The organism is Saccharopolyspora sp. NPDC049357 (assembly GCF_040677225.1).
In the GTDB taxonomy this organism is placed as follows: domain Bacteria; phylum Actinomycetota; class Actinomycetes; order Mycobacteriales; family Pseudonocardiaceae; genus Saccharopolyspora.
In genome coordinates, this window is the sequence record NZ_JBFAQJ010000012.1 from 55,982 (window position 1) to 112,158 (window position 56,177).

General features: G+C 70.9%; 57 protein-coding genes and 1 riboswitch (2 of these 58 running past the window's edge). Of the genes, 34 read left to right on the top strand and 23 right to left on the bottom strand.

Annotated elements, in window-relative coordinates:
- Positions 1 to 32 carry the 5' portion of a multidrug efflux SMR transporter gene (locus AB0J91_RS12790; RefSeq protein WP_363788421.1) on the bottom strand. 283 nt of this gene lie to the left of the window's left edge, so only the first 32 of its 315 coding nucleotides appear in the window; the start codon lies at positions 30 to 32; the stop codon falls past the left edge of the window.
- Between the two features lie 22 nt (positions 33 to 54).
- A riboswitch (guanidine-III (ykkC-III) riboswitch) is annotated at positions 55 to 113 on the bottom strand.
- Positions 114 to 259: 146 nt separating this feature from the next.
- Here AB0J91_RS12790 and argG point away from each other — a divergent pair.
- The 5 genes from argG (at position 260) to AB0J91_RS12815 (ending at position 5,105) form a co-directional block, all read left to right on the top strand.
- On the top strand, positions 260 to 1,675 hold the full coding sequence (argG, locus tag AB0J91_RS12795) for an argininosuccinate synthase (protein WP_363867487.1): 1,416 nt from the start codon (positions 260 to 262) through the stop codon (positions 1,673 to 1,675).
- Between the two features lie 153 nt (positions 1,676 to 1,828).
- Positions 1,829 to 2,401, top strand: coding sequence for a G/U mismatch-specific DNA glycosylase (mug, locus tag AB0J91_RS12800; RefSeq protein ID WP_363788418.1), 573 nt, complete (start codon positions 1,829 to 1,831; stop codon positions 2,399 to 2,401).
- A 136-nt stretch (positions 2,402 to 2,537) separates the two neighbouring features.
- A complete protein-coding gene (locus tag AB0J91_RS12805; protein WP_363867490.1) occupies positions 2,538 to 3,239 on the top strand; it encodes a hypothetical protein in 702 nt (233 codons plus the stop codon).
- 227 nt (positions 3,240 to 3,466) lie between these two features.
- On the top strand, positions 3,467 to 4,261 hold the full coding sequence (locus AB0J91_RS12810) for a GntR family transcriptional regulator (RefSeq protein WP_363867493.1): 795 nt from the start codon (positions 3,467 to 3,469) through the stop codon (positions 4,259 to 4,261).
- Positions 4,262 to 4,343: 82 nt separating this feature from the next.
- Complete coding sequence (locus AB0J91_RS12815; protein WP_363867496.1) at positions 4,344 to 5,105, top strand: sulfite exporter TauE/SafE family protein; 762 nt, start codon at positions 4,344 to 4,346, stop codon at positions 5,103 to 5,105.
- A 31-nt stretch (positions 5,106 to 5,136) separates the two neighbouring features.
- Here AB0J91_RS12815 and AB0J91_RS12820 read toward each other — a convergent pair whose 3' ends face one another.
- Entirely contained in the window at positions 5,137 to 5,940 is an 804-nt protein-coding gene (locus tag AB0J91_RS12820) for an ATP-binding cassette domain-containing protein (protein ID WP_363867499.1), read from the bottom strand.
- A 201-nt stretch (positions 5,941 to 6,141) separates the two neighbouring features.
- On the opposite strand from AB0J91_RS12820, the gene AB0J91_RS12825 reads away from it, so the two are divergent.
- Positions 6,142 to 7,152 carry a s-methyl-5-thioribose-1-phosphate isomerase gene (locus AB0J91_RS12825; protein ID WP_363867502.1) on the top strand — a complete coding sequence of 337 codons (1,011 nt, stop codon included), beginning with the start codon at positions 6,142 to 6,144 and terminating at the stop codon, positions 7,150 to 7,152.
- Here AB0J91_RS12825 and AB0J91_RS12830 read toward each other — a convergent pair.
- A complete protein-coding gene (locus AB0J91_RS12830; RefSeq protein WP_363867505.1) occupies positions 7,140 to 7,595 on the bottom strand; it encodes a MarR family transcriptional regulator in 456 nt (151 codons plus the stop codon). The genes AB0J91_RS12825 and AB0J91_RS12830 overlap by 13 nt on opposite strands.
- Before the next feature lie 98 nt (positions 7,596 to 7,693).
- On the opposite strand from AB0J91_RS12830, the gene AB0J91_RS12835 reads away from it, so the two are divergent.
- Positions 7,694 to 8,614, top strand: a complete 921-nt coding sequence (locus AB0J91_RS12835; protein ID WP_363867508.1) for an NADP-dependent oxidoreductase — start codon at positions 7,694 to 7,696, stop codon at positions 8,612 to 8,614.
- A gap of 111 nt (positions 8,615 to 8,725) precedes the next feature.
- Here the strand turns inward: AB0J91_RS12835 and AB0J91_RS12840 are convergent, their stop codons facing one another.
- A complete protein-coding gene (locus AB0J91_RS12840) occupies positions 8,726 to 9,448 on the bottom strand; it encodes a M24 family metallopeptidase (RefSeq protein WP_363867511.1) in 723 nt (240 codons plus the stop codon).
- A gap of 172 nt (positions 9,449 to 9,620) precedes the next feature.
- Between AB0J91_RS12840 and AB0J91_RS12845 the strand changes: the two genes are divergently transcribed.
- Positions 9,621 to 10,112, top strand: a complete 492-nt coding sequence (locus AB0J91_RS12845; RefSeq protein ID WP_363867514.1) for a hypothetical protein — start codon at positions 9,621 to 9,623, stop codon at positions 10,110 to 10,112.
- Positions 10,109 to 10,708, top strand: coding sequence for a hypothetical protein (locus AB0J91_RS12850; RefSeq protein ID WP_363867516.1), 600 nt, complete (start codon positions 10,109 to 10,111; stop codon positions 10,706 to 10,708). The genes AB0J91_RS12845 and AB0J91_RS12850 overlap by 4 nt, the downstream gene beginning before the upstream one ends.
- 34 nt (positions 10,709 to 10,742) lie before the next feature.
- On the opposite strand, the gene AB0J91_RS12855 is transcribed toward AB0J91_RS12850, so the two are convergent.
- Positions 10,743 to 11,498, bottom strand: coding sequence for a helix-turn-helix transcriptional regulator (locus AB0J91_RS12855; protein ID WP_363867519.1), 756 nt, complete (start codon positions 11,496 to 11,498; stop codon positions 10,743 to 10,745).
- Positions 11,499 to 11,552: 54 nt separating this feature from the next.
- Between AB0J91_RS12855 and AB0J91_RS12860 the strand changes: the two genes are divergently transcribed.
- Positions 11,553 to 12,710, top strand: a complete 1,158-nt coding sequence (locus AB0J91_RS12860; protein WP_363867522.1) for an MFS transporter — start codon at positions 11,553 to 11,555, stop codon at positions 12,708 to 12,710.
- Here AB0J91_RS12860 and AB0J91_RS12865 read toward each other — a convergent pair.
- Together AB0J91_RS12865 and AB0J91_RS12870 are read right to left on the bottom strand one after the other, a co-directional pair.
- Positions 12,707 to 13,387 (bottom strand): histidine phosphatase family protein, encoded by a 681-nt coding sequence (locus tag AB0J91_RS12865; RefSeq protein WP_363867525.1) that lies wholly within the window; start codon positions 13,385 to 13,387, stop codon positions 12,707 to 12,709. The genes AB0J91_RS12860 and AB0J91_RS12865 overlap by 4 nt on opposite strands.
- A gap of 115 nt (positions 13,388 to 13,502) precedes the next feature.
- Positions 13,503 to 14,333, bottom strand: a complete 831-nt coding sequence (locus AB0J91_RS12870) for an undecaprenyl-diphosphate phosphatase (RefSeq protein ID WP_363867527.1) — start codon at positions 14,331 to 14,333, stop codon at positions 13,503 to 13,505.
- A gap of 262 nt (positions 14,334 to 14,595) precedes the next feature.
- On the opposite strand from AB0J91_RS12870, the gene AB0J91_RS12875 reads away from it, so the two are divergent.
- From AB0J91_RS12875 to AB0J91_RS12885, 3 genes are all read left to right on the top strand, one after another.
- Positions 14,596 to 15,567: an aldo/keto reductase gene (locus AB0J91_RS12875; RefSeq protein ID WP_363867530.1), complete on the top strand. Its 972-nt coding sequence runs from the start codon at positions 14,596 to 14,598 to the stop codon at positions 15,565 to 15,567.
- Between the two features lie 159 nt (positions 15,568 to 15,726).
- A complete protein-coding gene (locus AB0J91_RS12880) occupies positions 15,727 to 16,707 on the top strand; it encodes a hypothetical protein (RefSeq protein ID WP_363867533.1) in 981 nt (326 codons plus the stop codon).
- Entirely contained in the window at positions 16,704 to 16,922 is a 219-nt protein-coding gene (locus AB0J91_RS12885) for a DUF5703 family protein (RefSeq protein WP_363788394.1), read from the top strand. The genes AB0J91_RS12880 and AB0J91_RS12885 overlap by 4 nt, the downstream gene beginning before the upstream one ends.
- On the opposite strand, the gene AB0J91_RS12890 is transcribed toward AB0J91_RS12885, so the two are convergent.
- On the bottom strand, positions 16,923 to 17,972 hold the full coding sequence (locus AB0J91_RS12890) for a biotin/lipoate A/B protein ligase family protein (RefSeq protein ID WP_363867535.1): 1,050 nt from the start codon (positions 17,970 to 17,972) through the stop codon (positions 16,923 to 16,925).
- An 87-nt stretch (positions 17,973 to 18,059) separates the two neighbouring features.
- Here AB0J91_RS12890 and AB0J91_RS12895 point away from each other — a divergent pair, with 87 nt between their 5' ends.
- A complete protein-coding gene (locus AB0J91_RS12895; protein ID WP_363867538.1) occupies positions 18,060 to 19,610 on the top strand; it encodes a D-aminoacylase in 1,551 nt (516 codons plus the stop codon).
- 269 nt (positions 19,611 to 19,879) lie between these two features.
- On the opposite strand, the gene AB0J91_RS12900 is transcribed toward AB0J91_RS12895, so the two are convergent.
- Positions 19,880 to 20,770 (bottom strand): alpha/beta fold hydrolase, encoded by an 891-nt coding sequence (locus tag AB0J91_RS12900; RefSeq protein WP_363867541.1) that lies wholly within the window; start codon positions 20,768 to 20,770, stop codon positions 19,880 to 19,882.
- Between the two features lie 74 nt (positions 20,771 to 20,844).
- Here AB0J91_RS12900 and AB0J91_RS12905 point away from each other — a divergent pair, with 74 nt between their 5' ends.
- From AB0J91_RS12905 to AB0J91_RS12930, 6 genes are all read left to right on the top strand, one after another.
- The gene (locus AB0J91_RS12905) at positions 20,845 to 21,477 is read left to right on the top strand and encodes a TetR/AcrR family transcriptional regulator C-terminal domain-containing protein (protein ID WP_363867542.1); all 633 of its coding nucleotides are present in this window, start codon (positions 20,845 to 20,847) and stop codon (positions 21,475 to 21,477) included.
- A 409-nt stretch (positions 21,478 to 21,886) separates the two neighbouring features.
- Positions 21,887 to 22,024, top strand: coding sequence for a hypothetical protein (locus tag AB0J91_RS12910; RefSeq protein WP_363788390.1), 138 nt, complete (start codon positions 21,887 to 21,889; stop codon positions 22,022 to 22,024).
- A gap of 219 nt (positions 22,025 to 22,243) precedes the next feature.
- Entirely contained in the window at positions 22,244 to 22,891 is a 648-nt protein-coding gene (locus AB0J91_RS12915; protein ID WP_363867544.1) for a TetR/AcrR family transcriptional regulator, read from the top strand.
- The gene (locus AB0J91_RS12920) at positions 22,888 to 23,823 is read left to right on the top strand and encodes an ATP-binding cassette domain-containing protein (RefSeq protein ID WP_363867547.1); all 936 of its coding nucleotides are present in this window, start codon (positions 22,888 to 22,890) and stop codon (positions 23,821 to 23,823) included. The genes AB0J91_RS12915 and AB0J91_RS12920 overlap by 4 nt, the downstream gene beginning before the upstream one ends.
- A gap of 8 nt (positions 23,824 to 23,831) precedes the next feature.
- Positions 23,832 to 24,665 (top strand): ABC transporter permease, encoded by an 834-nt coding sequence (locus tag AB0J91_RS12925; RefSeq protein ID WP_363867550.1) that lies wholly within the window; start codon positions 23,832 to 23,834, stop codon positions 24,663 to 24,665.
- A gap of 16 nt (positions 24,666 to 24,681) precedes the next feature.
- Positions 24,682 to 25,872: a macrolide family glycosyltransferase gene (locus tag AB0J91_RS12930; RefSeq protein WP_363867553.1), complete on the top strand. Its 1,191-nt coding sequence runs from the start codon at positions 24,682 to 24,684 to the stop codon at positions 25,870 to 25,872.
- Between the two features lie 144 nt (positions 25,873 to 26,016).
- On the opposite strand, the gene AB0J91_RS12935 is transcribed toward AB0J91_RS12930, so the two are convergent.
- The gene (locus AB0J91_RS12935) at positions 26,017 to 26,766 is read right to left on the bottom strand and encodes a TetR family transcriptional regulator (RefSeq protein WP_363867557.1); all 750 of its coding nucleotides are present in this window, start codon (positions 26,764 to 26,766) and stop codon (positions 26,017 to 26,019) included.
- Between the two features lie 139 nt (positions 26,767 to 26,905).
- On the opposite strand from AB0J91_RS12935, the gene AB0J91_RS12940 reads away from it, so the two are divergent.
- Positions 26,906 to 28,060, top strand: coding sequence for an acyl-CoA dehydrogenase (locus tag AB0J91_RS12940; RefSeq protein WP_363867559.1), 1,155 nt, complete (start codon positions 26,906 to 26,908; stop codon positions 28,058 to 28,060).
- A 131-nt stretch (positions 28,061 to 28,191) separates the two neighbouring features.
- Positions 28,192 to 28,653 (top strand): DoxX family protein, encoded by a 462-nt coding sequence (locus tag AB0J91_RS12945; protein WP_363867562.1) that lies wholly within the window; start codon positions 28,192 to 28,194, stop codon positions 28,651 to 28,653.
- On the opposite strand, the gene AB0J91_RS12950 is transcribed toward AB0J91_RS12945, so the two are convergent.
- On the bottom strand, positions 28,647 to 29,123 hold the full coding sequence (locus AB0J91_RS12950) for a DUF1232 domain-containing protein (RefSeq protein WP_363867565.1): 477 nt from the start codon (positions 29,121 to 29,123) through the stop codon (positions 28,647 to 28,649). The two genes, AB0J91_RS12945 and AB0J91_RS12950, sit on opposite strands and share 7 nt — an antisense overlap.
- Positions 29,124 to 29,236: 113 nt before the next feature.
- Here AB0J91_RS12950 and murJ point away from each other — a divergent pair, with 113 nt between their 5' ends.
- Positions 29,237 to 30,862, top strand: a complete 1,626-nt coding sequence (gene murJ / locus AB0J91_RS12955; RefSeq protein WP_363867568.1) for a murein biosynthesis integral membrane protein MurJ — start codon at positions 29,237 to 29,239, stop codon at positions 30,860 to 30,862.
- A 1-nt stretch (position 30,863) separates the two neighbouring features.
- Here murJ and AB0J91_RS12960 read toward each other — a convergent pair whose 3' ends face one another.
- The 10 genes from AB0J91_RS12960 to AB0J91_RS13005 form a co-directional block, all read right to left on the bottom strand.
- Positions 30,864 to 31,589 carry a glutamine amidotransferase gene (locus AB0J91_RS12960; RefSeq protein WP_363867571.1) on the bottom strand — a complete coding sequence of 242 codons (726 nt, stop codon included), beginning with the start codon at positions 31,587 to 31,589 and terminating at the stop codon, positions 30,864 to 30,866.
- Positions 31,586 to 32,980: a MurT ligase domain-containing protein gene (locus AB0J91_RS12965; RefSeq protein WP_363867573.1), complete on the bottom strand. Its 1,395-nt coding sequence runs from the start codon at positions 32,978 to 32,980 to the stop codon at positions 31,586 to 31,588. Before AB0J91_RS12965 ends, AB0J91_RS12960 begins: the two co-directional genes overlap by 4 nt.
- Before the next feature lie 812 nt (positions 32,981 to 33,792).
- Complete coding sequence (locus AB0J91_RS12970; RefSeq protein WP_363867576.1) at positions 33,793 to 34,404, bottom strand: transglycosylase family protein; 612 nt, start codon at positions 34,402 to 34,404, stop codon at positions 33,793 to 33,795.
- 423 nt (positions 34,405 to 34,827) lie between these two features.
- Positions 34,828 to 35,724, bottom strand: a complete 897-nt coding sequence (nrfD, locus tag AB0J91_RS12975) for an NrfD/PsrC family molybdoenzyme membrane anchor subunit (protein ID WP_363867579.1) — start codon at positions 35,722 to 35,724, stop codon at positions 34,828 to 34,830.
- On the bottom strand, positions 35,721 to 36,584 hold the full coding sequence (locus AB0J91_RS12980; RefSeq protein ID WP_363867582.1) for a 4Fe-4S dicluster domain-containing protein: 864 nt from the start codon (positions 36,582 to 36,584) through the stop codon (positions 35,721 to 35,723). Before AB0J91_RS12980 ends, nrfD begins: the two co-directional genes overlap by 4 nt.
- Before the next feature lie 2 nt (positions 36,585 to 36,586).
- Entirely contained in the window at positions 36,587 to 39,862 is a 3,276-nt protein-coding gene (gene fdh, locus AB0J91_RS12985; RefSeq protein ID WP_363867585.1) for a formate dehydrogenase, read from the bottom strand.
- Between the two features lie 100 nt (positions 39,863 to 39,962).
- Positions 39,963 to 40,604 (bottom strand): pyridoxamine 5'-phosphate oxidase family protein, encoded by a 642-nt coding sequence (locus tag AB0J91_RS12990; protein WP_363867588.1) that lies wholly within the window; start codon positions 40,602 to 40,604, stop codon positions 39,963 to 39,965.
- A gap of 133 nt (positions 40,605 to 40,737) precedes the next feature.
- Complete coding sequence (locus AB0J91_RS12995; RefSeq protein WP_363867591.1) at positions 40,738 to 41,772, bottom strand: PDR/VanB family oxidoreductase; 1,035 nt, start codon at positions 41,770 to 41,772, stop codon at positions 40,738 to 40,740.
- Positions 41,773 to 42,654, bottom strand: a complete 882-nt coding sequence (locus AB0J91_RS13000) for a metal-dependent hydrolase (RefSeq protein WP_363867594.1) — start codon at positions 42,652 to 42,654, stop codon at positions 41,773 to 41,775.
- Between the two features lie 8 nt (positions 42,655 to 42,662).
- Complete coding sequence (locus AB0J91_RS13005) at positions 42,663 to 44,414, bottom strand: SDR family oxidoreductase (protein WP_363867596.1); 1,752 nt, start codon at positions 44,412 to 44,414, stop codon at positions 42,663 to 42,665.
- A gap of 185 nt (positions 44,415 to 44,599) precedes the next feature.
- Here AB0J91_RS13005 and selA point away from each other — a divergent pair, with 185 nt between their 5' ends.
- The 5 genes from selA to AB0J91_RS13030 all read left to right on the top strand — a co-directional run bounded on the left by selA (position 44,600) and on the right by AB0J91_RS13030 (position 50,311).
- On the top strand, positions 44,600 to 45,883 hold the full coding sequence (gene selA / locus AB0J91_RS13010) for an L-seryl-tRNA(Sec) selenium transferase (RefSeq protein WP_363867598.1): 1,284 nt from the start codon (positions 44,600 to 44,602) through the stop codon (positions 45,881 to 45,883).
- 9 nt (positions 45,884 to 45,892) lie between these two features.
- Entirely contained in the window at positions 45,893 to 47,632 is a 1,740-nt protein-coding gene (gene selB, locus AB0J91_RS13015) for a selenocysteine-specific translation elongation factor (RefSeq protein ID WP_363867601.1), read from the top strand.
- A 64-nt stretch (positions 47,633 to 47,696) separates the two neighbouring features.
- Complete coding sequence (locus AB0J91_RS13020; protein WP_363867604.1) at positions 47,697 to 48,635, top strand: Ku protein; 939 nt, start codon at positions 47,697 to 47,699, stop codon at positions 48,633 to 48,635.
- Positions 48,636 to 48,926: 291 nt separating this feature from the next.
- Positions 48,927 to 49,907 (top strand): phytoene/squalene synthase family protein, encoded by a 981-nt coding sequence (locus AB0J91_RS13025; protein WP_363867607.1) that lies wholly within the window; start codon positions 48,927 to 48,929, stop codon positions 49,905 to 49,907.
- Positions 49,908 to 49,978: 71 nt separating this feature from the next.
- On the top strand, positions 49,979 to 50,311 hold the full coding sequence (locus tag AB0J91_RS13030; RefSeq protein ID WP_363867610.1) for a hypothetical protein: 333 nt from the start codon (positions 49,979 to 49,981) through the stop codon (positions 50,309 to 50,311).
- A 22-nt stretch (positions 50,312 to 50,333) separates the two neighbouring features.
- On the opposite strand, the gene AB0J91_RS13035 is transcribed toward AB0J91_RS13030, so the two are convergent.
- Entirely contained in the window at positions 50,334 to 51,491 is a 1,158-nt protein-coding gene (locus AB0J91_RS13035) for a S8 family serine peptidase (protein ID WP_363867613.1), read from the bottom strand.
- Between the two features lie 208 nt (positions 51,492 to 51,699).
- Between AB0J91_RS13035 and AB0J91_RS13040 the strand changes: the two genes are divergently transcribed.
- Positions 51,700 to 52,125, top strand: a complete 426-nt coding sequence (locus AB0J91_RS13040; RefSeq protein ID WP_363867616.1) for a universal stress protein — start codon at positions 51,700 to 51,702, stop codon at positions 52,123 to 52,125.
- Between the two features lie 97 nt (positions 52,126 to 52,222).
- On the opposite strand, the gene AB0J91_RS13045 is transcribed toward AB0J91_RS13040, so the two are convergent.
- The gene (locus AB0J91_RS13045; protein WP_363867619.1) at positions 52,223 to 52,984 is read right to left on the bottom strand and encodes an IclR family transcriptional regulator; all 762 of its coding nucleotides are present in this window, start codon (positions 52,982 to 52,984) and stop codon (positions 52,223 to 52,225) included.
- Positions 52,985 to 53,133: 149 nt separating this feature from the next.
- Here AB0J91_RS13045 and AB0J91_RS13050 point away from each other — a divergent pair, with 149 nt between their 5' ends.
- The 5 genes from AB0J91_RS13050 to AB0J91_RS13070 form a co-directional block, all read left to right on the top strand.
- Positions 53,134 to 54,060 (top strand): U32 family peptidase, encoded by a 927-nt coding sequence (locus AB0J91_RS13050; protein ID WP_363867622.1) that lies wholly within the window; start codon positions 53,134 to 53,136, stop codon positions 54,058 to 54,060.
- A 17-nt stretch (positions 54,061 to 54,077) separates the two neighbouring features.
- On the top strand, positions 54,078 to 55,526 hold the full coding sequence (locus tag AB0J91_RS13055; protein WP_363867625.1) for an MFS transporter: 1,449 nt from the start codon (positions 54,078 to 54,080) through the stop codon (positions 55,524 to 55,526).
- A gap of 164 nt (positions 55,527 to 55,690) precedes the next feature.
- Positions 55,691 to 55,822 (top strand): hypothetical protein, encoded by a 132-nt coding sequence (locus AB0J91_RS13060; RefSeq protein ID WP_363867628.1) that lies wholly within the window; start codon positions 55,691 to 55,693, stop codon positions 55,820 to 55,822.
- Positions 55,819 to 55,959 carry a hypothetical protein gene (locus tag AB0J91_RS13065; protein ID WP_363867631.1) on the top strand — a complete coding sequence of 47 codons (141 nt, stop codon included), beginning with the start codon at positions 55,819 to 55,821 and terminating at the stop codon, positions 55,957 to 55,959. The genes AB0J91_RS13060 and AB0J91_RS13065 overlap by 4 nt, the downstream gene beginning before the upstream one ends.
- A 23-nt stretch (positions 55,960 to 55,982) precedes the next feature.
- A protein-coding gene (locus tag AB0J91_RS13070; protein WP_363867633.1) for an RluA family pseudouridine synthase crosses the window boundary here: on the top strand, positions 55,983 to 56,177 show its 5' portion. It continues 711 nt past the right edge of the window; 195 of the gene's 906 nt are visible here — the first part of the coding sequence; its start codon is at positions 55,983 to 55,985; the stop codon falls past the right edge of the window.

Consider the following 56,177-nt stretch of genomic DNA (forward strand, 5'->3'; position numbering starts at 1 on the left):
ATGCCGGAGATGATGAGAACGATCCATGCCATGACGGTGCGCGCTCCTCGCGCGTCTGCACCGTCTTTGCATGGCCAGGTACGGTGCGCCTCGTCCGGATCCGATTCGCCTCTGATTGTGCCCAACTCGCGTGCCGGTGGCTCGTCCCGTCGCGGTGAGTTCGGGCACGTCACCGCCGCTGGCCTGCGATGGGGTGAGGTTGCACACCGATGGGCGACCCGGGTGGATAACCATACAGTCGGTCGCATAAACTTTCCGCATGTCCAAGGTTCTGACGTCACTGCCGGTCGGCCAGCGGGTCGGCATCGCCTTCTCCGGGGGTCTTGACACCTCCGTCGCCGTGGCCTGGATGCGCGACAAGGGTGCCGTTCCGTGCGCCTACACCGCCGACATCGGGCAATACGACGAGTCCGACATCGCCTCGATCCCGGGCCGGGCCAAGGACTACGGCGCCGAGATCGCGCGCATGGTCGACTGCCGCGAGCCGCTGGTCGAGGAGGGGCTCACCGCGCTGTCGTGCGGAGCGTTCCACATCCGCTCCGGTGGGCGCACCTACTTCAACACCACTCCGCTGGGCCGCGCGGTGACCGCGACGCTGCTGGTGCGCGCGATGCTCGCCGACGACGTGCAGATCTGGGGTGACGGGTCGACGTTCAAGGGCAACGACATCGAGCGGTTCTACCGCTACGGCCTGATGGCCAACCCGCGGCTGCGCATCTACAAGCCGTGGCTCGACGAGGACTTCGTGGAGCAGCTGGGTGGCCGGCAGGAGATGTCGGAGTGGCTGGTCGAGCACGGTCTGCCCTACCGCGACTCGGCGGAGAAGGCCTACTCCACCGACGCCAACATCTGGGGCGCCACCCACGAGGCCAAGTCGCTGGAGCACCTGGACACCGGCATCGAGATCGTCGACCCGATCATGGGTGTGCGGTTCTGGGACGAGTCGGTGGTGATCGCGCCCGAGGACGTCACGATCTCCTTCGTGCAGGGCCGGCCGGTGGCCATCAACGGCAAGGAGTTCTCCTCGCCGGTCGATCTGGTGCACGAGGCCAACACGATCGGTGGTCGGCACGGGCTGGGCATGAGCGACCAGATCGAGAACCGCATCATCGAGGCCAAGAGCCGCGGCATCTACGAGGCGCCGGGCATGGCGCTGCTGTTCACCGCCTACGAGCGGCTGGTCAACGCCATCCACAACGAGGACACGGTGGCCAGCTACCACAACGAGGGCCGCAAGCTGGGCCGGTTGATGTACGAGGGCCGCTGGTTCGACCCGCAGGCGCTCATGCTGCGGGAGTCGTTGCAGCGCTGGGTGGGTTCGGCGATCACCGGTGAGGTGACGTTGCGGCTGCGGCGGGGCGAGGACTACTCGATCCTCGACACGCGCGGTCCGTCGTTCTCCTACCACCCGGACAAGCTGTCGATGGAGCGCACCGAGGACGCCGCGTTCGGTCCGACCGACCGCATCGGCCAGTTGACCATGCGCAACCTCGACATCGCCGATTCGCGGGCCAAGCTGGAGGGGTACGCGCAGCTGGGGCTGGTCGGCAAGGCCCAGACCGAGCTGGTGGGATCGTTGCAGGCCGGTGGTGCGGAGGCGATCGCCTCGGTGGGTGCCGAGGAGTCCGAGTCGCAGGCGCTAGACCGCGCGGCGATGGAGTCGGGCACCGACTGACGACCCCGTGGCCGTCCGCGCAGCACGCTCTGCGCGGACGGCCATGATCGCATTCGCCCGCGCGGAGCGCGTGCGGGGGCGCTGGGTTCGGTGGCTCCGGGCGATGTGGTTAGGGTCCGATGATGGACCGGGGTCGCGTTGCGGAGGTGCGAGTTGTCGGGTGACCGGCCGAGTACGCAGGAGCTGGAGGCCGCCAGCGGCGTCACGATCGACGATGTGCTGGCGCCGGATCTCAAGGTGCTGTTCTGCGGGATCAACCCGGGGTTGTGGTCGGGTGCCACGGGGTGGCACTTCGCACGTCCGGGCAACCGGTTCTGGCCGGTGCTGCACGCCAGCGGGTTCACGCCGCGCGAGCTGGCGCCGCAGGAGCAGTCGGAGCTGCTGGGGCTGGGTTTGGGCATCACCAACCTGGTGGCTCGTGCCAGCGCGAAGGCCGCGGAGCTCTCCGAGGAGGAGTTGCAGGCCGGGGCGCAGGCGTTGACCGCGAAGGTGCAGCGCTACCGACCCCGGTGGGTGGCGATCGTGGGGATCACGGCATATCGGGCGGCCTTCGGTGCCAAGCGCGCCACCTTCGGTAAGCAGGACCGGACGATCGGTGATGCCGGGGTGTGGGTGTTGCCCAATCCCAGTGGCCTGAACGCGCATTGGAGCGCCGGGACGCTGGCCGCGGAGTTCGGCCAGCTCAGGCAGGCGGTCATGGCCGGCGATGAGTGCCGCTGCGGCTGAGTGATCGACAGGTCCGGGTGGGTTAGGGAACACGGGGGTGTGCTTTACCGGTCCGTGACCGGTAGGGTCTGCTCCGCCGGAACGGAAGTCCCCGATCCGGTGACATTGGCCGTTTGCTGACGCAGAGTCGATACGGATGACTATTCAAGACGATCTTGCTCGACCGTGGTTCCAGCCCGTGGTCCCCTCGGAAGCGCAACAGCAGCAGCCGGATCCGGGACCGCCGACGACACGCATCATGGGCCAGCTGCCCGTGGACGAGGCGATCGATCCCGCCCCGACGGCACCCGGTCCGATGCCCACCTCGAACGCTGCACCGCAGCGGGCGGATTTCCCGGCCCCCGCCCCGCACCCCCCGATGTACGAGGCCCCGCAGAACTCCCGTCCGCCGCGGCCGAGCACGGCGATGTCGGAAGGCACGACGTTCGCCGAGGCGCTCAATCCCGGTGCGCAGCAGCACTTCTCCCCCGGCCCGAACCCCGCCGCGCAGGACTCGATCGCCGGCGACACGGCGTTCCAGGCGTTCTACAGCGACGAACCGGCTTCGCCGCCCTCGATCCCGCCGGCCGGTCCGCCGATGGCGCCGCCGCCGATTCCCGAGCACGTCGAGGTCACCCAGCCCTACATCCCCGCGATTCGTGACGAGCAGCCGGAGTTCGCCAAGCGCCTCGATCCGCAGGCCGCGGCGTCCCCGACTGCGTTGACCGGTCCGCAGCCGGCGGTCACCGAGCGTGCCGCGCCCGCCCCGGCCCGCAAGCGCGGCTTGATGCGCCGGGTGGTGCGCCGGATCATCGGACCGGACCTGCTGCGCAAGGACCCGCCGAAGAAGCGCCGCTAGAGCCCTCTTTCGCCTCGTCGGTGGTCCTGGCACGGGCGCAGACCTGCATCCTGCGCCCGTGCCAGGACCACCGTTCTTACATGCCCGGGTTCCTGGATCGGCGAGGTGGCCGTCGTCAGGTGGCGCGATGCCCTCCCCGGCGACGCCTTCCCGCTGGTCATGCGTCCGCACAGGTCATGTGGGGTGGCGCAACTCGGGCGTGATCTGTGCTCAGTACCGTCGGCGCGGTGAATCGAACTGTCAGCGCGACCGCGGGGCGGCGCGTGCCCGCGGGACGGGTTTCCTCGCGCCCGAGGGCTGAACGGGCGCGGCAGCTGGCCGATGTGCTGCGGCAGCAGATCACGGCCGGTCGCTTCGATCAGGACAGGTTGCCGGACGAACGCAGGTTGAGCAGGCGGTTCGGCGCATCGCGCAACGCTGTCCGGGATGCGCTGGGGTTGTTGCGCGACGAGGGATTGGTCTCCCGGCAGCCTGGTGTGGGCACGGTGGTGAGCACACCGAAGTACGGACACGGGCTGGACCGGCTCGCGGGGCTGGCGGAGACGCTGACCGGGTGCGGCAGCGTGTTCAACGAGGTGCGGGTGGCCGAGACCGTGGCCGAGTTGCCCGCCGCGATCGCCGAGCGGCTCGAAGTCCACCCCAGCGCCGGTGGTGTGCACCTCGAACGGCTGCGCTGGCTGGGAGGACTGCCCCTGTCGCTGGACACCAGCTACCTCACCGCGGATGTCGGAGCCGCGGTCGTGGCCGGGGATCTGGCCGGCCGGGACGTGTTCGCGCTGATCGAAGAGCACACCGGTTGCCCGTTGGAGCGCGCCGAGGTCGCGGTGCACGCCGTGGCCGCTGATGCCAACACCGCGGCGCTGCTGCAGATCCCGAGCGGAGCGGCGGTGTTCGCCATCGAACGCCGCACGCGTGTCCGCGGTGGACGTGCGGTGGACGTGGAGTCGATCCGCATGCGCGCCGATCGCCTGATCCTGCGCACCACGCTGCATCGCGGCCCGGCCCGCGGCGGGGCGAGATGATCGGTCGCTCGAACTGGCGGGAGGGCGTTGTGCCATCGAACCGCGCCGGTGAGGCGCTCGATCGAGCCGGGGCGGTGAGGTGATGACCGGTGTGCCGTGGCTCATGGTGGTGTTGCTCGGGCTGTTCGGGCTCGTCGGAGGCATCGGCATCACCGCCGTCGGCCCCGGCGGCGTGCTGCCCACGATCGGGCTGTTCACGCTGACCGGTGTGTCGCCGGCGGAGGTCGCCGGTACCGCCATCGTCACCCACATCGCCACCGGTGTCCTGGCCACCGGCGTCTACACCCGCTCCGGTCAGCTGCGCGATCCCGAGACGCGCCGCACCGCGCTGATCCTGGCGGGCGCGGCCGTGCTCGGAACTCCGCTGGGGGTGCTGCTCAACACGCTCGTCTCCCCGCGCGTGTTCGGGATCGTGCTCGGTGTGCTCGTGGCCGCGGCAGGCGCGCTGGTCCTGCACCGCAAGCCCCCGGTCGCGGCGGCACGCGCGCACCCACCCGCGCCCGTGGTCGCGGGATTGGGATTCGCCGTGGCCGTGATCTCGGGAGTGGTGGGGATCGGCGGACCGTTGCTGACGGTTCCGCTGCTGGTCGCCCTCGGGGTGCCCGTGCTGGAATCGCTGGCCTCCGCCCAGGCGCAATCGGTGGTCATCGCCACCGTGGGATCGCTGGGCTATCTCGCTCACGGCGCCATCAACTGGCCCCTGGCCGCCGTGGTCGGCATCCCGGAACTCGTCGGTGTCGTGGTGGGCTGGAAGATCGCCCACGCGCTGCCCACCCGCGGTCTGCGGTGGGCGCTGATCGTGACCCTGTTCGCGCTGGCGCCCTACCTGGCGCTGCGCGGTTGATCGACCGCCCCGTGCTCGGCAGGGCCGGGGGTCAGCGGGCGCGGGCGTGCCAGCGGCCGTGGTCGCGGGTGATGTGCACGGGGTGGTTGAAGCACTTGCTGATGTGGTCGCTGGTGATGACCTGCTCGACCGGGCCGGCGGTCAGGCAGTGCCCTTCGCGCAGCAGCATGGCGTGGGTGGTGCCGGTCGGGAGTTCTTCGAGGTGGTGGGTGACCAGCACGGTGGCCAGCTCGGAGTGTTGGGTGCGCAGGTCTTCGAGGCTGGTGAGCAGTTGTTCGCGGGCGGCCAGGTCCAGTCCGGTGGCGGGTTCGTCGAGCAGCAGCAGGCGGGGTGCGGGCATGAGGGCGCGGGCGATGAGCGCCCGGCCGCGTTCGCCTTGGGACAGGGTGTTCCAGCGGGCGTGAGTGCGGTCGGCGATGCCCAGCAGGCTGATCAGCCGGTCGGCGCGGGCGGTTTCGGCGTCGGTGGGTTGCCGGCGCGGGACGAGTTCGGTGGTGTTGGTGGCGCCGGTGAGCACGACCTGGCCGACGGTGAGCGGGCTGTTGAGCGGGTGGCGGGGGTTGACGTGGCCGACGAGGCTGCGCAGGGCGCGCATGTCCACGGCGCCGAGGCGGTGCCCGAGGACCTCCACGCTGCCGCGAGTGGGGTGCTGGTGGGCTCCCAGGAGGCTGAGCAGGGTGGATTTGCCCGCGCCGTTGGCGCCCAGCAGTGCCCAGTGCTGGCCGGGGTGGACCTGCAGGGTGATCGAGCGCAGCAGGTGCGCGCCGTCGCGGACGACGTCGACGTCCTCGGCGTGCAGCACGGGTCCGGTGTCGCTGGGGCGGGGGTGGGTCACGAGGGTTCCTTCGGGCTCCGGGCGGTGCGTGGGTGAGGTCGCACGGGTGTCGCGGAGCCTCGGGTGATCAAGCCTGCGGGGTGCGGCGATCAGCGCGGTGTCGTGAGCCTAGCAAACCAGTTGGTGGTGGCCGGGTGGGTGCGCGCGGCTGGTTAGGCTTTCGTCCGTCAGCTTCTTTCGGACTCGTGACCTGAGGATTCGATGTCTTCTTCCGCTGTGCCCGTGCCGGTTCTCGCCGACAGCGTCCGGCTCGACGACGACGGTGTGCACATCCTGGACCGGCGGGTGTTCCCGTTCGAGCGCCGGTGGGTGCGTGCGCGCACGGTGGAGGAGGTCGCGCGGGCGATCGAGGAGATGGTGACCCAGTCCTCCGGACCGTACTTCGCGGTGTTGTGGGGTTTGGTGCTGGCCGCCCGGGAGGCCGAGGGCCAGGACCCGCAGGTGGCTCGCCACCGGGTGGGTGAGGCGGCCCGGCGGTTGATCGCCACGCGCCCGACCAACGACCAGCCGCGCAAGGCCGCCGCGTTCGTGCTCGCAGAGATCGCCGGACGCGAGGATGTCGCCGCGGCGGCGTGGGACGGTGCTCGCGCGGGCGATGCCGACTACCGGCGGCGCTGCCGCGAGATGGGACAGGCCGGCGCGGCGCTGCTCGACGACGGGGCGCGGGTGCTGACGCACTGCTGGGGTGATCTCTACCTGCTGGGGCTGGTGGAGGCGCTGGTGGCCGGGGGCAAGCGCCCGGAGTTCGTCTGCACCGAGACCCGCCCGTACCTGCAGGGTGCGCGGTTGACCGCGGAGTCGCTGGCGGAGATGGGGGTGCCCACGACGCTGGTGACCGACGCGATGCCGGCCTCGCTGATGCGCGAGGGCCGGGTGGATGCGCTGGTGACCGCCAGCGACCGGATCACCATGGACGGCTCGGTGATCAACAAGGTGGGCACGTTGCAGCTGGCCACGGCGGCCCAGGCGTTCGGGGTGCCGTTCCACGCGCTGTGCCACGCCCCGGATCCCGACACCGAGTCGGGTGCGCAGGTGCCGATCGAGTTCCGCGACGGTGACGAGGTCCTGCACACCCTCGGCCACCGCAGCGCGAGCACGCGGGTGCGGGGCCTGTACCCGGCGTTCGACGTGACCGATCCGCACCTGGTGACCACGGTGGTCACCGACCGGGGCGCGTTCGCTCCCGGCGAGGTGCGCCGCTACTGGGCCTGATCGGCGTGGTGCAGCCGTCGTAGCAGGGTGATCAGCAGTTCGCGTTCGGCAGCGCTGAGCGGGGTGAGCAGCTCCCGGTTGGCCTGGTCGGCCAGCGCGGCGCAGCGCTGCAGGGTCGCCAGGCCCTCGGGGGTGGCTGACACGGCGTTCTTGCGGCGGTCGCGCGGGTCGGGCCGGCGTTGCACGAGGCCCTTGTCCCCCAGCTCGTTGAGCAGTCCGACGACGTCCTTGGGGTCGATCTCCAGGCGTCGCACCAGTTCGGCTTGGGCCAGCGGGCCGTGTTCGGCCACAGCGGCCAGCACGGCGTGCTGGCTCAGCCGCAGCCCTTCACCGGCCAGGGCGCGGGCCACCAGGTCGCGGCCGCGCGCGGCGACGCGCCCGGTCAGCCAGCTGGGCAGGGACTGGATGTGGTGCAGAGCGCGGGTGTTGTCCTGTTCGGCCACGATCTCACCCTAGCCGAAAATTCGTTGGACTCACCCATGGTTTTCCTCCTACTCTCGATTTCGTTGGTGGACCCATCGAATTTCGAGGAGTGTGCGTGATGCGACGCGTCAACTACGTCATCAACGGTGGCCCGGAGGTCCTGTTCGTCGAAGACGTCCCGACCCCGGTGCCCGGTCCTGGTCAGCTGCTGGTGCGCTGCGAGGCGGTCGGGGTCACCTGGCCCGCGGTGCGCCGCGTGCGCGAAGGGCCCGAGCCGATACCGCTGGGCGGGGAGGTCGCCGGGGTGGTGGAGGCGCTGGGCCCGGGGGCGCGGGGTTTCCGGCTCGGCGACCGGGTCACCGGGCTGTGCTTCGAGCATGCCTACGCCGAGCGGGTGCTGCTGGCCGATCACCTGGCCTCGCGGGTGCCCGAGCACGCCGACGCGGTGACCGCGGTGGCGCTGGTGCGCAGCGGCCTGGTGGCCCGCAGGGCGTGCGCGGCGGGTGTGGTCGGCCGGGGAGAGTCGGTGCTGATCACCGCCGCGGCGGGCGCGGTCGGCACGATGGCGATCCAGCTGGTGCGCGCCCACGGGGCCCGCGTGGTCGCCGCCGTCGGCGCCAAGCAGGACAAGCACGCGTTCGTGCGCACCTTGGGCGCCGATGCGGTGGTGGGCTATGACGATCCCAGCTGGGGTGAACCCGTCGACGTCGCCCTGGAGTGCGTGGGCGGTGAGGTGCTGGACAAGGCGGTGCGCGCTCTGGGCCGCGGTGGACGGCTGGTGACCTTCGGCGCCCAGCCCGGCGCGATCTGCTCCGGTGAGCTGATGACGCGGGGCGCCTCGGCGACCGGGTTTCGCATGGGATCGCCTGCCGCACCGTCGTTGCACGCCTGCTGGCGGGACGAGTTGTGGGACTGGCATCGGGAGGGCTGGCTGCGCACGCGCGTGCACGCCGAGATCCCGCTGGCCCGGGCGGCACGAGCGCACGAGGTCATCGAGTCCCGCGCCAACCTCGGCAAGGTGGTGCTGGTGGTGGACTAGGTCAGTCCCGCCGGATGGTCAGCAGCAGACGGGCTGTTTTCCGCATGCAGTGCGCTCGACCGACCACCGGTGGCAGCACAGGGTTTCCTGACCGGCCTGGAGCCGTCTCGGTCAGGTGGTGAGGATGCGGGGGCCGGTGTCGGTGATGGCGAGGGTGTGGCCGCTGTGGGCTGCGCGGCTGTCGTCACCGGTGCGCAGCACTTCGCCGTCGGGGTCGAGGTGGTCGTGGCCGCCTGCGGTGAAGATCGGTTCGACGCTGAACACCAGCCCGGGGCGCAGCGGGAGGCCGCGGTCCGGGTGCCCGTCGTTGGGCACGGCCGGGTCCTGGCGGGCCTGCCTGCCCACCCCGTGCCCGCCCACCGCAGGGATGCCGTAGCCGGCGCTGCGTCCGACCAGCCCGATCGCTCTGCACACCTCACCGAGCCGGGCGCCGGGGCGTGCCGCGGCGATGCCGTCGGCCAGCGCCTGACCGGTGGCCTCGATCAGCGCCCGGTCACCCGGACTGCCGGGGCCGACGGTGCGGCTCGTGGCGGCGCGGGCGTGCCACCCGCGCCGCTCCAGCGCTGCGGCCACGCTGAGCAGATCGCCTTCGGCCAGCACGCGCCCGTCCGCTGCGCCTCCGGTGATCTCGTCGTTGACCGACGGGGAGATCACCCGGCCTCCGACCGGCCGCGCACCGGCCCCGGCGGCGACGTCGCGGGCGATCTCGTCGAGCTCACCCAGCGACACTCCCGCCGCGACGTGGGAGTTCACCGCGGCCAGCATCGCGGCCACCACCGCCCCGGTCTCGGCCAGCGCGTCGATCTCACCCCGACTGCGCAGTTCGATCACCATGCGTCGATGATGCACCCCGGCACCGACACCTCCCACCACCGCGGATGCCTTGACGCTGCGTGTCGGATCGTGCGTTTTCCGTCAACACCAACGCTTTTCGCCCCGCGATGGGAGACGCGGTTCACCGGGGGCGCGTAAGGTGCCCGCAACCCCCGCAAGAAGGAGACGCCACGTGCGTGCCCAACCCCCCGACCTCCTGCGCCGCCTGTGGTGGAAGAGCCCCCTGGTGCTGCGCCTGGTGCCCGCATTGGCCCTGATCACCGCCACCGGAGCCGGTGTGGTGGCCAACCTGCCCGCCACCGGCGAACCCCCGCGCGCCCAGCAGCAGCCGCAGCAGCAGGTCACGCTGCTGGCCCCGACCACCACACCGCCGCCCCCACCGGCGCCCACGGCTGCACCCACCAGCCAGCCGCCGCCGCCGACGACGAGCACGACCACCACCACGCGCAGCAGCACCCGAACGACCACCAGCGCACCTCCACCGGCGCCGCGCACCCCAACACCCACTCCTACGACCACGACCAGCCCGCCATCGACGCCAAGCCCGCCCGAGATCGCCGAAGGCCAGCCCTGCGACGAACCCGGTGACATCGGACGCGGCCAGAACGGCGACCGGTACGTGTGCGACTACGACGACGGCACCTGGAGGTGGCGCGAGCGGTGAACCCCGACCACATCCCCCACCAGCCCCTGTCCGATCGCGAAACGCTCGTGCGCGGCGAACTCACCCCCATCCGCGACGAAGCGCTCTACGGGCACGAAACCCTCGCCAAGATCACCACCGAGCACCTCCACCGCGACGACGGCGAAGATCTCGACTTCCCCGACCAAGCCCCACCCACACCACCCCGCGGCACCCTGGCTGACGGCACGATCCGCACCACCGGCTGGTTGCAGATCGGCCCGCTGGCCCTGTCCTCGGGGCTGTGGGCGGCGCTGACCGGGTTGGCCGCGGGGCTGGCCCTGACCTGGCTGTGGGTGTGGCTGCCGGTGGTGCTGGCCGTGGCGGGGCTGCTCGGTTGGTGGGTGTTCACCCGCAGGCTGCGGCCGGCCTCGCGCGCCACCAACCTGCGCCGGGTGCCCGCGGCGAACCTGCGCCCGGGACTGCCGGTGCGCCTGCACGGCCCGATCGGGCCGGTGGCCGTCGTGGAGACCCTCGCCGGCACCGACGACGGGCACGTCACCGTGGTCTTCACCAACGGCCACCAGCGCATCCTGCCGGCACGCGCCCGCCTGCACCTCGTCGAGATCCTCGACTGAAACAGCTGTGGTCCGTGGTCGTCGTGCCGCGTTCTCACACAGTGCCTGGACCCCCGGGGCCGGCGCCGGGGGTGTAGCCGAAGGCACGGCGGAACACGTCGATGAACGTGCTGGCCGACGACCAGCCGCAGCGGTGCGCGACGGCGGTGACTGCGACGTCCTCGGCCAGCAGGATCAGCGCGTGGTGCAACCGGATCTGGGTGCGCCACTGGTGGTAGGTCAGGCCCAGCTCGGCGCTCAGCCGGCGCGACAGCGTGCGGGAGCCGGCGCCGATCTGCCGCCCGATCTCGGCCAGCGTCCGGTTGTCGGCGGGGTCGGCGCGCAGGATCTCGTGCAGATCCCGCAGCAGCGGGCTCGACGGTGCCGGCAGGTGCAGGGGCTGCTCGGGGGAGATCGCCAGCTGGTCGAGCAGGACCGCGCGCAGCCGCAGGCGGGCTGCGCTGCGGTCGGCGGGTGCGCGCGTGTAGGCGATGATGAGCTCGCGCAGCAGCGGGCTGACCGCCAGCACGGCCGGCTTGACCAGTCCCAGCGGGTTGACCTCGGCGGGCAGGCCGAGGAGGTGCAGGTCGACTTCGCCGTGCGCCTGGTGCTGGTGCACGGTGCCCGCCGGGATCCAGATCGCGCGGGTGGCGGGCGCGACCCAGGAGCCGCCGTCGGTGCTCACCGCGATCGTGCCCTGCCCGGCGTAGGCGATCTGGTGATCGTCGTGGCGGTGGGCGTCGATCTCACCGCCGGAGGCCAGGCGCCGGGTGCGCGTCGGCGCGACCGGGGTGTGGCGGATTTCCTGCATCAACCGTCATCCTATCGACAGCGCGACACCGGTGGGGTGGCCAAGCATGAACGGGTGCGCAGCAACCCCGCCCTCGTCCTGCTGGCCCTCGGCCACGCCTGCGTCGACCTCTACCAAGGAGCCGTCGCCGCGCTGATCCCCTACTTCGTCGCCGAACGCCACTACAGCCTGGCCGTCGCGTCCGGCATCGTGCTGGCCGCCTCGCTGCTGTCCTCGATCACCCAACCGCTGTTCGGCGCGCTCACCGACAGGTGGCCGATGCCGTGGCTGCTGCCGGTCAGCACCATCGTGGGCGGAGTGGGCATCGCGCTGAGCGGGCTGAGCGGCTCCTACCCGCTGACCTTGGCCTTCGTGGCGCTGTCGGGCATCGGCGTGGCCGCCTACCACCCCGAATCCGCCCGCGCGGCCCGCATCGCCAGCCGGGGCAGTCACACCGCGATGAGCTGGTTCTCCCTCGGCGGCAACGTCGGCTTCGCCCTCGCCCCGATCGTGGTGGCGCTCGCGATCGGGCACGGTTCGCTGCGGGCGACACCGGTGCTGGTGCTGCCCGCGCTGGCCGGAGCCGCCCTGTGCGTGCCGGTGCTGCGCCTGCTCGGCCAGGCCCGCCCCGCCACCACCGACTCACCGGCTTGGGGCTTCGACGACGTGGCGTCGTTCGTGAAGCTGTCGCTGGCGGTCATCGCCCGCTCCATCGTCTTCATCGGCCTGAGCACCTTCATCGCCGTGCACGCCCAGCAGCGCGTGCCCGGCGTGCCCGCCGCCGGAACCATCGCCCTGTTCCTGCTGTTCCTCGGGGGCGCCGTGGGATCGGTGCTGGGCGGCCGCCTGGCGCAGCGCTACGACCGCGTCCGCGTCTCGCGCTGGTCCTACCTGATCACGGTCGCCGCGGTCGCCGGGGCGGTCCACGTGCCCGGACCGGCGATGCTGCTGTGCGTGGCCCTGACCTCGGCCGGGCTCTACGTGCCCTTCTCCCTGCAGGTCACCCTCGGGCAGGACTACCTGCCCTCCCGCATCGGCACCGCCAGCGGCCTCACCCTCGGCCTGACCGTGAGCATCGGCGGCCTGATCAGCCCCCTGCTGGGACGCCTGGCCGACACCACCTCGCTGCAGACGGCCCTGACACCGCTGATCCTCATGCCGCTGGTGAGCTGGCTGGTGTTCCGCGTGCTGCCCGAACCCGCGGCGACGGCACCGGCGCGGCGCGAGACCTAGGAGCGCTCGCCGGTACTGCCGCCGACCACGGCGTCCGAGGACGACGACTCCTCCTTCGGCGGCAGCAGCCCGGAGACATCACCACCGGTGTCGTTGATCTTGAGCACGAACGGGCGCGTCTCGGTGTAGCGCACCACGCTCACCGAGCACGGGTCGACCACGATCCGCTGGAAGGAGTCCAGGTGCAGCCCCAGCGCGTCGGCCAGCACCGACTTGATCACATCACCGTGGCTGCACAACAACCACACCTGGTCGGAACCGACCTGCCGGTCGTGCTCGCGCACCGCCGCAACCGCCCGCGACTGCACCTGCGCCAGCCCCTCACCACCGGGGAACACCGCCGCGGACGGGTGCTGCTGCACCACCTTCCACAGCTCCTGCCCGGTCAGCTCCTTGATCTTGCGGCCGGTCCAGTCGCCGTAGTCGACCTCGGCCAGCCGCTCCTCGACCACCGGCTCGATCTCGCGCTGCCGCACCAGCCCGGACACCGTCTCCTGGCAGCGCTGCAGCGGAGACACCACCACCCGGCTCAACGGCACGCCCTCCAGCCGCGCGGGCAAACCCGCGGCCTGACCACTGCCGGTCTCGTCAAGACCGACACCGGGCGTGCGCCCGGCCAGAACACCGGAACCGTTGGCCGCCGAACGGGCGTGCCGAAGCAGGATGAGAGTCGCCACGTCCGCCGAGGGTAGGCCTCACCGCACACCCCACCACCCGCAGGGCCCGCACGAACAAAAAAGCCGGGGCGGCCCGACCGGACCGCCCCGACACCCGTTGTGCGACGTCACCGCCTCACGGCTGGATCACACCGAAGCCCAGCAGCGCGAACACCGCCGCACCCAGCGCGATCCGGTACCAGACGAACAGGTAGACGCTGTGCTTCTCCACGAACCGCAGCAACCACGCGATCACCAGGTACCCGATCACCCCGGCCACCACCGTGGCCACGATCATCTGCGCCGCCGACGGCTGCAACCCGTACGGGCTGGGCTCGAACACGTGCGAGACCTCCGACAACCCCGCGGCGAACACCGCCGGAATCGCCAGCAGGAACGAGAACCGCACCGCCGTCGCACGCGTGAGACCCAGCGCCAGACCCGCGGTGATCGTCCCGCCGGAACGCGACACACCGGGGATCAACGCCATCGCCTGCGCGAAACCCATCAGCACACCATCGCTGAGCCGCAACCGCGCCTGAGCGCGCAACTGCTTGCCGAACCGCTCGGCCAACCCCATCAGCACACCGAAGATCACCAGCGTCGCCGCGGTGATCCACAGGCTGCGCAGCGTCGAGCGGATGTAGTCCTGGAAGAAGAAGCCCAGGATGCCGATCGGCAGGCTGCCCACGATCACGTACCAGGCCAGCTTGTAGTCCTGCGTGGCGCGCACCTGGGCGCTGAACAGCCCGCGGAACCACACGGCGACCAGCCGGACGATGTCACCGATGAAGTAGATGACCACCGCCAGTTCGGTGCCGATCTGCGTCACCGCGGTGAACGAGGCACCTGCGTCTTCGCCGAAGAACAACTTCGACACGATCGACAGATGCCCGGACGAGGAAATCGGCAGGAACTCGGTGAGCCCCTGGACCACGGCCAGCACCATGGCCTGCAACCACGACACGAAACCCACTCCACACGATCGAAAAGGGAACCCCGGGCCGCACCCGAAACTTCCGGCCCGGTCCCCAGATCTTCCAGCATCACCCGGCAACGACCTCCCCCACCCTTGATCACCCCATCAGGGCAGGTCAGCCCCCGAACCGTCACCCACCGCAGCCAACCCTGCGACACACCACCAATGATGTGATCCACAACACTCACAACCGGACCCGCCGAGCCGACCTCACCAGCCACACCCACCACACCGAATACCCTGCAACACCGTGGAACAGCGACAACTCGGCCACAGCGGCCTCCGCGTCTCCCGCCTCGCCCTCGGCACCATGACCTGGGGCCTGGACGTCACCGCCGACGACGCAGCCGAACAGCTGACCACCTTCCACGACGCAGGCGGCACCCTCATCGACACCGCCGACGTCTACCAAGACGGCCACGCCGAAGAAATCCTCGGCGACCTGCTCACCCACCACATCCCCCGCGACGAGATCATCCTCGCCACCAAAGCCGCCGCCCGCCGCAAACCAGGCCCCTTCGGCGGCGGCGCCTCCCGCGGCGCACTCCTCAACGCCCTCGACGAATCACTCCGCCGCCTCGGCACCGACCACATCGACCTCTGGCAACTCCAAGCCTGGGACCCCAGCGTCCCCCTCGACGAAACCCTCGCCGCCCTCGACACCGCCGTGACCACCGGCCGCGTCCGCTACACCGGCATCGCCAACTACACCGGCTGGCAAACCGCCACCGCCGCCGCACACCAGCACCACCACCCCACCCGCACACCCCTCATCTCCACCCAAGTCGAATACTCCCTGCTCGAACGCGGCATCGAACGCGAAGTCATCCCCGCGACCGCACACCACCAACTCGGCATCCTCGCCTGGGCACCCCTCGGCCGCGGCGTCCTCACCGGCAAATACCGCAACGCCACCCCACCCGACTCCCGCGGCGCCACCACCCACCTCGCCGGCTACGTCGACCACCACCGCACCGAACGCGCAGCCCGCATCGTCCAAGCCCTGCTCACCGCAGCCGAAGGACTCAACACCACACCCGCCCACGTCGCCCTCGCCTGGGTCCGCGACCGCCTCGGCATCACCGCCCCCATCCTCGGCGCCCGCACCACACCCCAACTCAAAACCGCCCTCACCACCGAAGACCTCACCCTCCCCCCAGCCATCCGCGCCGCCCTCGACGACATCAGCGCACCCCAGCACACCTACCCCGAAACCCAGTAGCACTTCCCGCCACACCCACGACGTGCCAAGCTGATGGGTCACCACCCACAAGGGGGCACCCTGCACCCACCATCCCCCGATCAGGGATGCTGGAGGAAGCAGAAACCACCCAGCGGAAGCGGCAACACCGCAGGGCAGCACCACCACAGGAGGACCTCGTTGCGTCGTCTGGTCATCACCTGCCTCACCCTCACCCTCCTCGCCGGGTGCGGCATGGACGACAGCACAGACCCCCTCCAGGTCACCGACACCCTCACCGCCGCCACACCCGCCACCTCACCCCCGGCGACCACCCCACCCGCAGGCACCGTGCATCCCGCACCACCCACCCAGCACACCGCCTACGACCGCGACACCCACACCCTCGTGCTCGCCGCCGGCCCCCAGCTCCACCTCATCGACACCACCACAGGCAACCGCCGCACCCTCGACCTGCCCGCACCACCGGCCACCATCCACGCCCAACACGGCCAGGTCCTCGCAGCACTCCCCGACGCACACCAGATCACCCGCATCGACCTGCGCACCACCACCGCACACCCCACCCCCGTCGCAGGCGCACCCGTCGACGCCATCGACCTCGACCCCCAACGCACCGCCGTCGCCCTCCGCGACACCGGCACCATCACCATCCTCGACCAAGGCCAACCCGGCACCACCACCGAGAAGTTCCCAGGCCCCGCACAACTCCTCCACCACGCCGGCCAGCTCTACGTCCTCGACCGCCTCACCACCGCCATCACCCCCATCAACACCACCACCGGCGACAAAGGCGCAGGACTCCGAGCAGGCGAAGGCGCCACCAACACCACCCAAGACCGCTACGGCCGCATCCTCACCATCGACACCCGCGGCCAAGCACTCCTCGCATTCAGCACCGACCCCCTCATCCTCAAACAGCGCTACCCCGTCCCCGGCGCCCCCTACGCACTCGCCTACGACCCCACCACCGACACCGCCTGGGTCACCCTCACCGCCACCAACGAACTCGTCGGCTACGACATCGCAGGCGGCGAACCCCGAGAAACCCACCGCATCCCCACCATCAGCCAACCCGACACCATCACCATCGACCCCGACACCCGAACCCTCTACATCGCCTCCGCCAACGGCGCCGGATACCAGGTGGTGAGAATGTGACCGCACAAACCGAAAACACCGACACCGACTGGGAATACCGGCCGCTGCGCCTCCCACCCGGCATCACCCGCATCAGCGCAGCGACCCAACTCAGCATCCACGCCGAATACTCCGGCTGGGAACTCTCCCGCGTCCTCCTCTACGCCGACGGCACCCGCAAGATCTGGCTCCGCCGCAAACGCAACACCCCCGGCGTCCCCAACGTCATCACCTGATCACCGCACCCGCCACAACCAGGCATCCGTCGCGAACTTCGACTCCACCAACGCCCCAGCGCGCGCCTCCTCCACCGCGCTCACCGGCCCCTCCACGAGCCCGAACCGCGACCGGAACCCCTCGATCAGCCGCTCGATGACGACCTCACGCGCCAAACCCGTCTGCCGTGCCAGCGGATCCACCCGCTTGGCACCGCTCGCGACACCCTTGTCCGACAACTTCTCCCGGCCCACGCGCAGCACCTCACCGAGCTTCGCACCATCGATCGAGTACGACATCGTCACGTGGTGCAACACCGCACCCGAAGCCATCCGCTTCTGCGCCGCACCACCGATCTTCCCGCCACCCGAAGCGATGTCGTTCAACGGCTGATACCACACGTCCAGCCCCAGATCCCGCAACACACCCAACACCCAGTCGTCCAAGAACGGGTACGACTCCGCCACCGACATCCCCGCCACCAACGACGGCGGCGCGTACAGCGAATACGTCACCGTGTTCCCCGGCTCCACGAACATCGCCCCACCACCGGTCACACGACGCACCACCTCAACCCCCAGCCGCGCAGCAGCATCCAGATCCACCTCGTTGCGCACCGACTGGAACCCACCCAAGATCACCGCAGCCGACGACCACTCCCACAACCGCAACGTCGGACCCCGACGCCCAGCACCCACCTCCTCGGCCAGCACCTCGTCCAAAGCCATGTGCATCAACGGCGACCGCGCACCCTCACGCACCAACTCCCACTCGTGATCACCCCACCCCGACGCCCGCGACAACGCCCGACGCACCGCCGTGGCCACCGACTCCGGACCGAACCCCACCAACCGCGCGTCCTCGGGCAACCCACCCCGAATCCGCCGCACCAACTCCTCCGGCTCCGCCGACACCGGCGCACCCACCAACGAAGCGTTGATCGCCTCCAACGCCTCATCCGGCTCCAGGAAGAAATCCCCGCTCAACCGCACGTCCGACAACCGGCCATCGACCACCTCCAGGTCGACCACCACCAACTTGCCACCCGGCACCTTCAACTCACCGTGCACGTCGCACCCCTCTCCCACAACATCGACAACACCACCCCCAGCCGCCGGAATTTCCCGATGAGACCCAGCTCCCAGAAAGGCACGCCCATGACCGAGCTGCTCACCGGAGCACTCATCGCCGACGGCACCGGCACACCCCTGCGACCCGCCGACGTCCTCATCGACGACCACCACATCACCGCCGTCGAACCACCCGGCACGCTGCCCCCGCACCACCCCCGACGCGACCTCACCGGACTCGTCCTCGCACCCGGCTTCATCGACGTCCACTCGCACGCCGACAACGCACCCCTGCTGACCGAACACGACACCACCAAGATCCTGCAGGGCGTCACCACCGAAGTCGTCGGCAACTGCGGATTCAGCCTCGCACCCCGCACCACCACCCACGCCGACGTCCACAACGCGTTCCTGCAACGCCTCTTCCCACCCCTCAACACCACCTGGACCGGCTTCGCCGAGCTCTTCCACGCCACCGACACCGCAGGCCACATCACCAACCACTGCCCGCTCATCGGCCACGGCACCCTGCGCGTCGCCGCCACCGGCATGACCGACGCGGCCCCCGACGCCGACGCGCTCCACCACATGCGCGCGATGCTCGAAGAAGGCATGACCGCAGGCGCTTTCGGACTCTCCAGCGGCCTGATCTACCCACCGGCGCTGTTCGCCACCACCGACGAACTCACCGCGCTGGCCGCAGTCCTCGGCGGCAACGGCCTCTACGCCACCCACATGCGCGACGAAGGCGACCACCTCCTCGACGCCATCGACGAAGCCCTGCGCATCGGCCACGTCGCCGGCCGCACCCACCTGTCGCACCTCAAGGCCACCAGCCCGCGCAACTGGGGCGGCACGATGCCCGACGCCCTCGCCCGCATCCACCGGGCCCGCGAGACCGGGCAGACCGTCCACCAGGACGTCTACCCCTACACCGCCTCCTCCACCACCCTCACCTCGATGCTGCCCACCGACTACCTCACCGGCGACTCCGAGCACACCCTCGCCAAGCTCACCGCCACCGATGCGCACGCCGAGCTCACCGCCGCGATCGGCGAGACCACCCACTTCGACCGCATCCTCATCGCCACCACACCCAGCCACCGCCACGAGGGACGCACCCTCGCCGACATCGCCGACGCTCGGAGCACCGACCCGATCAGCGCCCTCATCGACGTCCTGGTGACCGAAGAGCTCCGCGTGGCGATGATCCACTTCGCGATGCACGAGGACGACCTCGAACTCGCCCTCCGCGACACCCGCACCATGATCGGCTCCGACGGCCTGCCACCCGGCAACGGCGGCAGACCGCACCCGCGCATGACCGGCACCTTCCCCCGAGTCCTGGGCCGCTACGTCCGCGAACGAGGCGTGCTGGAGCTGCCCGAGGCCATCCGCCGCATGACCTCCCTGCCCGCCGAGACCTTCCGCATCCCCGACCGCGGCCGGATCGCCCCCGGCATGGTCGCCGACCTCGTGGCCTTCGACGCCGACACCGTCGTGGACGTCGGCGACTACCAAGACCCGATGCGAGCACCGGCGGGCATCCCGTGGGTGTGCCTGGCCGGCAGGACCGTCGTCGAAAACGCCGACTTCCTCGGCGCACGAGCAGGCACCCGCCTGACTCCGAAGGCCTGACCTCGCCGTCTTGGGGCCTGAGTAGCAGCCGTACAGGATCTCCGCCAAGCGCCGGAGGGCTGGTCGGACTTGTTGAGGTTTGATCACCTGCGAAAACGCTTGGCCCGTCGGAGTAGCGGCAAACGCCCCTTTCTGGACGCGTGATCTCCGTTGAGCCTCGCCTGGGGTCTACCGTCACTGCTGGGAGCTGTGCGTGCTGCTGGCGATGCGGCAGTGGTGGCAGTGGTGGCAGGCCGCCGAAGACGTCGTGAATGCGCTCCAAGGTGTTCTCACCACATTTTCGGCTCGAGGTGAGTGGTGAGGAAGTCGAGCTGATCGGCAGCGATCCGCTCGACGACAGGCGGGTGGTAGACGGTGAAGTGATCGGCGGCGTAGTGCTCTAGGACGCCGCGCGGTGCCATGGCGACCACCTCCGCCGCGATGGCGGGATCGATGAGGTTCTCGTGGTCGCATGCGCACACGAGGAGTGGACACCGCACGCGCGCGGCGTGGGCTGCGGCGTTGTAGAACAACATGCCCAGCCCGGAGCTGGCCGCGATGCGGTTGTCGAACTGGCAGCCAGGAGGAGTCACCGACTGCCAACCTTCCAGCGCGCCGGGCTGGTTGACGAAGGCAAGCTCGCCTGGCCGGCCGACCAGTGGCACGTACCGACGGGGAAGCCGCAGCGCAGTGCGCACCAGGTCAGAGATGATCGGCACAGTGAACCGGGCGAGATGCCGTATTCCCGCCTTGGCGACGACGGCGCGCCCGCTGAACACCGGGCATTGCACGACCGCAGCGGTGAGCTCGGGATCGCGAGCCGCCGCGGCGAGCACATGGCTCGCGCCGAACGATGTTCCCCAGAGCGCGACCCGGCCGGCATCAAGCTCGGGGCGAGCGCGGACGAACGCCAGCGCCGAATCGACGTCCGTGGCATACCGGCGCTGGCTGACCACCTGACGGGGCTGGCCACCTGATTCACCAAGGTGACGGAAGTCGAAAGCCAGCACGGCAAGACCCGCTTCTGCGAACCACGTCTCGTACTGGCCGAGCATCATCTCGTGGGTCGCGCCCCCACCGTGCACGAGCACGACGACCGGATGCGGGCCTGGACCGCCCGGCAGAGTAAGCCACGCCGCGCAGTGGTCGCGGCCGGACGGAAAGGAAGTGCGGATGGTCATGACGCCTCAATTAGGTACTATGTACGTGAACAGTGGCAGTTAAACACGTACGACGTACCTAATCAAGGAGGAGCATGCCCGCCCCCAGGAAGTTCACGCGGGAGCAGCTACAGGTCGCAGCACTCGCGTTGGTCGACGACCAGGGCCTCGCAGGCTTGACCATGCGCAGTCTCGCCGCGACTCTGGGGACCGGTCCGATGACGATCTACAACTACGTCGACGGACGTGAGGGGCTGGAGCAGCTCGTAACCGAGGCTGTGATGGCAGAAGTACGCTGGGACTCCGCAGCGTCCGGCGACTGGGGTGACGAGGTGCTCGCGGTCGCCGAGGGAATCTGGTGTGCCGTGCGCGCTCACCCGCATGCCATCCCGTTGATTCTCACCCGGCGCAGCTATGACCTGGCGACACTCCTGCCAGCCGAAGCTCTGTTGCGCGCGCTCGCACGTAGCGGAAGGTCCGGCGCTGAATTGCTGGTGGCATTCCGTGCTGTGTCCGGGTTCGTTACCGGGTTCGCACAAGCCGAACTCGCGGGCCCCTTGTCCGTTGCGCGCGACGAGGACCTCACGACGATCACCGACCGGGTCGGGGCCCTGCCGTCCGAGCGGTTTCCCAAACTGATCGAGCTCGCGCACGCTGCCGTCACGAGTCGCCCCGAGGTCGAATTCCGCGCCGGGATGCGCATCATTCTGACAGGACTTAAGGCGTAGGCGACGTGAATTAAACGTCGAGAACGGGTTCTCCATTGAGGTGGTGCCCGGGTGGGGTGGTGCCGACGATTCGGCGGAACGCTGCGAGGAAGGCGCTCGGGGTCGCGTATCCCACGGCGTTGCGCGGCCTGCGACGCCGCCCGTCCTTCGGCACGGGTGTCAGCGAGGCTGTCACTGAACGCCGATTCCCCTTGTTCGTGCACTATCCTGCGCGTCTTTTTGAGTGTTTGGGTGAGCCTGGGTGCGAAGCATTAATTTCAGCTACCACTGAAGTTATAGAAGCTAATACTGAGAAGAAAGCCAGCTCGTCCGGGGGATTCCCCAGCCCGCGGGGCGCGTCCCACATGCGATCTGTCCACTCGCGACGGACGATCGGCCGGTGAAATCCGTTGCCGAGAGGAGCCCCGCCATGACGCTCTCAGATCATCGAGTAGCCCAGCAGGACTCCTTTGACCCGGACGTGGACCTGGACCTGCCGGTCCAGACCCGCCGGGAATCAGTCGAGACCGAAGACGACGAAAGCCACGTCATCCGCGGCTACGACTGACCCGCTGAGCCGGCGCGCCGCCCACGGTCGCAGCAACACCTCCCAGGACCAGGCGGCGCGCCCTCCCCGCTTTCCTCCTCCGCGTTTGTGCTGCCTTTTGCTGTGGTGACTTCATTTCATTCAGCACTGAAGTCACGGAGGTTAGCGACCACTCGAACTCCGTGCGGAGTGAGTGCCCGCTCATTGACATGAGTGAGCACTCACTCCTACCTTGGTGGCGTGAGTGCTGAACCACCGCGCCGGCGCGCCTCGGCGATGAGCCCCGAGCAGCGGCGGGAAGCGATCGTCACGGCCGTGCTGCCCCTCGTGCGCGAGCACGGCGCGCACGTCACCACCAAGCAGATCGCCCACGCCGCCGGGATCGCCGAAGGCACCGTGTTCCGCGCCTTCGCCGACAAGACCGAGCTGCTGCACGCCTGCGTGACAGCCGCGCTGCGCCCGGACGAGCTGTGCGCCACCGTGCGCGCGGTCCCCCGCGACATCGACGTCGCCGCCAGGCTGACCGAAGCAGCTCAGCTGTTTCTGGAGCACTTCACCAGCTTCGGCGAACTCGTCCACACGCTCGCGGCCTCCGGCTTCGACCTGCGCGGAGGCCCCGGGGGAAAGCCCGCAGGTCTTCCGGAGGTGCGCGAGCAGTTCATCCGCGACCTCACCACCGCCCTCGCCTCGCTGGTCGACCCGCAGGAGCTGCGGATCCCAGCCGAGGACCTCGCCAGCTACCTGCAGGCGCTCGTGCTCGGCATCCGGTTCACGGCCACCGCCTCGGCCACCTCCGAGGTCGACCACACCGCCGCGATCCGCGCCCGCGTCGACGTGCTGCTGCACGGAGCCCTGGCCGAGACCACCGACCCCCAGGAGTCCCGATGACCGATCCGATCATCGAAGCGCACCACATCACGCAGAAGTTCGGCGACGTCACCGCCCTCGACGACGTCAGCATCTCCGTCGCCCAAGGCAGCGTGCTGGGCCTGCTCGGCCACAACGGGGCCGGCAAGACCACGCTGATCAACATCCTCAGCACGCTGTTACCGCCCACCAGCGGAACCGCCGGCATCGCCGGGCTCGACGTCGTCACCCACCGGCGCGAGGTCACCGCCCGCATCGGGCTGACCGGCCAGTTCGCCGCCGTGGACGAGCAGCTCTCCGGCTACGACAACCTCGTGCTCATCGCCCGACTGCTCGGCGCCAGCCGCCGCGAGGCCAAGCAGCGGGCCGATGAACTCCTGCACACCTTCGACCTCGTCGAGGCCGCACGACGCCCGGCCCGCACCTACTCCGGCGGCATGCGGCGCAGGCTGGACATCGCCGCCAGCCTCGTCGGACACCCCGACGTGATCTTCCTCGACGAGCCCACCACCGGACTCGACCCGGTCAGCAGGCTCAACCTGTGGCAGATCGTGGAGAACCTCGTCGCCGACGGCACCACCGTCCTGCTCACCACCCAGTACCTCGACGAAGCCGACCGCCTCGCCGACTCCATCACCGTGCTGTCGGCGGGCAAGGTCGTGGCCACCGGAACCGCCGAGCAGCTCAAGGCCCAGGTCGGCCAGCGCACCGTCAACGCCACCCTCACCGAGCGCTCCCACGTCACCGACGCGCTGCGCGCCTTGCGCACCGCGGGCTTCGACCCCGCGCACGACGAGGCGCGCCTGACCATCCCGGTCAGCGCCTCCCGCCAGCTCGCCGACGTGGTCCGCGCGCTCGACGACGCCGGCATCGACATCGGTGACCTCGGGCTCGGCGAGCCGACCCTCGACGACGTCTACCTCGCCCTCGCCCACGACGCCCCCGCCGCCTGAGGAACCCCATGACCACCACCGCCCCCTCCCCGCCCGCCGCGCGCACGGCCACCCCACGCCGATGGCGCGGCGCCTCCTACCCCACCCAGATCCGCGTGCTCACCGGCCGCTCGCTGCGCGCCGTGGTCAAGGACCCGCGCGTGGTGATCTTCAGCCTGCTGCAACCGCTGATCATGCTCGTGCTGTTCAGCCAGGTCTTCGGCAAGGCCATGATGGGCGACGTCGCCTCCCAGGGCGGCAGCTACATCAACTACCTGATGCCGGCCATCCTGGTCACCACCGGCATCGGAGCCGCCATGCAGTCCGGAGTCGGGCTGGTCAGCGACATGAAGAACGGCGTGATCGCCCGCTTCCGCGCGCTACCGATCGGGATGAGCTCGGTGCTGATCGCCCGCAGCCTCTCCGATCTCGTGCGCACCGCGGTGCAGCTGATCGTCCTGCTGACCGTCGCCTCCCTCGTGTTCGGCTTCGCACCGGCCGGGGGCCTGGCCGGCACGCTCGGCGCGTTCTGCCTCGCCCTGTTCGTCAGCTGGTCGCTGTCGTGGATCTTCCTCGCGCTCGGCGCCTGGCTGCGCAAGGAAGAGGTCATGCAGAGCATCGGGTTCCTGGCGATGTTCCCGCTGATGTTCGCCTCCAGCGCGTTCGTCCCCATCCAGGCGCTGCCGAACTGGCTGGGCATCGTCGCCAAGATCAACCCGCTGACCTACGCCGTGGACGCCTCCCGCAACCTCTCGCTGGCCCTGCCCACCGGCACCGGCGTGATCTCCGCGCTGGCCACCAGCGCCCTGCTGTGCGCCATCGGCATCACCATCGCGGTCCGCGGCTTCCGCCGCCCGCTGTAACCCTTCTCGAGGAGCCATGAAGAAGCACTTCCTGTTCACCAGCGTGCCCGCGTTCGGGCACGTCAACCCGACGCTGGCGCTGGTCACCGAACTGCTCGACCGCGGCCACCGGGTCACCTACGCCGTCGGAGCGGACGCGATCGAGCCCGTGCGCGCCACCGGCGCCGAGGTGATCGAGCTGCCGACCAAGATCCCGGAGCTCGGTGGCCGCGGGCAGCACTTCACCCCCGAGCGCATGCGGACCATGGCCGAGTTCTTCGTCGACGACGTCCGCACGTGCTTGCCGGTGCTGCTCGAGCACTTCGGCGACGCCCCACCGGACGCGGTGTGCAGCGACGGCATGACCGCCTACGGACGGATGCTCGCCGAGAAGCTCGGGATCCCGGCGATCGCGCTGGTCCCCAACTTCGCGGGCAACGAGAAGTTCGACCTGCGCACCGCGGTGATGGCCGAGCACGCCCAGGCCGCGGGCTTCCCGCCGCCGGACGCCCTGCTCCAGATCCAGACCGCGCTGAGCGAGCTCGGCGCCGAATTCGGCGTCGAGGCACCGAGTTTCCTCGGCGGGGCCCCGGCGGCGCTGAACCTGGTGTTCCTGCCCGAGGAGTTCCAACTCCAGCACGAGACCTTCGACGAGCGCTTCCGGTTCATCGGACCGCTGCTGGGCGACCGCGCGGACGAGCCCTACTCCCCCGCCGACCCGCAACGCCCGCTGCTGTTCATCTCGCTGGGAACGGCGTTCAACGAGCGTCCGGAGTTCTACCGGCTGTGCATCGAGGCGTTCGCCGACAGCCCGTGGCAGGTGGCGATGTCGGTCGGTTCGCGCATCGACCTGGCCGAGCTCGGCGAGGTCCCGCCCACCTTCGACGTCCGCCGGTCGTTCCCGCAGCCCGCCGTGCTGCGGCACGCGAAGGCGTTCGTCTCGCACGCCGGGATGAACTCGACCATGGAGTCGCTCCACGCCGGCGTTCCGCTCATCGCCGTGCCGCAGATGCCCGAGCAGTCGGCCAACGCCGCCCGCGGCGAGGAGCTGGGGCTCGGCGCCGCGCTCGACTCCGACACCGTCACCGCGGCCGAGCTGCGCGACACCGTCGACCGGGTGGCCGCCGACCCGGACGTTCGCGCCAACCTCGCCCGCATGCGCGAGGTCGTGCGCTCCTCGGGAGGCGCTGCTGCCGGCGCCGACGCCATCGAGGCGTTCGTGCGCTGAGGGCACTCCTCTTCGATGCGGGGTGGGTGGCGGCGTCCGGGTGAGGCCGTCCCTGCCCCGCATTGTTTTCATTCGACACTGAAGCCACGAATGTAATCAACACGTGACTGATCGAGATCGTTTCCGGCACTCAGTGCCGTGGATTCAGCGTTCGATTCCGCGCAGGGCTTCCCGCACCTGCTTGAGGACCACCTCGGACGACGCCGAGGTGCGCACCGCCGCCACCACGACCGACTCGCGGTCCTGGTCCTCATCGGACCTCCCCCCGGGCCACTGGCCCGAGAGCGCTTCGCCGAGCTGGTCGGTGGCGTGCCGCAGCGCCGCCCTGGCGTCGAGCTCTCCCCCGCTGCGCAGCCACTGGCGCAGCACGTGGTTGTGCGCGGCGACCACCGCCGCGGCGGCGACGGCCGCGTGCAGCTCGCCATCGGGCTGATCGACGAAGCGGGCGCGCAGGTAGCGGGCGAAGACGCGCTGGTAGCGGTCGATGCTCGCGATCTCCTTGTCCCGCAAGGAGGAAACCTGCCTGGTCAGCTCCGAGCGCTTGCGCGAGACCTCGGGATCCTCCAGGTACATCCCGAGCACGAACTCCGCCGCCTCCCCCAGCACCACCAGCGGGTCGGCGTCCGCGGGGGCCGCTTCCAGGAGCTCCACGACCTCGGCCAGCCGTTCGTCGTGCCCGGGGAACACGACGTCCTCCTTGGACCGGAAGTACCGGAAGAAGGTCCGCCTGCCGACCCCGGCGGCCTCGGCGATCTGGTCCACAGTGGTCGCCTCGAAGCCCTGCTCGGCGAACTTCTCCAGCGCCGCGACCGCGATCGCGCTGCGCACCTTCCGGCGGCCGTGCGGAGTGCGTCCGGAACGGGACTTGGGCGCCGCAGCGACTGCCTCGGACATGGCCGGAATATAGCACCGGCGAATTGCTAGTGGCACTCAGTGCCGTTACGATGACGTCGACAACGGTCCGCCGCGTGACGCGGGCGGCATTGCGACGAAACCCCGCCGCGGCGATGCGACGGGACTAGGGAGGGACCCGGTGGACCCGAACTTCGACACCTACCAGCTCGCCGAGGAGCACGACGCGCTGCGCGACGCGGTGCGCGCCCTCGCCGAGAAGGAGATCGCGCCCCACGCGGCGGAGGTCGACGAGCAGGAGCGCTACCCCAAGGAAGCGCTCGACGCCCTGGTCAAGGCGGGTTTCGCCGCGACCCACATCCCCGAGGAGTACGGCGGCGAGGGCGCCGACTCGGTGGCCACCTGCATCGTCATCGAAGAGGTCGCGCGCGTGTGCGGGTCCTCCTCGCTGATCCCCGCGGTGAACAAGCTCGGCACCATGCCGATCATCCTGTCGGCCTCCGAGGACCTCAAGAAGCAGGTCCTGCCCGCGATCGCCGGCGGTGAGACCACCGCGTCCTACGCGCTGTCGGAGCGCGAGGCCGGCTCGGACGCCGCGGCGATGAAGACCCGCGCCCGCCTCGACGGCGACAACTGGGTGCTCAACGGCAGCAAGTGCTGGATCACCAACGGCGGTGTGTCCAAGTGGTACACGGTCATGGCCGTGACCGACCCGGAGAAGGGCGCCAACGGCATCAGCGCCTTCGCCGTGCACGCCGACGACCCGGGCTTCACCGTCGGGCCGAAGGAGAAGAAGCTCGGCATCAAGGGATCCCCGACCGTCGAGCTGTACTTCGAGGACGCCACCATCCCGGCCGACCGGATCATCGGCGAGCCGGGCACCGGGTTCAAGACGGCGCTGAAGACCCTGGACCACACGCGTCCCACGATCGGCGCGCAGGCGGTCGGCATCGCGCAGGGCGCGCTGGACCAGGCGCTGGCCTACGTCAAGGAGCGCAAGCAGTTCGGCAAGTCCATCTCCGAGTTCCAGGGCGTGCAGTTCATGCTCGCCGACATGGCGATGAAGGTCGAGTCGGCCCGCCAGATGGTCTACGTGGCCGCGGCCCGCGCCGAGCGCGGCGAGCCCAACCTCGGGTTCATCTCCGCCGCCGCGAAGTGCTTCGCCTCGGACGTGGCCATGGAGGTCACCACCGACGCGGTCCAGCTGTTCGGCGGCGCGGGTTACACCCGCGACTTCCCGGTCGAGCGCATGATGCGCGACGCCAAGATCACCCAGATCTACGAGGGCACCAACCAGGTCCAGCGCATGGTCATGGCCCGCAACCTGCTCAAGTGAGGCCCTGAGGTGGTGCGGCCCCGGCGGGAGCGACCGCCGGGGCCGCACCGTCACACCGGTCCGAGATGTCGGTTGTCTCGATCGCCGTGACACTGGTGCTTCGACGCTAGGTGTTCAACACGGGAGTCGACATGACCGCGCTTCGGAGCCTGCTCACGCTGATCGGCCGCATCGGGATCGGGATCATCCTCATCGCGCACGGGTGGCAGAAGCTCGTGACCTGGGGAATTCCGACCACGGCCGAGAACTTCGGCAAGATGGGGATCCCCTTCCCGCAGGTCGCCGCCTGGTACGCGGCCGTGGTGGAGCTCGCCGGTGGGATCCTGCTGATCCTCGGCATCGCGCTGCCGCTGGTCGGGCTGGCGGTGGCCATCAACATGGCCGGGGCGATCCTGTTCGTGCACCTGCCGCACGGCCTGTTCGCGCCGAACGGGTTCGAACTGCCCCTCGCCGTCGGCGCCGCCGCCCTCGCGATGGGCTTCAACGCGGGCAACTGGTCGATCGACCACGGGCTGTTCGGCCGCCGCAAGGACCGCCGCCGGGCCGACGACGAACCCGACGCGCAGCACCGCCGGCCGGGCGACTCCTACTGAGGCTCGCCCGGCTCGACCTCGCGCGGCTTCTCCCGGGCGGCGATGTAGTTGCCCGACTCCGCGTAGAGGCTGCTCAGCAGCCAGCTCGCGACGCCGATGTCATCGCCGATGCCCAGCAGCGGCAGGAACTCCGGGATGAAGTCGATCGGGGAGACCAGGTAGACCACGGCGATCAGCCACAGCAGCAGCTGGTAGCGCGGGAGTTCGGGATTGCGGCCGCGTGCGGTCGTGCCCACCATCGCGGGCACCGCGCGAAGCCGGTCGATCGGCGAGCCCGCCGCACCCGCGCGGTGCGCGCGCACCGCGGCCCGCACCGGTGACCGGCGCAGCCGTGCGACCAGGCCCGCGAGGCTGATGCCCAGTCCCGCGGCCATCAGGCCGACCGGCAACAGCCAGCCTCCCGCGTCACCGCCGAACACCACGGCCACCACCGCTCCGGCGATCAGCAGCACGACCCCGAACACGATCACGCGCGCTCCCCTTCCGCAGGCGTTTCGATCAGCCTGCCACGGACCGGCGCCACCCGGCGAAACCGGGTGTTTCGTGGCACCTTCAGCATCGAACCGCCGACGGGAGGGGCTACGTGGTCGATCAGGCCGACACCGGTGTCCGACGCCCCTCACTGGCCCGCGCGAGCGCGGCGATGGCGGTGGCCACCGCGACCAGCAGGGTCAGCGGTCTGCTCGCCAAGGTGCTGCTGGTGGTGGTGCTCGGCCTGGGCACGGTCAACGACTCCTACACCGTGGCCAACACCCTCCCGACCGTGGTCAACGAACTGCTGCTGGGCGGGGTGCTGACCAGCATCGCCGTGCCGCTGCTGGTGCGGGCGCAGCAGGAGGGGCCGAAGCAGGGCGAGTCCTACGCGCAGTGGATGATCACCATGGGCGGCGTGCTGCTCGCGGTCGCCACCGCCGTGGCCGTCGCCTGCGCCGGTCTGCTCACCGCGCTCTACCTGGGCGCCGACACCCGGGCCAACGCGGAGCTGACCACGGCGTTCGCCTACCTGCTGCTGCCGGGCATCATCTGCTACGGCATGTCGGCGCTGCTGCAGGCGATCCTCAACGTGCGCGGCGTCTTCGGCACTCCCGCGTGGGCACCGGTGTTCAACAACCTCGTCGTCATCGCCACCGTGATCGTCTACGCGCTGGTGCCCGGGGAGATCTCCACCGACCCGGTGCGCATCGGCGAACCGAAGCTGCTGGTGCTGGGCTTGGGAACGCTGGCGGGGATCACCACCCAGCTGCTGGTGATGGTGGTGTCGCTGCGCCGCAGCGGTTTCCGGTACCGCTGGCGGTGGGGTTGGGACCGGCGCCTGTCGGAGTTCGGCGGGCTGGCCGGATGGGTGGTGCTCTACACGCTGATCAGCCAGGCCGGGATGGTCGTGATCACCCGGGTCACCGCGCAGGGCACGCCGGGCAGCGTCGCGACGTTCAACTACGCCTGGCTGCTCTCGCAGGTCCCCTACGGCGTGCTGGGGGTGTCGCTGCTGACGGCGTTGATGCCGCGCATCAGCGAGGCCGCCGCCGCGGGCAGGACCCGGGCGTTCGTCGACGACGTCGCGTGGGGAACGCGGATGACCGCGGTGCTGCTGATGCCGGTCAGCGCGCTCCTGGTGGTGGCGGGTGGCCCGCTGGCGGTGGCGTTCTTCTCGCTGGGCGCCAGCGACGTGGCCGCCGCCGGGCGGCTCGGCTGGGCGCTGGCCGCTGCGGCGGCGGGTGTCGTGCCGTTCGGGATCACCATGCTCCAGCTGCGGGCGTTCTACGCGATGCACGACGCGCGCACCCCGACCTGGATCAACGTGTTCATGGTCGTGGTGCGCAGCGCGCTGTGCTACCTCGTGCTGGCCACCGTCGATCCGCAGGACCTGGTGCTCGGTGTGACGGCTGCGATGTCGGCGAGCTTCCTGCTGGGCGCGGTCGTCGGGCAGGTCTGGCTGCGCGCCCGCATCGGGTCGCTGCGCACGGGGGCGACGCTGCTGGGGTGCGTGCGCGCGCTGGTGGCCGGGGCCGCGGGGGCGCTGTGCTCGTTGGCGTCGCTGGCCGGGGTGCGGTCGTTGACCGGGCCGCTGAACCCGATGGCCGACGCCTGGCTGGCGCTGCTGGTGCACGGGATCGTGGTGCTCGCGGTGAGCCTCGGGGTGCTGGCGCTGTTGCGGGCACCGGAGCTGAAGCCGGCCCTGCGGAAGCTGGGCCGGCTCGCTCGTCGCTGACCTACTTGCGGTTGCGCACGTGCACGCGGGTGCGTTCGGTGCGCAGCGCTTTGAGCTCGGGCGGGTCCGGCAGGGGTGCCAGCGGCTCGCCGATGGCCCATTCCAGCAGCAGGTCGGCCAGCTTCGGGTTCCGCGCGAGGACGGGCCCGTGCATGTAGGTGCAGATGACGTGGCCGGTGACCGCGCCCTCGGCGTCGTCGTGGCCGTTGCCGATGCCGCGCACCACCCTGCCCAGCGCGTGCGATCCCGGGCCCAGCGTGGTGCGGCCGAGGTGGTTCTCGAACCCGGTGAGCATCCCGATCCCGCCCAACGTGGACTGGGTGGTGACCTCGCCGATGGCGCGTCCCCTCCCGGGTTCGGTCGAGGCGTCGACGAGGCCCAGACCTTCGTGGCGCTGCCCGTCGCCGGTGACGAAACCGGTGCCCAGCACTTGCAGCCCGCCGCAGATGCCCAGCACCGGAACCCCGTGCTGCACCGATCGGGTCAGGCCTCCGCCCCTGCGCAGGAAGCGGACGGCCGCGACCTGCGCGACGTCCTCTCCCCCGCCGATGAGGTACAGGTCGCAGCCCTCGGGCACGGCGTCGTCGGAGGAGAGCACGGTGACCAGCTCGCTGCCGATCCCGCGCCAGCGAAGGCGTTGTGCCAGCACGATCGCGTTTCCGCGGTCCCCGTAGGTCCCGAGCAGGTCGGGCAGGACGAGGGCGATGCGGACTCGTTCCCCGGTCATGTGCGGCTCCTGGTGAGCACATCGCGGAAGGCGGTGTAGTTGGCGATGACGTCGGGGAGGCCGCCGGAGGCGCTGCCGAGGGCGACCTCGACCGTGGAGGCGACGCTGGCCTGCACCCCGGCGTAGCGCAGGCGGACCGCGAGGTCCAGTGCTCGGTCGCCTGCGACCTGGACGGACCTGCCGCGCAGCATCTCGAAGTCCACGTCCCACAACCAGGAGACGTCGTAGCCGTCGGCTTCGCGGCTGTTGACCACCAGGACCAGCGGTTCGTCGTTGCCGGAGACCAGTTCGAGCATCTCCAGCCAGCTGGCGGGGTTCTTGGCCAGCAGCAGCCGGACCCGGCGTCCGCCGATCCGGACGGTGTCGTAGCGGCCCGCGGCCTGCGAGATGCGGCGGATCCGGGCGAGCGCGGAGGCTTCCTCGCCACCGAGGTGCAGTGCGGCGGCCAGGGCGAAGGTGGCGTTGACCCGGTTGACGTGACCGGGCAGGGCTAGGGCGAGTTCGTGGTGGGTGCCCGCGGCGTCGAGGACTCCGGTGTCGGTGACCTTCCAGTCGGCCGGAGGGCGGGCCAGGCCGCACTGGCAGCGCCAGTCGCGGTCGACGTCGCCGATGAAGGCGCCGCACCGGGGGCAGTTCAGCGCGTCGTCGCGCCACCGCACGCCGCCCGAGACCCAGGTGACGTTGGGGTGGCCGGCGGCGGCGAAGACGATGTTGGGGTCGTCGCGGTTGGCGATGACCTGCGTGCCGGGGGCTTGCGTGAGGGCGCGTTGCAGGCTCGCGGCCACGCTGCGGACCTCGCCGACCCGGTCGAGCTGGTCGCGGCTGAGGTTGAGCAGCAGGATCGCGGCGGGTTCGAAGCGGTCGGTGACCTGCGCCAGGTGCAGCTCGTCGACCTCCAGCGCGGCGAACGGGGCGTCGAGCCGGGTCATCAGGGCGGCGACGTGACCGTCGAGCATGTTCGCGCCGGTGGCGTTGCTGACGGCCGGGGCTTGCGCGCGCACGGCCTCGGCGACCATCTGGGTGGTCGTGGTCTTGCCGTTGGTGCCGGTGACCATGACGACACGCCGCCCGGTTGCCAACCGCTGCAGGAGGTTGGGTTGTAGCGTCAAGGCGAGACGGCCACCGATCATGCCACCGGAGCCGAGACCGAGGCGCTGCGACAGCGACGCGGCCATCCGTCCGGCGTTGATGGCCATGGTGGTGCGCAGGTCCATGCGGCCCGCTCCGGCGGGCTGCTGCACCGGCGCGGGAACGACCTTCCAGCGCTGGTCGGCGCTCTGGCTCTGGTCAATGTGCCGGTGCCGTTCGGCGCTCTGCTGCTCGGGTGCCTGGCGCTGGGCCGGTGTCTGGTCGACCGATGGCTCGTCGGTGTTCCGCGTGGTGTCGGTCATGCGTCCCCTCCCCCCTCAGGCGGCCGTCGCACGCGGCACGCCGGGTCGGCTCAGGGCTGCGCGACACCGCTAATCGGCCGCACCAGGCCGCGCCGCCCTTCGCTTCCTGGCCAGTGTGGCTCGGCTGCGGCGAAACAGCGCGACGATCAATAGCAGGACGCCGACGGTGATGGCGGCCGGTCCGACCCAGCTGTCGAGTCCGGACTCGGTCGCGGCGTCCGCTTGAAGTGCGAGGAACATCGGGGGCCCCTTTCCGAAGGTCGGGGGTAGGGGCACGCGGGGTGAGTGCGGTCACGTCCATAGTCCGGCCGCAGCCCGGGGCTGAGCCTGGTTGACATGCCGGGGCTTCCCGCGATCGGGGATCTTTCACCCGCACTGATTCCGCGAGGGGCACGCTGAGTGCTCAGCGCGCGGACCCAACAGATCGGAATCAGATTCATGATTTCCGGATGTTTTCTTGCGGATGCTGAGGTTTGAGGCCGAACGGCGGAACGTTCACGTCCTGCCGCTCACCCGTTGGGGTCTATTGCGGCAATACGCTCGGCGATCAACAAATGTGCATCTACTCTCGGATTTGGTCCCGACGGCGTTCGTCACGATCCGAAGGGAGCCGAACATGACCGAACTCGTTCTGCTGCTGGGTTTTCTCGCCTTCGCCGGAATCGGCTGGACCGCATGGGACATCCGCAACGACCTGCGCCGCCGCAAGCTCAAGTGACAGGAGCTCCGGTGATCGCAGACGGGGGACCCCGCCGGAGAGAGGAAGGCGGGGTCCCCCGTTCATGCGCACCCAAGTCCGAAGACGGGGTGGGTCACTTGATGGCGAGCTGCTGGCCCGGGAAGATCAGGTTCGCGTCCTTGACGGACGAGCGGTTCTTCTCGAAGACCGACTCCCAGCTCACGCCGTACTTCTGAGCGATGGAGCCGAGGGTGTCACCGGTCTGCACGGTGTAGGTGCCCTCGACCTGGACGGTCTTCTTCACCGGGTTCTTCTTGGTGGTGGACTTCTTCTCGGTGCTCTTCTCGCTGCCCGAGGCGACGTCCTGGCGCTCGGCGCTGCCGCTCTTGCTCAGGCCGGCCTTCTTCGAGCACACCGGCCACGCACCCGGCCCCTGCGCCTGCAGCACGCGCTCGGCCACGGCGATCTGCTGGGACTTGCTGGCCTGCGCGGCGTTCGAGGCGTAGCTGGTGCCGCCGTAGGCGGACCAGGTGGACGCGCTGAACTGCAGACCACCGTAGTAACCGTTGCCGGTGTTGATGCTCCAGTTACCACCGCTCTCGCACTGCGCGACGGCGTCCCAGGTGGACTCCGAGGCCGCGTTGGCCGGCATGGTCATCGCGAACGGCGCGGCGACCATTGCGCCGGCGACGGCGACGCGGGTGACGGTGCGGCGGCTGGGGGTGGACTTGCGGTGCTTGCCCATTTTCTGTCTTCGTCTCCAGCAGCGCCTTCGTGCCGCCTCGACTCCGGTGCCCCGGGCGCTCGGGCCGATGAGATTCGGCCCGCCGAGCCGGGTTCCGGCGGTCGTCACGTCCCTGCCCGCAATGCGTCTCGGGGTTTCGGAGAGCCCGCCGGGCAGGGTTCGGCGCTGCGGACTTCCGGTCTTGCCGTCGGCTCGGGGGCGCCGACGCCGGGCAACGCTACGTAGCTGAAAAGCGTGAACAAAACCGTGCGCTGGTGGCGCTCGTCATAGAAACGTAATCAAGATCGCGACGATGCAGACGTTTCAGCTGGTCATTTCTTGATCAGAAACGCGTTATTCACCTGAAATCAAACCACGCAGGGTGAGAGTTGAACCACTACTCACTCACGTGAGTGACTACCCAATGTCAACATCCGAACTCGATCAGTGCACTTGCCCACGGACCGAAGACCCTGTTTCGCCCACGCGTTCGCGTTGCGGCTCGACCACGTACCGGGGGTCCCGGGCCGTCTCGCGGCCGGCTTCGAAGACGCCGAAGCGAGTCGCGATCGCGCCGAGGGTCAGGCACCCGCCCGCCGCGATCGCCGCCGCGCGGCTGCGCCCTGCCACCAGCGCGAGCCCGGCGCCCACCGCGGTGGCCGCTCGCGCCGTTCGCAGCACCCTACCCGCGCGCCCGGTGCGGTAGGCCTCGGCCGCCAGGCCGAGCCGGGACTCCATGCGCCTGCTCGCGGCCAGCTCCAGCACCGATCCGGCCACCGCCATCCGCCTCGCGGGCCCGGATTCGGCGGGGGCGGCGACCATGCCCACCGCCCCCGCGCTGGACACAGCGCTCCCGGCGAACACGAACGGCAGCTCCCGGTAGCCCTCGTGCCAGCCCGGCACGGCCGTGTCGGACAGCAGCACCGCGGTGTAGGTGGTCATCGCCGGGGCGATCACACCCGCCACCACCCCGGCCGCGCGGCCGGGCAGCGGGAGCAGACCGGTGAGCTCGCTGGCCGTCGCAGCCCCGGCCAGACCCGAGAACGGCGCGAGGATCCACGAACCGACGCTCAGCGGCGAGGTCGGCTTGATCACCCGCAGCATGTTCAGGAACCGCATCGGGCGTCCCAGGTCGTGCACCAGGAAGCCGACGCTGGCGGTCGCGCCCACCGCTGCGGCCAGCCTGCCCGCGCGGGCCAGCCGCTGCCGCCCGGTGAGCTCGGCCAGCAGCGCCATCGTCGACGAGGCCCCGGCCATCCCGCCGAGGTAGAGGTAGGCGGGGACGTCCGGGACCTTCCACACCGGTTCCTTGAGGACCGGTCGGCCGTAGTAGGAGGTCACCTTCTCCTCCCGAGGAACGATCCGGCGATGAGCGCGGCCGCGGTGAGCGCGCCCGCGGCCGCGTGCCGCCACATCGAGGGCAGGTCGCGCGTGGTGACCACGGGATCCGGTGGCAGACCGTAGACCTCGGGGTCGTCGAGCAGCAGGAAGAACGCCCCGTCTCCCCCGACGCCGTCGGTGGGCTCGTGACCGTAGAGGCGGGCGCTGGTCACTCCCTGCTCGTGCAGTTCGTCGACCCGCATCGCGGCGCGTTCGCGCAGCTCGTCGAGCGGGCCGTACTGGATGGACTCGGTCGGGCAGGCGGTGGCGCAGGCCGGCATCAACCCGGCTCCGAGCCGGTCCTGGCACATCGTGCACTTGGCGGCTCCGCCGGTGTCGGGACGGATGTCGATCACGCCGTAGGGGCAGGCCGGCACGCAGTAGCCGCAGCCGTTGCACACGTCGTCCTGCACCACCACCGTTCCGTGCTCGGTGCGGATCAGCGCACCGGTCGGGCACACGTCCAGGCAGGCCGCGTGCGTGCAGTGCTTGCACACGTCGGAGGACATCAGCCAGCGCACCTGCTCCTCGTCCGGTGCGCCGAACGCGGGCATGCCGAGCTCTTCGGGCGTGCCGCGCTGCTCGACGAAGGCCACGTGCCGCCAGGTCGTGCCGCTGAGCGCCTCGGTGTTGTCGTAGGACATGCCGGTGAGGTCAAAACCGTCCTCGGGCAGCAGGTTCCACTCCTTGCAGGCGACCTCGCAGGCCTTGCAGCCGATGCACACGCTGGTGTCGGTGAAGAACCCGGCGCGGGGCTGCGGCGGGTAGCCGGTCTCCCCCGCCGGGTCGGGCAGCGGTCCGGACAGCCGGTTGACGGTCACGTTCAGCCTCCTGCCTGTCTGGGGTCGTCGGAGTGCTCGGTACCGGTGCGCTCGGTGATGCCCGCGCGGTCGCGGTACTCGGCGACCAGGCGGTTGAGCGCGGCCGCGCGCGGTCGCCGCCCCGGCCGGACGTCGCAGGCCCCGGCCTTGGTCTCCATGATGTGCACGTTGGGGTCCAGCGCCACGCCGATGAGCTCGTTGGCGGCGTCGCCGGTGGTCAACCCGTTGGGCCCCCAGTGCCAGGGGATGCCGATCTGGTGCAGGGTGCGGCCCGCGACCCGCAGCGGGAGCATCCGCTCGGTGACCATCACCCGGGCTTCGATGGCGCTGCGCGCGGTGATCACGGTGGCCCAGCCGCCGTGTTCGAGGCCGCGTTCGGCGGCCAGCTGCGGGGAGACCTCCACGAACAGGGCGGGCGCGAGTTCGCTGAGGTGCCGGAGCCAACGGCTCATCCCGCCGGCCGTGTGGTGCTCGGTGAGCCGGAACGTGGTGAACACGTACGGGAAGACCTCGCTGCCGGCTTCGCCCGCGCTGGGCTGGTACCGGTTCTCCGGGCGCGAGTTGATCTGGCGTGCGGGGTTTCGCTGCTGGTGGGGGTGCAGCAGGTTGGCGACCGGGGATTCCTGCGGCTCGTAGTGCGCCGGGAACGGGCCGTCGACGAGCCCGGCGGGCACGTAGAGCCAGCCGCGTCCGTCGCTCTGCATGATGAACGGTTCGGTGCCCGCGATGCCCTCCGGTCCGACGGTTCCGTCTTCGGGCCGGTAGTCGGGGCGTTTGGTCTTGTCGAAGTCGGGCACGTCGTGGCCGGTCCACTCGCCGCGTTCGGCGTCCCACCACACGTAGGCCTTGCGCTCGCTCCACGGGCGGCCGTCGGGGTCGGCCGAGGCGCGGTTGTAGAGGATGCGCCGGTTGGCAGGCCACGCCCAGCCCCACTCCGGTGCCACGCGGCTCTGCTGGCGGCCGGGCCTGCGGCGGGCGGACTGGTTGACCCCGTCGGCGGTGACGCCGCAGTAGATCCAGCAGCCGCAGCTGGTGGACCCGTCGGCGCGCAGCTGCGGGTAGGCCGACAGCGGGTCGCCGTTGCCGTCGTGGCCGTTGATCTCGGCGAGCACGGCTTCGGCGCTGGGCTCGTCGAGGTCGCCGTGCGTCGGGTAGTCCCAGGTCAGCTCCAGCAGGGCGCGGTCGCGTTCGGTCCGGCCGCTGAGCCTGTCGCGGATGCGGCGCCCGAGGTGGTAGAAGAACCACAGGTCGCTGCGCTGGTCATCGGTGGGTTCGACGGCCTTGTGGTGCCACTGCAGGAGCCGCTGGGTGTTGGTGAAGGTGCCGTCCTTCTCGGTGTGCGCGGCGGCCGGCAGGAAGAAGACCTCGGTGCCGATGTCGGCGGTGCGCATCTCACCGGTCTCGATCTCGGGGCCGTTCTTCCAGAAGGTGGCGGTCTCGATCATGTTGAGGTCGCGCACCACCAGCCAGTCGAGCGCGGCCAGGCCCATGCGCTGCTGGCGCGCGTTGGCGGTGCCCACGGCGGGGTTCTCGCCGATGACGAAGTAGCCCTTGCAGCGGCCCTCGATCTGATCGAGGACGGTCTGGAAGGTGCCGTGATCACCGGTGAGCCGGGGCAGCCGGTCGAAGCAGAAGTCGTTGTCGGCGGTGGCGTGCTCACCCCACCAGGCCTTGAGCAGGCTGACCAGGTAGGAGCGGATGTTGGCCCAGTAGCCGCAGGCGTGCTCGTCGTCGACGACGAAGGACTCCAGGTCGGTGTCGGTGTGGGCGTGGGGCATCGGGATGTAGCCGGGCAGCAGGTTGAACAGGGTCGGGATGTCGGTGGAGCCCTGGATGCTGGCGTGCCCGCGCAGCGCGAGGATGCCGCCACCCGGCCTGCCGATGTTGCCCAGCAGCAGCTGCAGGATCGAGGCCGCCCGGATGTACTGCGCTCCGACGGTGTGGTGGGTCCAGCCCACGGCGTAGGCGATGGCCGAGGTGCGCTCGCGCCCGGAGTTGGCGACGAGCTGGTCGGCGACCCAGGCGAAGTCGTCCTGCGAGATGCCGCAGATCTCCTCCACCACGTCCGGGGTGTAGCGGGCGTAGTGGCGTTTGAGCAGCTGGAACACGCAGCGCGGGTGTTGCAGCGTCGGGTCGGTGTCGGGGTGGCCGTGGTAGACGGGACCGCCCGATCCGGTGCGTTCGGGCCTGCTGCTCTGACGCTCGCGACCGTGCGCGGTGCTGGGTGCCTGCTCCGGTCCGTGCCCGCCGACCGGGGGAACCGCGGTGCTGCCCTGGTACTGCCACGTGGTGGTCTCGTAGGTGCCGACGTCGGGGTCGAAGCCGGAGAACACACCGTCGAGGTCCTCGGTGTCGCGGAAGTCCTCGCCGACGATCATCGCCGCGTTGGTGTAGTTGACGACGTAGTCGTGGAAGTGGGCCTCGCGGGTCAGCACGTGGTTGATCAGCCCTCCGAGGAACGCGATGTCGCTCCCGGCCCGCAGCGCGACGTGCTTGTGCGCCATCGCCGAGGTGCGCGTGTAGCGCGGGTCGACGTGGATGATCGTGGCGCCGCGCTTCTTGGCCTCCATGACCCACTGGAACCCGACCGGGTGGGCTTCGGCCATGTTCGAGCCCTGGATGAGGACGCAGTCCGATTCGGCGAGGTCCTGCTGGAAGGTGGTGGCGCCGCCGCGCCCGAAGGAGGCACCCAGACCGGGCACCGTGGAGGAGTGTCAAATGCGCGCCTGGTTCTCCACCTGGATCGCGCCGAGGGCGGTGTAGAGCTTCTTCATGAGGTAGTTCTCCTCGTTGTCGAGGGTCGCTCCTCCGAGGCTCGCGATGCCCATCGTGCGCCGCAGCGGCCTGCCGTCGGCGTCGGCGTCCTCCCAGGTGGCGTCCCGGGTGGCCAGCACCCGGTCGGCGATCATGTCCAGCGCGGTGTCCAGGTCGAGATCTTCCCACTCGGTGCCGTGCGGGCGCCGGTAGCGGACCTTGGTCGCGCGCAGCGGTGAGGTGACCAGTTCGCGCGAGGCCGACCCCTTGGGGCACAACCGGCCACGGCTGATCGGCGAGTCCGGGTCACCCTCGATCTGGGTGACCCGTCCGCCGGAGGTGTAGATGCGCTGGCCGCACCCGACCGCGCAGTAGGGGCACACCGATTGCGTGACGTTCTCGGCGTCGCTGGTGCGCGCCCGCAGCTCGTCGGTGCGCCGGGACCGGGCCGCGGGGCCTCGGGCCAGCCGGTCGGGGCCGGTGAGCTGCCGCAGCACCGGCCAGTTCAGCCACGTGGCCACCATGACCGGAGGCTACCCACCACGTCGATCTCCCACACCTGCTCAGGTTCTGGCCACCCTGCTGCGCCATCGCCCAGGACCGATTGCGCGACGCGGCGGACGGTCAGGCCTTCGCGTCGTAGAGGAGCTCGGTGAAGTGCTCGTCGGAGTAGTAGCGCTCCAGCTCGGACATCGAGTCGTTCGGGCGCTCGAGGTTCTTGGCGATGTGCGCCCGGGAGGGCACGGCTTCGGGATCCCAGGTCCGGCTGTCCCACAGCCCGGACCGCAGGAACGCCTTGGAGCAGTGGTGGAAGACCTCCTCGATCTCCACCAGCAGCACCACGGTCGGGCGGTGGCCCTTGACGACCATGCGCTCGAAGAACGGCGCGTCGCGCAGCAGCCGGGCGCGGCCGTTGATCCGCAACGTGTCACCGCGGCCGGGGATGAGGTAGAGGAGTCCGACGTGCGGGTTGGCCAGCACGTTGCGGAACCCGTCGACGCGGCGGTTGCCGGGGCGCTCCGGGATGGCGATGGTCGTGTCGTCGACGACGTGTGTGAACCCGGCCGGGTCGCCCTTCGGCGACACGTCGCACCGGCCCTCGGCGTCGGAGGTCGCCACCAGGCAGAACGGTGAGGCGGCGAGCCATTCGCGATCCAGCGGGTGCAGCGCGGGGCGTTGCTTGTCCAGGACCCGCTGCAGCGGTGCGCCGACCAGCTCTTCCAGCTCGCGGGTCGAGGTGATCTCGGTCAGGCCTTCGAGTTCCACGGTGCCTCCCAGGTCGCTCCCCCAGGACCCTACGGCCCGCGCTGCGGGCGCAGAAGCGATTTTCGCGGGACCGCCCGGCTGCACCCCGCCACCGGGCGGCCCCGCTTTCCCCTCCGGTCCCCCGACCGGGGCTTCACAGATCGACGGCGATGTGCCCCTGCCCTCGATCCACGCAGATCGCCACGTCGTCGCTGCGCGACCGGCCGCGCCTGCGCACCTGGCCGGACAGCAGCGGGACCTGGCAGGTGCCGCAGAAACCCTGGCGGCACGAGTAGGCGACGTCGGGCAGCACCTCGCCGATCGCGTCCAGCGCGGTGCGATCGGCGGGCACCTCGACGGTGCGTCCGCTGCGGGTCAGCTCCACGGTGAAGGCCCGTCCGTCGACGATCGGCGGTGCCGAGAAGCGTTCCCAGTGCAGACCTCTCGCGGTGCTCCCGGGCAGTCCCAGGCGGAGCGCGGTGATCATCGGCACCGGGCCGCAGGCGTAGACCGAGGCGCCCAGCGGCGCGTGCGCGAGCAGTTCGCCGCCCGCGGCGGGGATGCCGAACTCGGTGTCGGGCCGGATCCACACCCGGTCGGCGGGCAGATCGGCGAGCTCGTCCAGGAACGGCATCGACGCGCGGGAACGTCCGGTGCAGACCAGCCGCCAGTCGGCTCCGCGCGTCGCGGCGGTGCGGACCATCGGCAGGATCGGCGTGATGCCGATGCCGCCCGCGACGAACAGGTAGGAGCGCCCGGCGACGAACGGGAACGCGTTGCGCGGGCCGCGCGCCACGATCCGGTCGCCCTCGGCGAGCTCGTCGTGGATCTCGCGGGATCCGCCCGCGCCGTCGGCCAGGCGCCGCACCGCGATCCGGTAGTACCGCCGCTCCCCCGGCGGACCGCACAGCGAGTAGTGCCGCTTCCGCCCGGACGGCAGCAGCACGTCCAGGTGCGCGCCCGGTTGCCAGGCGGGCAGCGCGCCGCCGTCGGGACGGGTCAACCGCAGGCTGCGGACGCCGTCGGCCTCGGCGCTGATCCGGGAGATCACCAGCGTGAGGTCGTGGTCGACCGGCCGGGGCGGCCCGGTGTGCCGACGGCTGTTGCGGTGCAGCCATTCCACTCCGCTGACGACCCGGTGCAGCACGCGCATCAGCCGGTCGGGGCGCGACCGTCGCTCCGCGGTCATCTAGTGCCCCGCCGCCAGCGCCGCCGGTGAGCTCGCCAGGTATTGCACCGCCTGCGCCGTGGATCCGTGCTGCGACGGGTGGTAGCCGGGGCGGAAGAACGCGGGGATCGCGCCGAACAGCGCCCGGTAGCTGGGGGTGAGGCCGAGGCGCCCGGTGCGGACCAGGTCGCGCCAGCGCGGCCTGCGCGTGCCGCGCAGCACCGGGTCGGCGGCCATCAGGAACCGCATCCCGCGCGCCCACAGGATCGTCAGCACCGCGGTCGCCAGCAGCATCGACAGGCAGCGCTGCCAGTACCGGCCGTGGACGTGCTGGTAGACCTCGAAGGCGACCGCGCGGTGCTCGACCTCCTCGGCGCCGTGCCAGCGCAGCAGGTCCAGCATCGTCTCGTCGGCACCAGCCAGGTCGAGTTCCTCGGCGTCGAGCACCCATTGGCCGAGGAAGGCGGTGAAGTGCTCGATCGCTGCGATCAGCGCCAGCCGCTGCACCAGCCAGGACTCGGCGCGCTTGCCGCGCAGCGGCCGGTCCCCGAGGGTCTTGCGGAACATCCAGCGGACCTGGTCGACGAACGGCCGGGTGTCGAGGCCGTGGGCGTCGAAGTGGTCGAGGACGCCCTGGTGCGACTCGGCGTGCACGGCCTCCTGACCGACGAAGCCGCGCACGTCCTCGGCCAGACGCTCGTCGTTGATCAGCGGCAGCGCCTGCTTGAACACCTCGACGAACCAGCGCTCGCCCTCCGGCAGCACCAGGTGCAGGAAGTTCACCCAGTGCGTGGCGAACGGCTCGCCGGGGATCCAGTGCATCGGCAGCTGGGACCAGTCGAACTCCACGTCGCGGGCGTGCAGCGCGACGCGGTCGGGATCACCGGGGTCGAGTTGCGGCATGCCTCCTCCTACTTGGGCATGAGGTCGGCCCGCGCTGCGGCGCGCAGCAGGCGCGGGGTCAGCCGCGACAACACCAGTCCAGCACGCGCTTCCGGCGTCACCGGCGCGATGGCCGGGGCCCGGCGCGTCGCGCGCAGGATCTCCTCGGCGGCGCGCTGGGGGCTGTAGTCGCGGCGCTGGTAGAGCTCGGTGGCCGCGCGCCTGCGCTTGGCCTGCTCGGCGTCGTCGGTACCCGCGAAGCGGCTGCTGGTGGTGATGCCGGTGTTGACCAGTCCCGGGCACACCGCGGTGACCTTGATCCCGTCGGCGGCCAGCTCCACGCGCAGGCATTCGCTCAACCGCAGCACGGCGGCCTTGGTGGTGCTGTAGGCGGGCAGCACCTGGGACGGCAGGTACGCGGCCGCGGACGCGACGTTGATGATCCGGCCGCCTTCACCGCGCTCGACCATCTGCCGGCCGAACAGGTGGCAGCCGTGGATGACGCCCCAGAGGTTGACGTCGATGACGCTCTCCCAGTCGGCGACGCTGGTGTCCAGGAACGACCCCGCCAGGCCGATCCCGGCGTTGTTGATCACCACGTCCGGGGTCCCGAGCTCGGTCCGCACGCGCAGCGCGAAGTCGGTCATCGCGGTCCGGTCGGTGACGTCCACGCGGTGGGTGGTGACGGCGTCGCCGAGCAGATCGGCGGTGCCGCGCAGGGCCTTGTCGTCGACGTCGGCGGCGACGACGTGCGCGCCGGCTTCGGCGAAGGCCTGCGCGGTGGCCCGGCCGATGCCGTTGCCCGCGCCGGTGATGACGACGAGCTGGTCGGCGAACTCACCGCGGCCGGGGCGGACCCGGGCGCTGCGCAGTGCTCGGGTCTGCTCGCCGCCTTCGACGTGGTCGATGAGTTCGGCGGCGCAGCGGGCCACGAGTTCGGGCCGGCTGCGGGGCAGCCAGTGCCCGCCCGGGAGCCGGCGCACCCGCAGGTCGTCGGCCAGGCCCTCGACCTGGGTCTGCAGCGGCGTCGAGACGAACGGGTCCCCGGTGGGCGCCAAGACCTGCACCGGGACGCTGGTGTGCCGCCTGACCGGGTCGCCCAGGCGACCGGCGTTGGCGCGGTAGAGCTCCAGGCCGTTGATGCCGTCGGCGGTGACCGGGCGGGTGGGCCTTCCGGCGGCCTTGGGGTCGAGGCGTTCGAGGGTCGAGATCAGCTTGGGCATGATGCCGCTGCGCCAGGCCAGCTCGGGTGCGGCGGGCAGCTGGAAGAACGCGATGTAGGCGGAGAAGGCCAGCTGCGTGGCCAGTTCGCGCAGATCTCGCGGGTTGGGGCGCAGTTTCGAGCGCAACCACCGGCCGTAGTGGTCCAGGCTCGGGCCGGAGATCGAGGTGTAGGAGGCGATGCGCTCGGCGGCGCGCGGTTCGGTGACGGCGTGCCAGGCCTGCACCGATCCCCAGTCGTGCGCCAGCACGTGCACCGGCCGGTCCGGGCTGACGGCGTCGGCGACGCGGAACAGGTCGTCGGCGAGCCGGTCGACGCGGTAGCCGTCGGTGGTCGCGGGCCGGTCCGACTCGCCCGCTCCGCGCACGTCGTAGGTGACCACCTGGTACCGGTCGGACAGCGCGGCGACCACTCCGTCCCAGATGGTGTGGTTGTCCGGGTATCCGTGGACCGCCAGCACGGTCGGCGCGTCGGGCGGTCCGTGCACCTGCACGGCCAATCCCAGCCGGTCAGCGGTTTCGAGCCGACCGGTGCTGTCCCGCCACGATGCGCCATTCATGCGCGAAGCCTAACCACGTTGTCAATGGCTGTTGTCAGGGTTCACCCGATCGAACTCCGGACTCACCCGAACTCCCCACCCGCACCCGGAATTCGACGGGAATCGGAACCCGGCATTCCACTGGATCCCGGGTCCGTACCGAGCGTTGGTGGGCGGGGAGGTGCGTGGCTTCCTATGGTGGGGGCATGGGTGATCGGCGGCGAGCTGTTCCGGGGACCGACCGCGTGCTGGCCGATCCGGGCGTGGCCGCAGCCGTGGAACGCCTGGGGCATCAGCTGGTCGCCCGGACCGTCCGGGAGGTGGCGCAGCGGGCGCGGGACGGTTTGCTGGAACCGGAGAGCGTCGTGGCGGAAACGCTTGCCGCGCTGCCCCGTTCGGCGTCCGGGATGCGACCTGTGATCAACGCGACCGGGGTGCTGCTGCACACCAACCTCGGGCGCGCACCGCTGTCCCGCGCGGCGCGCGAAGCGCTCCAGGTGGCGGCGGGTACCACCGACGTGGAACTGGACCTCGACACCGGCGACCGGGGCCGTCGCGGGGCATCGGCAGTCGAGGCGCTGCTGGACGCCGTGCCCGGAGCCGAGGACGCGCACCTGGTGAACAACGGTGCGGCGGCGCTCGCCCTGGCGGCCACCGCGCTGGCGGCCGACCGGGAGATCGTCCTGGCACGCGGCGAAATGGTGGAGATCGGTGACGGGTTCCGCATCCCCGAGCTGCTCACCTCCACCGGCGCACGACTGCGCGAGGTCGGCACGACCAACCGGGTTCGGCTCGACGACTACCGGCAGGCGCTGGGCGCCGACACCGGTTTCGCGCTCAAGATCCATCCGTCGAACTTCGTGATCAGCGGTTTCACCGCCGAGGTCGGGCTGGCCGAGCTGCGCGAGCTCGACGTTCCCGTGGTGGCAGACATCGGTTCGGGCCTGCTGCGGCCGGATCCGGCGCTGCCCGGCGAACCGGACGCGGCGACCGCGCTGGCCGACGGGGCTGATCTCGTCATCGCCAGCGGCGACAAGCTCCTCGGCGGTCCGCAGTGCGGTCTGCTGCTCGGCCGCGCGGACGTCGTGCGGCGGTTGCGCCGCCACCCCCTGGCGCGTGCGCTGCGAGTCGACAAGTTGACGCTGGCCGCGCTGGAGGCCACCGTGCGCGGGCCGCGCCCACCGGTCACCGAAGCGCTGCACCGCTCCGACCTGGCCGAACGCGCTGCGGCGCTGGCGGATTCGCTGGCGGCGGCCGGCGTTCCCGCCGAGGCGGTCGACTCCGGCGCCAGCGTCGGCGGCGGAGGGGCGCCCGGGGTGGTGCTGTCGAGCGTCGCGGTGGCGCTGCCCGCGCGGTTCGCCAAGCAGCTGCGCCTCGGCGAACCCCCGGTGATGGCGCGCCTGGAGCGCAACCGGTGCCTGCTGGACCTGTTCGCCCTCGACCCCGACGACGACGAGGTGTTGCGGCGCGCGGTGCTGGCCGCGCACTAGGAGGTGCCCATGCGCGTGGTGGCCACGGCCGGCCACGTCGACCACGGCAAGTCCACGCTGATCCGACGGCTCACCGGCATGGAACCCGACCGGTGGGCGGAGGAACTGCGCCGGGGCCTGACCCTCGACCTGGGCTTCGCCTGGACCGAGCTGGCCGACGGCTGCGCGGTGGCCTTCGTCGACGTGCCGGGCCACGAGCGGTTCGTGCCGAACATGCTCGCCGGGGTCGGCCCGGTGCCCGCGGTTCTGTTCGTGGTCGCCGCCGACGAGGGCTGGATGCCGCAGTCCGACGAGCACCTCGACGCGCTGCACGCCCTGGGGGTCTCCGACGGGCTGCTGGTCATCACCCGCAGCGACCTCGCCGACCCCCGACCCGCGCTGGAGCAGGCTCGGCACCGGCTGCGCGGGACGAGCCTGGAGGAGATCCCGTCGGTGGTGGTCAGCGGCCGCACCGGAGCGGGTTTCGACGAGCTCGCCGAAGCCCTGGACGCGATGCTGCACCGGCTTCCGCCCGCCGACGCCGACGCCGACGTGCGGCTGTGGATCGACCGCGCCTTCGTCATCCGAGGTGCCGGAACGGTCGTGACCGGAACGCTGCAGGGCGGCGCGGTGCGCGTCGGCGACCAGCTGGCCATCACCCCGTCCGGGCTCGACGCCCCGGTGCGGTCGCTGCACGCGCTGGGCACCGCCGAGGAGTCGATCACCGCCCCCGCGCGGGTGGCGGTCAACCTGCGCGGAGTGGACCTCGACCAGGTCCGGCGCGGCCACGCCCTGATCACCCCCGGGCGCTGGCTGACCACCGACGTCGTCGACGTGCGCCTGCACCCCTCGGGGGACGTGCCGCGAGAGCTGGTGCTGCACATCGGTTCCGCCGCCGTGCCCGCGCGGGTCCGCCCGCTGGGCACCGACACCGCCCGGCTGGCGTTGCGGGAGGCGCTGCCGCTGCGGATCGGCGATCGCGCGCTGCTGCGCGACCCCGGCGGGCACCAGGTCCGCGGCGGGGTCACCGTCCTCGACGTGCGACCTCCCCCGCTGCACCGCCGCGGTGCCGCCCGGCTGCGCGCCGAAGTCCTCTCCGGCATGCGCGGAACCCCGGACTGGGCCGACGAGCTGCGACGGCGCGGGATCGCGCGGGCCGACGAGCTGGCCGCGATGGGCGCCGCCCCGGCGACGGCGGGTCCGTGGCTGATGTCCGAGCAGCACCGCGTCGAGCTCGCCGCCAGGCTGCGCGAGGTGTTCGCCGAGCACCGGCGAGCGCACCCGCTGCACGAGGGCATGCCCTCCGGCGCCGCCGCCCGCGCGCTGGACCTGCCGGATCCGGCGCTGCTGCCGGGCATCGCCGCCGAAGCGGGCCTGCACCTGGTGGCCGGCCGCCTCAGCGACGGCGCCACCGCCCTGCCCGACCGGGTCGCGCGCGCCGTGGAAGCGGTCCGCAGCGGACTGCGGGAGCACCCGTTCCGCGCGCCCACCGCCGAGGAGCTGGCCGAGCTCGGCATCGGGGACCGCGAGCTCGCCGCCGCCGAGCGCACCGGCGCACTGCTGCGGCTGGGCCCGGGCTTGGCGCTGCTGCCCGACGCCGAGCGCACGGCGCTGCCCCGGCTGGCGGAGCTGGCCGAGCCCTTCACCCTCAGCGAGGCCAAGCGGGCACTGGACACCACGCGCCGGGTCGCGGTTCCCTTGCTGGAGATGCTCGCTCGCCGCGGCCGCACCCGCAGGCTCCCGGACGGCACCCACCGCCTGGTGCGCTGAGCACTGCGATCTTGCGACCGCCACCTCATCGTGGAAGCAGGCGTCGGGCGATGGGAGGCACACCATGCCGCGCAAGATCTGGACCGGGTCGATCAACTTCGGCCTGGTGACCATTCCGGTCGGGCTGTACGCGGCGACCGAGGACCACACGATCCAGTTCCACCAGTACCAGCGCGGGACCACCGACCGGATCCGCTACAAGCGGGTCAACGAGACCACCGGCGACGAGGTCGGCTACAACGACATCGTCAAGGGGCGCGAGCACGGCGACGGGATCATCACCGTCGAGCAGTCCGAACTCGACGAGATCGCGCCGGGACGTTCGCGCACCATCGACATCAGCACGTTCGTCGATCTCGGCGAGATCGACCCGGTGCACTTCCAGAAGACCTACTGGCTGGCGCCCAACTCCAAGGAGCACTACCGGCCGTACAACCTGCTGCGGCGCGCGATGGAGCAGACCGGGCAGGCCGGGATCGCCACGTTCGTGCTGCGCGGCAAGCAGTACCTGACGGCGGTGCGCGCCGACGCCGACGTGCTGGCGCTCAACACGCTGTACTTCGCCGACGAGATCCGCGACCCGGCCGATCTGGTCGGCGACCAGCCCGAGCAGTCCAAGCCCACGGACAAGGAACTCCAGATGGCCACCACCATCATCGAGTCGATGAGCGGCGAGTGGCAGCCCGAGGAGTACTCCGACACCTACACCGAACGCGTCGAGGAGCTGCTGGCCGAGAAGGCGCGCGGCGGCGAGGTGCAGGCGGCCGAGGCTCCGCCGCAGCCCACCGACGTCATCGACCTCACCGAGGCATTGCGCCGCAGCGTCGACGAGGCCCGCAAGGGCCGCAAGCCCGCGCCGTCCGAGGACCTCTCGGAGCTCACCAAGACCGAGCTCGACGACCGCGCCAAGCAGCTGGGCATCAAGGGCCGGTCGAAGATGAAGCGCGCCGAGCTCGAGCAGGCCGTCGCCGAAGCCGGGCAGGGGTCCCGCAGGGCGTCCTGAGCACCACCCCACCCGTGGTGGGGGGGAGCAACGCCGCAGGTCGCGGGCGCCGACGAAAAAGATCCGCGATCTTGCGTCATGACCCCGCTCCGGATCGGTCCCGATCACGTGGGCAGCCTGGTTCTCCGCCCACGGGCGCGCGGGAGCTAGAGGGGATTCCGCGTGTGAAAAGCCGCCGGGCGCACCTGCTGTGGATGCGGGTCGTGCCCGGCGGTCCCCGCACGTGACCGGGTTCACCGAGCAGCGCCACCGACGGCACCGGGCCGGGTGGGGTGTGCTGAGATTCAGCGCATGGACGCGGGTGCCTGGTCGGCGGTGGGAGCACGCCGTGAACTCGACTCCGCCGGCGTGCCGCCCGCCCTGCGCCCCGCCTACCTGCGTTCGAGGGCTCTCAACGCCGAGCACGGGCGCACCTACTTCCTCGCGACCCGCCTGCTGCCGCCGGATCGGCGGCCCGCGGTGCACGCGCTCTACGGTTTCGCGCGCTGGGTCGACGACATCGTCGACGAGCTGGGCGACGACTCCCCCGAGCTGCGGGCCGAACGGCTGGACCAGCTGGAGGAGCGGCTGCGCGTGGCGCTGAAGTCGGGGACCAGCGACCACCCGGTGCTGGCCGCGCTGGTCGACACGGTGGAGCGCCACCAGGTCGATCCGGTGCTGTTCGAGGACTTCCTGGCTTCGATGCGGATGGACCTCACCGTCGCCTCCTACCCCACCCGCACCGACCTGGAGAGCTACATCCACGGCTCGGCCGCGGTCATCGGCTTGCAGCTGCTGCCGGTGCTGGGCACGGTCGGTCCGCCGGCCGAGGCGCGTGCTGCCGCCGCCGCGCTGGGCGTGGCGTTCCAGCTGACGAACTTCCTGCGCGACGTCGGCGAGGACCTGGACCGGGGGCGGGTCTACCTCCCCGCCGACGAGCTGGCGGTGTTCGGCGTGGACCGGGAGCGGCTGCTGCGGTGCCGCGCGCGCGGGCGCGCTGACGGGCCGGTGCGGCGCGCGCTGGCCGACCAGGTGGCGCGGACCCGGGCGCACTACCGGGCCGCCGAGCCGGGGATCGGGCTGCTGGCGCCGGACTCGCGTCCCTGCGTGCGCACGGCGGCGGTGCTCTACGGGGAGATCCTCGACCACGTGGTCGCTTCCGGCTACGACGTGTTCGCCAGGCGCATCGCCGTGCCCGTCTCGCGCCGGTGGGCGGTCGCCGCACGTGCGGCCGGTGTGGTGCTGGCCTCGCGGGCGGTGCGCGGAGGCGTGACCTCCCGGTTTCGCGGGTAGTCGAGGGTTGCCCGGCCAAGGCACCGGGCCGGTATTCGCCGCCTGCCTGTTCGACACCGGGGAGCCCGATGATGAACGCACGATCCACGAGTTGGCAGGACGTCAGCGCGACCGCGGACATGGTCACCGTCGCCGGTCAGCGCTTGCGCGAGGGGACCCGCGCGATCGCGGGAACCCCGGCGGAGGCGGCGAGAGCGCGGGATGCGCTGCTGGACCTCAGCGCCGCCAGCGCCCGCCTGGCCCGGCAGCTCGACCTGCTCGCGGCCGACAGCGGCGGTGGCGGGTCCGAACCGCCCGAGGTGCACGTGGCGCTCGACCAGGCCGCCGCCGCGGCCGAAGACCTCGGCAACTGCACGCGGGCGGCGGCTCGGGCGATCGAGGACGAGCTGAACGGGGAGCGCTGACCCGCCGCCCGACCTCACCTGATCAGGGCGCCTGCACGAGCCCGGCGCCGACGTCGGTGGCCGGAAGCGGCAATCGGCGGGCGGACTGCGTCAACCGCGTCCACAACGCACGCGCGCGGTCCGGCGACTGCTGCGCGTGCAGCGCGGCGATGCCGGAGACGTGCGGGGTGGCCATGCTGGTGCCGCTGAGCTTGCGGTAGTGCTCGGCGCCGGGCCAGCTGGAGTAGACGTCCACGCCGGGTGCGGCCAGGTCGACCTGGCCGACCTGGTCGACGGTGCCGCACGAGAAGTCGGCGATCTGCATCTGCGAGTCCACCGCTCCCACGGCCATCACCGACGGGCAGTTGGCCGGGTGGCCGACCGGGGCGATGATGCCGGCCGAACGCTGGCTCTCGTTGCCGGCGGCGGCGATGATCAGCGTTCCGCGCTCCAGCGCGCGACGCGCGACGCGCTCGAACGCCTCCGAGTACGGCGCGCCGGGTTCGGTGGGCGAGCCCAGCGACATGGACACGATCGAGCAGCTGTTGGAGATCGCCCACTCGACGCCGGACAGGATCCCGCTGTCCGAGCCCGATCCGTCGTCGCCGAGGACCTTGCCCGCGTAGATGCTGGCCTCGTGCGCGATGCCGTAGCCGGGTCCGGCCTGCGAGGTGCGCGGTCCGCACGCGGTTCCGATGACGTGGGTGCCGTGACCGTGACCGTCGTGGGCGCTCTGGCCCTCGACGAAGGCACCGGTGACGATGTCGCGGCCGGCGAAGTCGGGGTGCTGCTCGTCCAGACCGGTGTCGAGCACGGCGACCCGCACTCCGGCTCCGGTCGCCGCGGCGGCGTCGGCGCGCACCGCCTGAAGTCCCCAGGTGAACTCGCCTTCCGGCGGTGGCGTCGGCTCGCCGATGGCGAAAACTCTGCGCTCGGCCTCGATCCCGGCGATCGGGCCGGTCTCACCCGCCGCCCGCTGCAGGTTGGCGAACTGCTCCTCGTCGGCGTCGATCAGGGCGATGCCGAGCTGGTGCAGCACGATTCCGCCCGCACCGCTGAACAGTTCGCCCGGTGCCGCGCCCGCCGCGTCGGCGGTGTTGGCGCAGCGGATCCCGGTTAAGCGGGTCACCTCTCGGGTGCCGATGATGGTCGAGTCGTCTTCGAGCAGGACCAGGTATCGCCCGGTCTGGCTGGAGGTCATGTCGCTCCTCGTCGGTGGTTGGCGCGGGGATGCGCCTCATCGGTAACCGACCGAGATCGACGATCTCAACGGATTCCCATCCCCTAAACCCGTTCGTGTTAACCGATGCGGGGATGGCGGGGCCGACACGCCGCGTGAACAGCGTCGGACTGGACGCGGATCAGTCTCCCGTACTTCCATGGAGACAGGGCCAACGCGGGAGGTCGTCATGACGGAGCACGGCAGGATCGTCGTCGGCGTGGACGGATCGGAACCCTCGAAGTGCGCGATGCGCTGGGCGCTCGAACAGGCCAAGCTCACCGGTTCCACGGTGCGCGCGATCAGCGCCTGGGAGTTCCCCGCGTTCTACTCCTGGGAAGGCGGTCCGATGCCGCCCGACGACTTCGAGGACTCCGCCCGGCAATGCCTGGACGCGACCGTCGCGGAGTTCAAGCAGACCACGCCGGAGGTGACCATCGAGCGCGAGCTCGTGCACGGCCACGCCGCGCAGGCCCTCATCGACGCCTCCGCCGAGGCCGACCTGCTGGTCGTGGGCAGCAGGGGCCACGGCAGCTTCTACGGCGCGCTGCTGGGGTCGGTGAGCCAGCGCTCCGCGCTGCACTCGAAGTGCCCGGTGGTCATCGTCCGGCGCTGATCCCGGCTCGGATTCGCAACGCGTCGGAGACGCGGAAGCCGAGATGGTCCTCCCGCGAGCAGGAGTACCACCTCGGCTTCGTGCTCCACGCACTCCTTCAGGCGGTGTGGCCGAGCCTTTCGGACAACGCGGCGGCACCGTCGCGGACGAGGTCGCGCAGTGCGGCCTCGGTCTCGTCGTTCCAGCGCAGGATCGGCACCGAGATGCTCATGGCCGCGACGACCTCACCGCTGGTGTCGCGCACCGGCGCGGCCACGCACGCCACGGACTCGTTGGACTCGCAGTACTCGCGGGCCACGCCGTCCTCGGCGATCTCGTCGAGCTCTTTGCGCAGCGCCTTGCGGTTGGTGATGCTGTGCTCGGTCATCGGGTCGAGCTTGTGGCCGCTGTAGATCTCGTCGACCTCGGCGCGCGGCAGCGAGGCCAGCAGGGTCTTGCCCAGCGCCGTGCAGTGCGCCGGGAGCCTGCGCCCGACGGCGGAGACCATCCGCACCGGGTGGCTGCTGTCCACCTTGGAGACGTAGAGGACGTCGGCGCCTTCGCGCACGCCCACGTGGACGGTCTCCTGGCAGCGCTCGGCGATCTCCTCCGCGACCAGCTGCCCCTCCCGGGCCAGGTCCAGCCGCTCGGCGTAGGCCGACCCCAGCTGGAAGCTGCGCACGCCCAGCCGGTACTTGTTGGTGGCGCGCCCGGTGGGCATCAGATAGCCGCGCTCGTTGAGCGTGCCGACCAGCTCGTGCACCGTGGTGCGCGGCAGCCCGAGCTGCGCGGTGATCTCCGGCGCGCTGAGTTCGTCGGCCTCCAGGAACAGTTCGAGGACGTCGAATGCCCGTTCCACGGCCGGTACCGCTCGTGCCAACGCTGGCGCTCCTTCCGCTTCGAGGCCAACCCCTGGTTGACCGGTATTTCGAACATCGTACCTGATTTCGACGGCGTATTGACCTTCGCTTCATTCCGACCATACGATTTTACGAACGTTGTTCGGAATATCGAACGGAGATTTCACAGGTGCGCCAGACACGTGACTTCCTGCGATCCCTGGGTCTGCCCACCGACGACACCGCGGTCACCAGCGACAAGAGATTCCCCGACGGCGCCCAGTACCGGGTGGAGATCCCCAGCACCGAAGGCCCCGAGGTGCTCGACGCGGTGCTGGCCGAGGCCGACGCCCGCGGCGTGCTGGTGCACCGGATCTCCCAAGGCAGCGGCGGCATGCTGCTCACCGACGACGAACTCGCCGCCATGGCCTCCACCGCCGCCAGGCGATCGGTCGAGCTGAGCCTGTTCGCCCGGCCGCTGGCCGGCTGGGACACCAGCGCGATGGCGGTGTCCTCGGGCGGAGCGCCGGTGGCCGCGCAGGCGCGCGGCACCGAGCAGCTGGTGCACGTGCTGGAGGACATCCGCCGCACGGCCGAGTCCGGCATCCGCAGCGTGCTCGTCACCGACCTGGGTGTGCTCAAGGTCGCCTCCGCGATGCGCGAGGCCGGCGACCTGCCCACCGACCTGCAGTTCAAGATCAGCGTCCAGATGGGCCTGTCGAACCCGGCGGCCGTGCGCATCGCCGAGGACCTGGGCGCCGACACCTACAACGTGCCCACCGATCTCAGCCTCGGTCAGCTGGCGGCGATCCGGGCCGCCACGGACCTTCCGCTGGACATCTACGTCGAGGCACCCGACGACATGGGCGGATTCGTCCGGCACTTCGAGATCGCCGAGATCGTGCGCGTCGCGGCCCCGGTCTACGTCAAGTTCGGACTGCGCAACGCGCCGAACATCTACCCCAGCGGCAGCCACCTCACCCCCACCGCCGTCGCGCTGGGCCGCGAACGGGTGCGTCGCGCGCAGCTGGGTCTCGGGCTGCTCGCGCGCTACTCCCCCGACGCGATCGCCTCGGTGCTCCCCGCCGAGGGCCTGGCCGTGCCCCTGGCCGGGTAGCGGCCTATCGTCGGCGCGTGTCCACCGCCGTCGCTCTTCGGTCCGGTTCCGGCCGCTGGATCCTGCTGGCCACCATCCTCGGTTCCGGGGTGGCGTTCCTGGACGGTTCCGTGGTCAACGTGGCGCTGCCGGCCATCGGCCGCGACGTCGGCGGCGGACTGCGCGTCCTGCAGTGGGTGCTGGACGCCTACCTGCTCACGCTGAGCGCGCTGCTGCTGCTCGGCGGCGCGCTGGGCGATCGCTACGGCCGACGCCGCGTGTTCACGATCGGGCTGGTGGTGTTCACCCTCGCTTCGCTGGGCTGCGGGCTGGCCCCCACCGGCGAAGCGCTGATCGTCGCGCGGCTGGCGCAGGGCGTCGGCGGGGCGCTGCTGGTCCCGGGCAGCCTGGCGCTGATCAACGCCTCCATCGACCCCGACGACCGCGGCGAGGCCGTGGGCCGCTGGGCCGGGCTGACCGGCGTGTCCTCGGCGATCGGGCCGTTCGTGGGCGGCTGGCTCGTGGACGCCGCGTCGTGGCGGTGGGTGTTCTTCATCAACGTGCCGATCGCCGCGGCCGCGCTGCTGGCACTGCGCCACGTACCCGAGACGCGGGACCCGAACGCCACCGGACGCCTGGACATCGGCGGCGCGGTGGCGGTCACGGTCGGGCTCACCGGAACGATCTTCGCGCTGATCGAGGTCCCGACCGCCGGCTGGGACACCGCCTCCACCACGGCTGCGGTGGTCGGAGTCACCGCGCTCGTGGTGTTCCCGTGGCTGGAAGTGCGCCACCCGAGTCCGCTGCTGCCGCTGTCGCTGTTGCGGTCCTCGCAGTTCACCGGCGCGAACCTGGTGACCCTGACCGTCTACGCGGCGCTGAGCGGTGCGCTGTTCCTGCTGTCGTTGCAGCTGCAGCAGACGATGGGCTACACGGCCTTGGAGACCGGCATCGCCACGCTGCCGATCACGATCATCATGCTGCTGCTGTCGGGCCGGGTGGGTGCGCTGGCGCAGCGCACCGGCCCGCGCGTGCCGATGACGATCGGGCCGTTCGCCTGCGCGGCCGGGTTGTGGCTGCTCACCCGCGCCGAAGCCGGTGCGAGCTACCTGGGCGGGGTGCTGCCGGGCGTGCTGGTGTTCGGACTGGGACTGTCGATCACCGTCGCTCCGCTGACCGCGGCCGTGCTGGGCTCGGTCGGGCCGGAACGGGGCGGCGTCGCCTCGGGGGTCAACAACGCGGTGTCACGCCTGGCCGGGCTGCTGGCGGTGGCGGTGCTGCCGGTCGTCGCCGGGCTGGCGGGCACCGGTGACGGCGCACCGCTGGGGCCCGGGTTCGCGACCGCGCTGCACATCTCGGCGGGCATGTGCGCCGCGGGTGGGGTGATCGCGGCGCTGACCATCGGCCGCGGGGACCGGGTGGAGACTCCTCCGCTGCCCGGCCTCAACCACGCGTGTCAGGATCCGGCCTGCCAGTGCCGCGACTGATTCGAACTCCTCGTGTCGTGTTCACCCCGCCGAAGCTACGGCTGCCCCGATGCGGAGCGTAAGGTACAAAGTCACCGTTTCAGCGGTGCTTTTCACCGCACCGCGCAGCGCGGATGTGGTGAGATCGAGTCATGAGACGAGGTCGGCGCGGCCATCCCTGTGAGGTGCCCACCCAGATCGGGTTGTACCGGTGCCCGGAGTGCGGCCAGCAGTGGGAGATCCACGGCATCGAGGGCAACCCGCAGGTCCGCAAGGTCAGCCGCGTCGGCTGGTTCTTCGCCAAGCTCCTGGGATGAGGCGCGCGTCCGAGGAGATCCTGGTGGGGACGACGAAGTACCAGGTCTGCCGGGCGTCGCTCGCCGACCTCGCCGGAACCGTCGGGCTGCCGGTCGACGACGTGCTCGCCCACGAGGGCTTCAAGATGAACCTGTGACCTCTGGTTATGCTGGCCGGACCATGCGCCGCAAGCTCCGCTCACCGCTGCCCCAGCGCGACGGCCTGGACCCGGTCCGGCTGCACCTGCCCACCGACGGGCGGTGGGCGACCGTCCGGGACTTCCTCGTCGAGCGGATCCCCAAGCTGGCGGCGGACCGCATCGACGAGATGCTGCGCGCGGGCCGGTTCGTCACCCACGACGGTCCGCTGGCGCCG

Excerpts from the sequence above, each read along its gene's own strand:
- AB0J91_RS12935 (WP_363867557.1), bottom strand. The coding sequence starts at position 26,766 with ATGTCCGAGGCAGTCGCTGCGGCGCCCAAGTCCCGTTCCGGACGCACT.
- AB0J91_RS12815 (WP_363867496.1), top strand. The coding sequence starts at position 4,344 with ATGACCGGTGTGCCGTGGCTCATGGTGGTGTTGCTCGGGCTGTTCGGG.
- selB (WP_363867601.1), top strand. The coding sequence starts at position 45,893 with ATGCGCGTGGTGGCCACGGCCGGCCACGTCGACCACGGCAAGTCCACG.
- AB0J91_RS12905 (WP_363867542.1), top strand. The coding sequence starts at position 20,845 with ATGCCCGCCCCCAGGAAGTTCACGCGGGAGCAGCTACAGGTCGCAGCA.
- AB0J91_RS12895 (WP_363867538.1), top strand. The coding sequence starts at position 18,060 with ATGACCGAGCTGCTCACCGGAGCACTCATCGCCGACGGCACCGGCACA.
- AB0J91_RS12960 (WP_363867571.1), bottom strand. The coding sequence starts at position 31,589 with ATGACCGGGGAACGAGTCCGCATCGCCCTCGTCCTGCCCGACCTGCTC.
- selA (WP_363867598.1), top strand. The coding sequence starts at position 44,600 with ATGGGTGATCGGCGGCGAGCTGTTCCGGGGACCGACCGCGTGCTGGCC.
- AB0J91_RS13020 (WP_363867604.1), top strand. The coding sequence starts at position 47,697 with ATGCCGCGCAAGATCTGGACCGGGTCGATCAACTTCGGCCTGGTGACC.
- AB0J91_RS13030 (WP_363867610.1), top strand. The coding sequence starts at position 49,979 with ATGAACGCACGATCCACGAGTTGGCAGGACGTCAGCGCGACCGCGGAC.
- AB0J91_RS12945 (WP_363867562.1), top strand. The coding sequence starts at position 28,192 with ATGACCGCGCTTCGGAGCCTGCTCACGCTGATCGGCCGCATCGGGATC.
- AB0J91_RS13040 (WP_363867616.1), top strand. The coding sequence starts at position 51,700 with ATGACGGAGCACGGCAGGATCGTCGTCGGCGTGGACGGATCGGAACCC.
- AB0J91_RS12910 (WP_363788390.1), top strand. The coding sequence starts at position 21,887 with ATGACGCTCTCAGATCATCGAGTAGCCCAGCAGGACTCCTTTGACCCG.
- AB0J91_RS12900 (WP_363867541.1), bottom strand. The coding sequence starts at position 20,770 with ATGACCATCCGCACTTCCTTTCCGTCCGGCCGCGACCACTGCGCGGCG.
- AB0J91_RS12970 (WP_363867576.1), bottom strand. The coding sequence starts at position 34,404 with ATGGGCAAGCACCGCAAGTCCACCCCCAGCCGCCGCACCGTCACCCGC.
- AB0J91_RS12855 (WP_363867519.1), bottom strand. The coding sequence starts at position 11,498 with ATGCAGGAAATCCGCCACACCCCGGTCGCGCCGACGCGCACCCGGCGC.
- AB0J91_RS13065 (WP_363867631.1), top strand. The coding sequence starts at position 55,819 with ATGAGGCGCGCGTCCGAGGAGATCCTGGTGGGGACGACGAAGTACCAG.
- AB0J91_RS12835 (WP_363867508.1), top strand. The coding sequence starts at position 7,694 with ATGCGACGCGTCAACTACGTCATCAACGGTGGCCCGGAGGTCCTGTTC.
- AB0J91_RS12930 (WP_363867553.1), top strand. The coding sequence starts at position 24,682 with ATGAAGAAGCACTTCCTGTTCACCAGCGTGCCCGCGTTCGGGCACGTC.
- AB0J91_RS12965 (WP_363867573.1), bottom strand. The coding sequence starts at position 32,980 with ATGACCGACACCACGCGGAACACCGACGAGCCATCGGTCGACCAGACA.
- AB0J91_RS12825 (WP_363867502.1), top strand. The coding sequence starts at position 6,142 with ATGTCTTCTTCCGCTGTGCCCGTGCCGGTTCTCGCCGACAGCGTCCGG.
- AB0J91_RS13025 (WP_363867607.1), top strand. The coding sequence starts at position 48,927 with ATGGACGCGGGTGCCTGGTCGGCGGTGGGAGCACGCCGTGAACTCGAC.
- AB0J91_RS13000 (WP_363867594.1), bottom strand. The coding sequence starts at position 42,654 with ATGCCGCAACTCGACCCCGGTGATCCCGACCGCGTCGCGCTGCACGCC.
- AB0J91_RS13035 (WP_363867613.1), bottom strand. The coding sequence starts at position 51,491 with ATGACCTCCAGCCAGACCGGGCGATACCTGGTCCTGCTCGAAGACGAC.
- AB0J91_RS12805 (WP_363867490.1), top strand. The coding sequence starts at position 2,538 with ATGACTATTCAAGACGATCTTGCTCGACCGTGGTTCCAGCCCGTGGTC.
- AB0J91_RS12920 (WP_363867547.1), top strand. The coding sequence starts at position 22,888 with ATGACCGATCCGATCATCGAAGCGCACCACATCACGCAGAAGTTCGGC.
- argG (WP_363867487.1), top strand. The coding sequence starts at position 260 with ATGTCCAAGGTTCTGACGTCACTGCCGGTCGGCCAGCGGGTCGGCATC.
- AB0J91_RS12840 (WP_363867511.1), bottom strand. The coding sequence starts at position 9,448 with ATGGTGATCGAACTGCGCAGTCGGGGTGAGATCGACGCGCTGGCCGAG.
- AB0J91_RS12995 (WP_363867591.1), bottom strand. The coding sequence starts at position 41,772 with ATGACCGCGGAGCGACGGTCGCGCCCCGACCGGCTGATGCGCGTGCTG.
- AB0J91_RS12925 (WP_363867550.1), top strand. The coding sequence starts at position 23,832 with ATGACCACCACCGCCCCCTCCCCGCCCGCCGCGCGCACGGCCACCCCA.
- AB0J91_RS13005 (WP_363867596.1), bottom strand. The coding sequence starts at position 44,414 with ATGAATGGCGCATCGTGGCGGGACAGCACCGGTCGGCTCGAAACCGCT.